Source organism: Bacillus sp. R45 (assembly GCF_021729365.1).
Taxonomy (GTDB): Bacteria; Bacillota; Bacilli; order Bacillales; family Bacillaceae; genus Bacillus; species Bacillus velezensis.
In genome coordinates, this window is sequence record NZ_CP091421.1 from 2104769 (window position 1) to 2161187 (window position 56419).

Below are 56419 nucleotides of genomic sequence, written 5' to 3' on the forward strand. Positions count from 1 at the left end.
ACAAAATTACAAATACCGACTCCATCAGGAAAAAAGCGCTGGAATCAATACACAATTAAAGCAATTCTGCAAAACGAAGCGTATATCGGAACTGTTAAATATAAGGTTAGGGAAAAAACAAAAGACGGTAAACGAACAATTAGACCTGAAAAGGAACAAATTATAGTATCGGATGCACACGTCCCTATAATAGATCAAGAACAATTTCAACAATCACAAGAGAAAATTGCAAACAAAGTTCCCCTGCTGCCTAATAAAAACGCATTGGAATTAAGTGAATTGGCAGGCGTATGCACTTGTTCTAAGTGCGGTGAACCATTATCTAAATACGAAACTAGGCGAACGCGAGAAAACAAAAACGGCACGGAAAGTGTGTATCACGTTAAATCACTCACTTGCAAAAAGAATAAATGCACTTATGTGAGATATAACGATGTTGAAAATGCCATTCTGGATTACCTCTCTTCTTTAAGCAACTTAGATAATAAGACTTTAACAAAACATATCATTTATATGATTTCTAAATACGAAGACGTAAATAGTAATGTGAAAACAAAGAAGCAAATGTCTGAACATCTTTCACAAAAAGAACAAGAGTTAAAAAACAAAGAGAATTTTATCTTCGAGAAATATGAAAGCGGCATTTACACTGATGAACTTTTTTTGAAAAGAAAAGCTGTTTTAGATGAAGAATTTAAAGAACTCCAGATTGCCAAGCATGAACTCAATGGAACTCAAGAAGCGCAATCAGAAATAGACAGTAATACAGTCAGAAACAACATAAATAAGATAATTGATCAATATCACATTGAAACAAGCACAGAAAAAAAGAACTCGCTATTAAGAATGGTCTTCAAAGAAGTTATCGTTACGATGACACAAAAAAGAAAAGGGCCAATTCCGGCTCAGTTTGAAATCACCCCTATCCTGAGGTTTAATTTTTCGCTTTCGATCTCACCGCCACTGATAGTTCCTCAAAATGCAGTAAATGTCTTAAAAAACCGATAAAGCCGTTTCCCCGGTAAACACAATGGGAGCTACGAAGCTGTTGTCCGAGAAGCTGTTTCATCAGGCGAATCATCATGTTCAAAACCGCGGTACGGTGTTTTGTTCGGTCCGCTTCGGCAATGTGCTCGGTTCACGCGGTTCCGTTATTCCTATTTTATTTGAGCAGTTGATGGCAGGCGGTCCGCTCACCATTACGGATAAAAACATGACGAGGTTTTTTATGTCGATCGATGACGCCGCAACGCTCACCCTGCAATCTGCGGCGATTACAAAGGGCGGAGAAACGTTTATTTTTAAAATGGAGTCCCTGAGGCTTGAAGAACTGCTTCACGGGTTTGAAGAATATGCGTTCCGGCACGGACTGCCGCAGCCAGCCGCTGTTGAAGTGGGAAAACGCCCCGGTGAGAAGCTTCATGAAGAACTGACCTCTCCTCATGAGACGGAATCTTTATATGAATGGGGCAATCTTTACGCGATATTGCCGGATCCCGCCAAACATCCGGAATTTCGGAAGGTCAATCTCCCCAGATATCAATCGGATCAGGCGCCGCTCATCACAAAAGAAACAATCGTAAAGATTATTGAACGATTACATGAAGAAAAAAAAACATAGAAAAAAGGCCTGTCTGATAGGCAGGCCTCATTGCTGAGCTCTATTTTTCAAATAAATGCAGGCAGGCTTCATAGCCCTCTTCCTTCAGCTTGTCTTTCGGAATAAACCGGAGTGCCGCAGAGTTAATGCAATAACGGAGACCGCTTGGCCCCGGGCCGTCATTAAATACGTGGCCTAAGTGGGAGTCCGCTGTTTTGCTTCTCACTTCCGTCCGGATCATCCCGTGGCTTGTGTCCAGTTTTTCGTCAACCTCTTCTTCCTCAATCGGTTTTGTAAAACTGGGCCAGCCGCAATGAGAATCGAATTTATCCAGAGATGTAAACAAGGGCTTTCCTGATACGATATCAACATACAGCCCCTCTTCTTTGTGATCCCAGAATTCATTTTGAAACGGCGGCTCCGTTCCGTTATTTTGCGTGACTTCATATTGCATGCGGTTTAATGATTTGATTTTTTCTTCTTTATTAAAAGCCATCTTATCTGTCCCTCCAATGCTCATCCAGAAAGCCTTGACGTCCGGAACCTATACGGTAGCGCCCGTAGTGATCAGGATTTTTCTTATAAAAGTGCTGATGATAGCCTTCCGCTTCATAAAAAGGCTCAGCCTTTAAAATGTCTGTGACGATCGGCTTTTTAAATATGCCGCTTTCTTCAAGCTGTTTTTTTGAGGCTTCAGCGATTTGTTTTTGTTCATCATTATGGTAATATATCGCCGCCCGATATGAACTTCCGCGGTCTGCAAACTGGCCGCCTGCATCAGTCGGGTCGATCTGCTGCCAAAACAGCTCGACAAGCTTTTCATACGGATAAATGTCAGGTTGAAATGTGATTTGAACGGCTTCTCTGTGTCCGGTCGTTTCACTGCACACTTCTTCGTAAGTCGGATTCTCAGTATGACCTCCTGTATAGCCGGACACCACCTTTTCAATCCCGGGCTGTTCGTCAAACGGCTTCACCATGCACCAAAAACAGCCGCCTGCAAATGTGGCGATTTCTTTTTTTTCTGACATACGGGTGCCCTCCTTTGTTCATACGTGGTATTATTATATTATAGCATGTATAAACAGAATAAAAATAATTCTGCTTTCAGGGGAAGCTGAACGATGCCACGCTGACTACATATTGGAGGTTCATGATTTGAAAGTAAGGACACAAATGATGTATGATATGGAAGCTTTGCTTCGAAAAGTGTTTAAACAAATCAGAAATGAAGTTAATGAAATTCTAGATAAAGAGCTGTCCAGGAACGAATTCACCATTTTGCGGATTCTCAGTGAACAAGGGCCTAAAAAAGTAACGGAATTTGCCCCCATTCTTGAGGTCTCCGCAAGCCACATTACCGCAGTGACCGATGCTTTAGTAGAAAAGGAATGGATCACCCGCATCCGTTCTAAAGAGGACAGGCGAATTATCAGAATCCATATTACGGAAGCCGGGGAGAAAATTGTCGATCATTTCAACCAGAAAAAAACAGAATACTTTTTTAAACGGTTTGACTGCTACTCTGATGAAGAGCTTGCAACGTTAATCAAACTGTTCAGCAAGCTAGACAAAAAACGCTGACACGAAAAAACACAAATCCCTGAAAGGATCTGTGTTTTTTTTATGAAAACTTATTGTTTCGGATGATAATAGGAAAATTCAATTTCATCCGTGTCGAGATTGATTTTATCCGCTTTTACATACATGCCGTTGTCTAAAGGCATTTCTGACAGACGGATCTCGATGCTTTTATCCCCGGAATGAACGTGCACAAATGACGGGAGTTCATAAAAGCTGTCCATATAATTCAGCACAAAGCTGATCGGCAGGCTTAATTCACCTAATGAAAACTTCGTCACTTTCAAAACCACATCTCCGTTCTCCTGTACGGACGGTTCAAATGTGACGACCGCGTTAATGGAGGTTGAGAATGCTTTGATTTTACCTGCCACGTGCACATCGTTATTGATGTCCACTTTGTAGTCAAGCTGATTCGATGCCTTCTCTTTTAAGTACGAATTCACAAACCTGGCAAGTGATTCTTTGGAGCTTGTGATATGAAAGCCGTACTCACTTTTTGTCTGATCTTGTATTTTCGCCTGTTCTCCCGGCATAACCAATAATGTCACAATTACCGCGGCGGCAATCACATTGAGTGCGAGAAGAACAAAAAACAGCGATTTCCATTTTTTCATCATTTCACCCTATTCTGCTGGTAACCCTTGTTTTTCTATGATGCCGTATAATCGGTCGGCGATGAGTGCATACCCTTTTGCGTTCGGATGAAAATCATCATCCTTTGAAATCCGTCTGCTGCCGCTTTTTTGACTGAACAAGTCTTCAACATTCACCGCAGCGGCGTGAGGATCTTTTTCCAGCTCTTTTGCGGCGATCTTGTTCCAATCCGTCACAACCCCATTAATTTCTTTTAATTCAGGCAGCGTAAACGTGAATGGATTATACATGCTGACATACACCAGCTCTGCGTTTTCATTATATTTGCGGATTTTTGAAATGATCGTCTTGAACCGTTTTTCAAAAGGTTTCTCTTCCTTTTGGAACGGCTGAACCGTCAGCTGCATCATATTCTGGCGGAGCACCTTCATTAAGTCATTGCCGCCGATGGTAAAAAAGATATAGTCGGCGCTCCTTAATGATTTCTGCACTTTTTTATTATCAAGCTTTTTCAGCAGGTCTGACGTTTTGTCGCCCTGCACCGCATAATTTTTAATATCTACCGTTTTCACATGTCCCTTTTTCTTAAGAGACTCCGCTGTCTTGCCGACGTATCCTGAACCGTCAGGATCTCCTACTCCTTCAGTCAATGAATCACCGACCGCAGCTATGACAATATGATCTTTCGTTTTCGGTTCTTCAGCGTCAGAACCGGTGCGCTGGACAGAACAAGCTGATAAAAGCAAAGCCAGTCCGGCGATCAATGAGAACATTCGCAGCTTCAATCTGGTTGCTCCTTCCCCGTCTACTAGTGGAAAGTGTAACATGTTTTTTCAGTTTTGAAAATGTCTAATCTGCCAGTTTACTTGAGCTCCTCAGCCGCTTTGACATCTGACAGGATATCATCATACGGAACCTTCTGCACGCCGTCATAATCTTTAAGCACCTTGCCGTCAGGTCCGACTAAATAAAAAGAAGTTTGATGTATGACCTGGTCCTCTCCCTCCGGCTTTTTGACGATTGCTTTAAAGCTGTTCATCGCAAAATCTTCAATGTCCTTTTGGCTGTAACCGGTCAGAAAATCCCAGTTGCTAAGCGAAAGCGGATATTTGGAAGCAAAGGCTTTCAGCTGTTTCGGCGTATCATTTTCAGGATCTACACTGAATGACACAATCCGCACGTCCAGGTTCTCAGCCTTCAGTTTTTTTTGCAGTTCGGTCATGTGGGCCGTCATCGGCGGACAGACTGTATTACAGTTTGTAAACATAAAATCGGCAATCCAGACATGCCCCTTCAGGCTTTTCAGTGACACTGTTTTCCCGTCTTGATTCTGATATGAAAACGGCTCAATCTGATAGTTCAGCGGGTCTTTTATCGTTTTCCCCCCGCAGGCGCACAAGAGCAGCAAACAAAAGACGGCAGCGAAGCTTTTCATTTTTTTCATTTCCATTCCCCCCATAGATAAAACGCTTACAGCGTTCATCATAAAAAAATTCCCGCACCCTCCCTTATCAAAAGGAAGGCGCTAAGGAATGTGCACCGTTATGCGTTATGTTTTAAAATCTCTTGGCTGAAAACGGCCTCATAATCTTTCCACTTCATACGGCGCTTGACATATTGTCGGAATGAATACACTGTTCCCACACTTTGTGAAGCAAAAACTTCTCTCAAATAAAGCTCAAGGTGCTGATGAATTTGAAAAAAATATTGTTCACCTTCCGTGACAACCGGTATTTCTGTCACTTTTACCTGAATCCCGTCCTGTCGTTTGAACTCTAGGCTTTTGAGTAACAAGATATCAATCCTTCTTTTTCGATTGTTTTCTTTTTATTATATACAATCTGAGAAAGCGTGTCTGTCATTTTGCGCGGCCGTTCTAAAAAAAGTCAGATTAACAGGTGGAACAGATCCTGATCTTTATTCACCTCTACGTAATGAAATCCTTTTTGATTCATCCGGGCAATGAGCGCGCCGTAATCTTCCCGATGCTTAAGCTCAATGCCGACCAATGCGGGGCCGCTGCTTTTGTTATTTTTTTTCGTGTATTCAAACCGGGTGATGTCATCATCAGGACCGAGCACCTCATCAAGGTATTCGCGAAGCGCTCCCGCCCTTTGCGGGAAATTAACGATAAAATAATGCTGCAGCCCCTCGTAAATCATGGAGCGCTCCTTCATCTCCTGCATTCTGCCGATGTCATTATTCCCTCCGCTGACCATGCAGATGACGTTTTTCCCTTTAATCTCTTCTTTGTACAGATCAAGTGCTGACACGGACAATGCACCCGCCGGTTCAGCCACGATGGCGCATTGATTATATAATTCAAGAATCGTGCTGCACACTTTTCCTTCCGGGACAAGCAAAACGTCATCGACGACGGTTTTGAGCGTTTGAAAGGTTTCAGCGCCGATTTTTTTTACGGCCGCCCCATCGACAAATTTATCAATTTTCTCAAGTTCAACCACTTGTCCGGCTTTTTTCGATTCAAAATAGGAGGCTGCGCCCTTCGGCTCTACCGCTATGATTTTTGTATCTGGCGAGATGTTTTTCATGTACGTGCCGAGCCCGGACAGGAGTCCTCCTCCCCCTACGCTTGCAAAAAGAAAATGCGGTTCGACGTCAATGTCATTTAAAATTTCGATGGCAGCCGTTCCCTGTCCGGCCATGACATCGGGATCGTCAAACGGATGAATAAACGTGCGGTTTTCTTTTTCACAGCATTCCGCAGAACTCTTATACGCATCATCGAAAGTGTCACCCGTCAATATGATTTCAACAAATTCTTTTCCGAACAGTTCCACTTGGGATACTTTCTGTCTCGGTGTGGTTGACGGCATAAAAATCTTGCCGTGAATGCCGAGGTGTTTGCATGAAAACGCAACCCCCTGCGCATGGTTTCCCGCACTTGCGCATACAATTCCGTTTTCAGTCTGCTCTTTTGAGAGCTGCCTCATTTTATTATAAGCCCCTCTGAGCTTAAATGATCTGACCACCTGCAGGTCTTCTCTTTTCAAATAGATATTGCAGCCATACCTCTCAGAAAGTCTGTCATTCCTCTGCAAAGGCGTATGTATCACAACGTCCTTTACGTTTTGGTGCGCTTTTAAAATGTCTTTTACCTGGATGAGAGAGTCTTCTTTAAGCAACGGTTTCATTTACAGAGTCCTTTCTTATTTAAATCCCTATTTAATATGCCATTATAACATGAATATTCAAACAATAAGATAATTATTTTAATTTTGTAAATAAAAATAAATGAACCGATACAAGAGAAAAAGATATTTTCGATCGCATAAACGTGTTATACTTAAACCAATTAGAACCAAAAGGAGCCAATTTATGAGTGTAATTGAACAAACTGATCCTTTTTATCAGCTAGCCGGCGAACATCACACCTTTTCAGAAGCGAAACGATTGGCCTCGCAATTTGCCTTATCTGATTTGCCGGTCTTCATAACGGGTGAAGTCGGAACCGGAAAAAAACAAATGGCCAGAGCGATCCATCATAAATCCCGCAGAAACAGCGAACTATTTATTACCGTTCACTGCAGTCAAAGCGAAGAGCGGCTCGAATATGAACTGTTCGGCGCTGAAGGCGCATTAAACAGGGCCCGCCGCGGAACATTATTCTTATATGAAATCGGAGACATGCCGCTCTCGGTACAGGCCCGCCTTCTTTCCGAGCTGGACGCCGGGCTTTCCGCCCGCATCATTGCAAGCAGCACGGCGAATCTTGGCGATACCGGCGCGGAAAACACGTTCAGCATAGATTTATTTTACAGGCTTCACGTGTTATGCCTTCCGCTCCCTGCTTTATCTGAACGAAAAAGCGATATACCGCTTCTTCTGCAGCATATGCTGACAGCCTCGGGGCAGCATGTTCATATCGATCCGTCCGTTTATCCGCTGTTTGAGCGGCACACCTTTAACGGCAACATCAGAGAACTTGAAAATGCGGCGCACTATATGGCCGCGGCAGCATCCGGCAGCACGATTTATCCCGAGCATGTCCCGCCGTATATCAAAAACAGCCAGAAAGCGAAAACCGCTAAGAAAAAAGAAAAACGGCTGACATTGATGGAGAAAGAAGAGTTTTTGTTTATTTTGGAAGCAATTAAAGACTTAAATACAAAAGGCGAACCCGCCAGCAGACGGAGCATATCCGAATTAAGCGAAAACAGCACAATGACATTAACGCCCCAGCAAGTCAGAAACAGGCTTGATTACTTAGAAAAGATGAACTATGTGACAAAAGGCCGGGGACGCGCAGGAACAAAAATCACATTAGAAGGGTTGACCTTTTTGCAGTCACTGCAAAAACAAATCCTTTAAAAAGGAGGACATTTGATTGTTCACAATAAAAGAAGAAATCGCAAATGCCGTCACACACGGAATCGGTGTATTGCTGTCGATTCCGGCGCTTATTTTTCTCATTATCTTTGCGGTGAAATACGGCTCGCCGACAGACATCGTCAGCTTTTCAATATTCGGCGCTTCAATGCTCCTGCTGTATCTCAGCTCGACTCTTTTGCACAGCATCCAGCATAAAAAAACGAAAGACATTCTTGAAATTGTGGATCATTCCGCGATATACGTATTAATAGCCGGAACATATACGCCATTTTTATTAGGACCCCTTAAAGGGGCGCTCGGTCTGACCCTTTTAATTATTGTTTGGTCGCTTGCCATCGGAGGCATCGTGTTTAAAATCTTTTTCGTGAAGCGGTTTATCATTTTTTCAACGCTTGTCTATTTAATGATGGGCTGGCTGATCATCATCGCCATTAAACCGCTGTACGCTTCGCTGTCAGGTCCCGGTTTCGGCCTTCTTCTTTTCGGCGGCTTATTGTATTCCGCCGGCACAATATTTTATATTTGGAGAAAAGTTCCGTATCATCACGCCATTTGGCACAGTTTTGTTTTAGGCGGCAGCGCCTCGATGTTTTTCTGTATTTTGTTTTATTGCGTCAAAGTTCCCTTTATCTGAAATAAAAAAGCACAGCCTCTCGTATAGAGACTGTGCTTTTTTTATGCACGGAGCCGTTTCTGACCGGCCGGATAATAAGCGGGCTTTATATGTAATTCAATATCAGCCGGTTTCAGCCGTTTCAATAACCTGCCCCGCAGCAGCCGGTCTGTTCCCGAAGTGCTGACGGGCACAATCGGGAGATCGAAACGAAGGGCCAGTTCCTCCGGATTGATTTTGCCGTCTTCGGACAGAATCAGACTTTGCCCTTTTTGCAGCCGGACTTCCGCCTCCTGAAGCACTGCATCCCGGCTGTCTCCGCCACAAATGACACCCATCAGACGCAGCCAATTTCCGAGAAACGGCATCCGGAAAGCTTTCTCGCCAGCGATAAAACCAGCCGGCTCTTCAAGATGTCCCGCAAGCAGCAGAAGATCAGCCGGGCGCAATCTGGGATGCACATACAATACGGGGCCGTCCGGTATCGGCTGATCATGATGAATGCCGATTGCCGATCCCGACACGTCAATGCAGCCTCTCATAAAGGCTTTCGGCCGCTCATACACCAGCCTCATCTGTTTTTGAAAAGAGAGCCGCGGGTCAAGCTCTTTTTGATTGATATATTCCTGAATATTTTTCATGAACATAAATACAACGTACATCACAAGGCAGCCGTAACGAACCAATTCTTGTCCCCCTGCTTAATTCTTTTTCTCGTATACAAGGTACTCATAATCGTAAGGGTTTTTTTCATCTTTTACTCCCTGTTTGCGGGAGGTCAATTCCCATTCAGCTTCATTAAATTCCGGAAAAAAACGGTCTCCTTCAAAGACATGGTGAATTTTTGTCATGTAAAGTCTGTCCGCATAGGGAAAGAGCGCACTGTACAGCTGGGCGCCGCCGATTACAAAGCATTCTTCATCCGCCGGGATCAACTTGAGCACTTCCTCAGCCGAGTCGGCGGTAATACAGCCCGGGAATGAAGATTCGTCCCGCGAGGTTACAACGATGTTCCGCCGGTTCGGAAGCGGGCGTCCGATTGATTCAAACGTTTTGCGCCCCATTACAATGGTGTGACCCGTCGTCACTTTTTTGAAATATGCGAGATCATCGGGAAGGTGCCAAGGCAGATCGTTATCTTTTCCGATCAGCCGGTTTTCATCCATCGCAAAAATAAACGAAATCATACGCTGACAGCTCCTTTTATGTGCGGATGCGGGTCATAATCCTCAATGATAAAGTCTTCAAACGTAAAATCAAAAATAGAATCAACATTTCGCGCAAACCGCAGTTTCGGCAGCGGACGGACATCCCTTGTCAGCTGCAAATTCACCTGCTCCACATGGTTTTGGTAAATGTGGACGTCTCCGAATGTATGAACAAACTCACCCGGTTCAAGTCCCGTCACATGCGCGATCATCATTGTTAAAAGCGCATAAGACGCAATATTAAACGGCACGCCGAGAAAGACATCCGCTGAGCGCTGATAAAGCTGACACGACAGTTTTCCGTCCGCGACATAAAACTGAAACAGGCAGTGGCAAGGCGGAAGCGCCATATGATCAATTTCGCCGACATTCCAGGCGCTGACGATTAAACGTCTGGAATTCGGGTTTGTCTTGATGTCATGAATCAGCCGGGAGATTTGATCAATGGTCTCGCCGTCCGCTCCGCGCCATGAACGCCATTGAGAGCCGTAAACCGGTCCGAGTTCTCCGTTTTCATCCGCCCATTCGTTCCAGATGCGGACTCCGTTTTCCTGAAGGTAGCGGACATTCGTATCTCCTTTTAAGAACCAAAGCAGCTCATGCGCGATGGATTTAAAATGGAGCTTTTTCGTCGTAAGCATCGGGAAACCTTCCTGAAGGTTAAACCGCATTTGGTAGCCGAACGTGCTGATCGTACCCGTTCCCGTACGGTCTCCTTTTTTTTCTCCGTTTTCTAACACATGACGGCACAAATCTTTATATTGTTTCATTTTTTTCATCCTTTTAAAGTAGTCTTTTAGTAGTGTAACACAATAAAAAATCATTTCTGCAAAATTTCTCAGAAATGATTTTTTTATTTCTTCTCGCTATTACACGCTCATCCAGTCAGGCGGCGTATTGCGGTCCCAGTAAATGCTGCCGAGCTCATGATGTGATTGAAATCCGTCTTCAGCGGTATGGTAATGAAAATTAAACCAGTAGCCGTCTTGCGGAGGATGATCCCGGCGGACGTGGAACCTTAAAAGATCTTCACCTGTCAGCCTGTTATACACATGAAAAATTTTTTCAGTTTTTCCGGCCGACGGTTTACTGGAAATAACCACATCCTGATACGCTTCATCATCTTGAAACTTGGCTAAATGTCCTGTGATGACATCTTCGATTTTCGGCAGAATTTCACTTCTGTAATCATCTTCAATGACCGGAGAGATTTTGCTGCCGAATTTTAAAAATGATTGATTTTCAGCATCACCGAGAAGCTGCTGCTGATACGATTGAAACAGTAATTCAGGCTCCCGCCCTGCCTTCGCTTCTCCCGTCAGGGCATGTTCATCATAAAAAGCGGTGTAATCATTCTGCTCAAGACTGCTCGACTGTCCTGAAGGCTTGTCTGTCATCAAAGCAGCCGGAGGAGACACGAGTCCGAACGTTACAATGGTAAACAGAACCACAAGGGTCTTTTTCATCCACAATTTCATGATAGATTGTTCCCCTCTGTTTTATTGTCCTCTTTTCCTTTATTTTAGCATAGATTAAAGCGCGGCGTCATGTCCGGCACCGTATTATCATGCAATATGGGAAATTGGTAACTGTGACCGAGTGGATAAACCGCTTACAATAAGAAGGAGAAAAAGGAGGGGATGAGATGATTAACGCTTTATTTGCGACTGTATCACTTCTCACGCTGCTTTATTTTGTCGTTATGGAAATCACTGATTAACGAAAAAGAAGCCCATGATATCATGAGCTTACATGGATGACACCGAAGTGGAAAAGCGCCGTCTTTCTTTTCAGCACCTTGAAGCCGTATCGTTCAAACCGCGGGCTTTTCCAATGGTCTTTAAGCACTACGCATTTTTTCGCCGCCCGGACGGCTTGCGTGATGCACTCTTCGTTAAAACCCTCTTCTGCCAGCGCGCGGAGCGGTGCAATGCCGTCTGACGTTTCAACAGGTTCGTGAAACATCGGGTCAAAATAAATGACATCTACCGATGAATCAGGAAGCTCCCGCAAATAATCGGCGCAGTCGGCATGTTTAACCTGAATGCGTTTCATGGCGGTTTGGAGCTGCTCCATTCCGGTTTCCCACGTTTGAAGTCCTGTTTCTACAAGCAATGAGACAAGCTTGTTTTTCTCCAGGCCGATGACTTGTCCGCTTTTTCCGACTGCCAGGCTTGCCAAAATCGCATCGGATGCCAGGCCGAGCGTACAATCTAAAAAGGAATCCCCCTCGCGTAATCCGGCTGCTTTTAACAACGGCTCGGCTTCCCCTCTCAAAAACCGCTTTGCGCGGAACATCGCTGTATTCGGGTGAAAAAAGAACTTCTCCCCTTGCTTCGTGTAAAGTTCGAACCGTTCCTTTCCGATGACTAAAAGATCGCTAGCGGCTCGTTCCAGCATTTTTTCAATGGGCTGTTTATTGCGGCTGCAGTAAGTGTCACCCAGCCTGACACTGAGTGACTGCGCTGTGTGTATCGTGTATTCGCTTGGTCTGTAACTCGTTGTGATCATCTTTTTCTCCAAAAAGAAAATGCCCGGAATTTGGGCATTTCAGCAGTGCGCATCGAAGGCATCCGTCAGATTTTTCATAATTTCCTCCATGTCATGCCCTTCGATTTCGTGGCGGGGAATAAAATGAACGACCTCTTTCCCTTTTAACAGCGCCATTGATGGCGAGGAAGGTTCCTGCCCCGTAAAATATTCACGCATTTTTGCAGTTGCGTCTTTATCTTGACCGGCAAATACGGTAACCGTATGATCAGGCGCTTTTTCATGCTGTAAAACAGCCTGAGTCGCAGCCGGACGGGCGAGACCGGCTGCACAGCCGCACACGGAGTTGACAACGACCAATGTCGTGCCCTCTGCCTGTTCCATAAAGCTTTCTACTTCTTCAGCAGTCGTTAATTCCTGAAAACCCGCACCCGTCAGCTCACGGCGCATCGGCACGACCAGCTGGCGCATATATTCTTCATAAGCCATTGACATAAAAAAGCCCCCTCTAAAATCCTTATATGAAGTCAAGGATACTATAGAGGGGGCCGGAATTCAATTGTTCAGGCCTCTGTTTTATATTTTCATGATTCCGCCTGTATTGGCGCTTGTTACGAGTTTGGAATACCGGGCCAGATATCCTGTTTTTACTTTCGGCTCGAAGCCTTTCCATTCGGCCTTGCGTTTTTCCCATTCTTCTTCAGGCACTTGTACGTCCAAAATCCGTTTTTCTATGTCAACGATGACATGGTCGCCGTTTTCTACGAATGCGAGCGGGCCGCCTTCAGCCGCTTCAGGTGATACGTGCCCGATTGAAAGACCCCGGGACGCTCCTGAAAAACGGCCGTCTGTAATAAGCGCCACTTTCGGGCCAAGCCCCATCCCGACAATCTGAGACGTCGGAGCAAGCATCTCCGGCATGCCCGGTCCGCCTTTTGGCCCTTCATAACGGATAATGACAACATCTCCTTCTTTTACTTTGCGGTTTATAATACCTTCAAGCGCGGCATCCTGAGAATCAAAGACGACAGCGGGACCTTCATGTCTTGTAATCCCGTCCTGTACGCCGCCTGTTTTGATAATGGCGCCGTCCGGAGCCAGATTCCCAAACAGGACGGCCAAACCGCCTTTTTCGGTAAACGGATTGTCAAGCGGATGAATCACGTCATAATCCTTTACTTCATGACCCGCAATTGTTTCTCCGAGTGTGCGGCCTGTTACAGTCAGCGCGTCAAGATGAAGCGCCCCTTCTTTTTTGGCCAATTCATTAAGGGCCGCCGAGACTCCGCCCGCTTCGTGCAGATCTTCAATGAAGACGTCCGAGGCCGGCGCCAATTTCGATAAGTGAGGCACCCGTTCAGCCACTTCGTTAATGCGTTCTAAAGAGTACTCAACCCCAGCTTCATTGGCAAGCGCAAGCGTATGTAGCACTGTGTTGGTTGAGCCGCCGAGAGCCATGTCTAACGCAAAGGCGTTGTCAATCGCTTTTTCGGTGACAATATCGCGCGGCTTAATGTCTTTTTTAATGGTCTCCATCAATTGGGCCGCTGATTTTCTCACAAACTCTCTTCTCTCCGGTGAAGTTGCCAGAATTGTTCCGTTTCCCGGAAGCGCCAGACCGAGCGCTTCAGACAGACAGTTCATGGAGTTTGCCGTAAACATGCCTGAACAAGATCCGCACGTCGGGCAGCCAAACTGTTCCAGCTCCTGCAGGTCGCTTTCACCGATTTTCCCGGCTTGATATGCGCCAACGCCTTCAAATACTGAAGAAAGTGAAATTTTGCGGCCGTCGCTTGTGCGGCCGGCTGCCATCGGCCCCCCGCTGACAAAAATGGTCGGAATATTAATCCGCATAGCCGCCATCAGCATTCCCGGCGTAATTTTGTCGCAGTTCGGAATGCAGACCATTCCGTCAAACCAGTGCGCCGAGACGACTGTTTCAACTGAATCGGCAATGATTTCACGGCTCGGCAGTGAATATCTCATGCCGATATGCCCCATCGCGATTCCGTCATCTACTCCGATCGTGTTAAATTCAAAAGGCACACCGCCCGCTTCCCTGATTGCTTCTTTTACGATTTTTCCAAATTCCTGCAGGTGAACATGCCCGGGAACGATATCGATGTATGAATTACAGACCGCGATAAACGGCTTGCCGAAGTCTTCTTCTTTTACGCCGGCAGCGCGAAGAAGGCTGCGGTGCGGCGCTCTGTCAATTCCCTGTGTGATCATGTTGCTGCGTAATTCTGCCATGGTGATCCCCCTACTGTTTTTAGACTGTGCACTATTTTTAAAATTTTCAGTTTATTCTAGGGCGCGTTCTGCAAATTACCTGTTTACAGCGTCTTTGCCCTGTCTCGCTTTTCTATTCTTTCTGTATTTCGATAAAAACCCTCCAACAATTAATATTGTACTTACTATATAGAGTTTTGAATCATTTTTCAACAATATTCTAAATAATTTTTATAAAAAGTGAATTCAAATAAAAAAGGTGCATGGCGCACCTTTTTGTTATCACTGTTCTTTTTTTCTGCTTTCAGTCATCTGTTTCCAGACTGAACCTTTCGCCTCTTCTCCGTGCTCAATCCGTTCAATCGCCATTTTGACTTGCAGGCTGACTTCGAATTCCGGATCGTCTTCCGCCGCTTTTAATGCTTCCAGCGCGCTTTCATCGCCGACTTCATATAAAAACATGGCCGCGCGCCAGCGCACGAGCTTGCTTGAGTCACTGAGCGATTTCATCATAGCCGGGATGGCGCTCGCATCGCCGAGATCCGACAGACAGTCACCCGCCGTCCTTCTGACCGTCACCGTTTTGTCTTCAAGCGCTTTGTATAACAGCGGAAGCACAGACGGCTTTTCGATCATTCCCAAATAAACGACGGCTTGTCTTCTGATCGAAGTCTTCGGATCATGCAGCGCCTTTTCCAATACTGGTAAATCGTCTTCATCCGGATCCATTTGCTCAAGATGGGCATAGCGCTGTTTCCAGTCTTCATCATCGAGCATTTCCAAAGTCACTTTATAAGCTTTCCGCTGCACTGCCGGTTTGGCCTCACCCTTTTGCTGTACGGCTGCTTCTGTCAGGCGTTTGAGCCGCTCATCACTGTAGGCGGCCTGAAGCTCTTCTGTGACATCGTGTCCGATTTCGGTAAAATCCCCGAAGCGCACGCCTTGTTCTTTCCAAGCCCGCTCAAATACAACATTTGAAGCTTCGGAACGCAGCTTTAAGATGGCTTCTTGGAAACGTTCCGGAAGGCCGAAGCGCTCTTCACGTTCGCCGTCCGTCAATTTGACCTGCATCGGGATTCCGCTGAACATTTGTACGAAAACCTTCACTTCACCGAACGATTCCTGTTCAGAACGGCTCTCAGACTGCTCCGTATGTTCCATTCCGAAAGCGGAACGGACCTGAGGCAGAATGTCCTTCCAGTCAAAACGGGCGTTTCTCTCCACAGCCAGGAAATCGGCAACGTGATAAACGCCCTTTACTCCTTCAATGTTTAAAATATCACGTACGACGGCCGGAGCATCATCTGCCTGATCGGGCTTGTAATTGTTGCTTTTCCCCGCCGGAAGCTCTTCAGTCAAAATCACTTTCATCGTGTTCGGACTCGGCGTCGGTTCTATTGATTTAATCTTCATATTGGTCCTCCTATGCGCAATCTGACACTTATTCTAACATAGTCGGCACAAGCGTTCTATTGCGCCGCTTAGCTTTTGCCGATGCCGGCCTCTTTTTGGATACGGGCGGCGAACTGCAAGAGAAATTGATGCCGCTCCTCTGCTAAACCGGCCCCCGCTTTTGTATTCATCAAGCCTTTAAGCTTGATTAATTTATCCTCTATATGGGCCAGTACACTTGTTTGAGTTCCGTACATCGGGTGACCCTTAGCGCCGGCAAACATAAAAGCCCTGCCGATGCCCGCTGCGCCGATCGCATCAAGCATGTCTGCATCCTGAACAACTTTCCCCTCCAATGAAAGCGGCCGCTTTATCAGCAGTTCCCTGTGTCTGAATGACATTCTCGTGATGATATCCGCGATCTCCTCAATGGAGCCAGCCGCAATGTTGAAAGCAGCCAGCCGTTCTGTCACTTCGCCTGCCGTCAGCCTTTCGCTTTTTTCGAGCTTGGCGTCAATCAGATCATGAACCAGCGCGGCCGTCTCAGTGATAAATAAGTCGGCGCCTTCTTCTTTTGCCATATAAACAGAAAGTGTTGCGACCCGGGAAATATGAAGCCAGTCATGGCCCGTACGTTCATTGATAAGCTTTTCTCTGACCCAATTCCTGACGCTTTCCAGCTGCTCTTTTTCGTTCACCGTATCACCTCTTATCGGGCCAAAAGCCTCTGCACCGTATCTTCAAGCTCTTTTGGGTTGACGTTCGGTGAAAAACGCCCGTTGACTTCACCGTTTCGGTCCACGATAAACTTAGTGAAATTCCATTTGACCGCTTTTGTGCCGAGCATCCCCTTCGCCTGTTCCGTCAGATATTTGAAGAGAGGATGAGCGTCTGCCCCATTGACATCAACTTTCGCAAACATCGGGAATGTGACTCCGTAGTTTTTCACACAGAACTCTTGAATTTCCGCTTCGTTTCCAGGTTCTTGGTTCATGAATTGGTTGCAGGGAAATCCCAATATTTCAAGACCTTCCTCCCGATATGTATCATAGAGCTCCTGAAGCTGCTTGAGCTGGGATGTAAACCCGCATTTGCTTGCTGTATTCACAATGATCATCACCTTGCCTCTGTAAGCCGATAGCGTCATGTCTTCGCCTGTTATGGTCCGTACGTTTATATCGTAAATTGTCATCTGCGGCCCTCCTTTTTACATTCTTCATTTATTTTACCTGTTTTACACTGCAAAACAAACGGTAACCGCTTTTTCCTTCCACTTAACGGAAAACGTATTTTTCGAGGAACCAAACGGCTCTTTACCCGTCATAATAAAAGAGCCGCTCCGAATTTATACCCATTTGCCGCTTTTATCCCTGTCATTATGCGTTAAATGCGGTTTATTACGCCGGGATGGATTGAAAAATGGCTTAAAAATTTCTATAATGAAGAAAATTAACGGGGAATAACGGAGGTGGCATGTTGCCTATTAATATACCAAATCACCTGCCCGCTAAGCAGGTGCTTGAAAGTGAACACATCTTTGTAATGGATGAAAGCCGGGCTTTTCATCAGGATATCCGGCCGCAGAAGATCGTGATTTTAAATCTGATGCCGAAAAAAATCCAAACGGAAACCCAGCTCCTCAGGATGCTTGGGAATTCACCTTTACAAGTTCACTTTACGTTTTTAATTCCGAGCACACATACTCCAAAAAATACGGCAAGGCAGCATCTGGATGAATTTTATACGGATTTTTCCAGCATCCGCCACAAACGGTTTGACGGAATGATTATTACCGGGGCTCCGATTGAGCACCTGCCGTTTGAGGATGTTTCTTACTGGGAAGAATTGAAGGAAATCATGGAATGGAGCAAAACGAACGTCACTTCAACACTCCATATCTGCTGGGGCGCTCAAGCCGGTTTATACTATCATTACGGCATTGAGAAAGTGGAGCTGCCGAAAAAAATCTTCGGTGTGTTTGAGCATACCGTTCTTAAAAAACATGAGAGATTGGTAAGAGGATTTGACGAGCTATACTATGTGCCACACTCACGGCATACAGATATTAATACGGAGCAGCTGCAATCGGCTTCGGATCTGAATGTGCTCAGCGTTTCAGAGGAAGCGGGGGTCTGTTTAATCGTTTCAAAAGACGAAAAACAGATTTTCTTAACGGGTCATCCGGAATATGATACCGATACGCTGCTTCAGGAGTATGAGAGAGACATAGAGAGAAATCTTTCAAACGTAGAAGCTCCTAAGCACTATTTTGCGCCCGGCGGGAAAGAACCTGTTAACCGCTGGAAAGCTCATGCAACGTTATTGTTTATGAATTGGCTGAATTATTACGTATATCAGGAAACTCCGTATGAATGGGATTAATTTTTGTTTTAAGTGATACGGTGACAAAAATATGATAAAATACTCTTGATTCAGTATGCGTATAACAAAACTTTAAAATAATGGAACATATCAATTAAATTTAGTTTAAATATGTTGGCGCGCTTATTATAAAATGATGCACTTGTGTTATGTTTATCTATAGACAATAACTCCTTACGATGCATGAAGCTTGCTTGTTGTTGATTACATTGAGGTGAATTTACTTGAATACCAATAAAAAAGTATTAATTTTGACTGCAAATTACGGAAACGGGCATGTTCAAGTGGCCAAAACGCTCTACGAACAATGTCTGCGTCTCGGCTTAGATGTGACGGTTTCCAATTTGTATCAAGAGTCAAATCCGATTGTTTCAGAGGTTACTCAATACCTTTATTTAAAAAGCTTCTCAATCGGGAAACAGTTTTATCGTTTGTTTTATTACGGAGTTGACAAAATCTATAATAAACGCAAATTCAATATTTATTTTAAAATGGGAAATAAACGTTTAGGCCAGCTCGTTGAAGAGCATAAGCCGGACATTATTATCAATACATTTCCGATGATTGTCGTACCGGAATACAGACGGAGAACCGGAAAAGTGATCCCGACGTTCAACGTTATGACCGATTTCTGCCTTCACAAAATCTGGGTTCATGAAAATGTTGATAAATATTATGTCGCCACAGATTACGTAAAGGAAAAACTGATTGAAATCGGCACTCACCCGAACAACGTAAAGATCACAGGCATTCCCATCAGGCCTCAATTCGAGGAATCGATGCCGAAAGAGCCGATTTATAAAAAATACAATCTCTCTCCCGACAAAAAAGTTCTTCTTATTATGGCGGGAGCGCATGGTGTGCTGAAAAACGTAAAAGAACTGTGCGAAAATCTCGTTCATGACGATCAGGTGCAGGTTGTGGTGGTATGCGGCAAAAACAGCTCGCTGAAAGAATCCCTCAGCAGCTTGGAAGGTGACAATGCCGACCGGCTGAAAGTGCTGGGTTATGTAGAAAGAATTGACGAGCTGTTCCGTATTACGGACTGCATGATCACAAAACCAGGCGGCATCACACTGACGGAAGCGACGGCGATCGGCGTACCCGTTATTTTGTACAAACCGGTTCCCGGACAGGAAAAGGAAAACGCCATTTTCTTTGAAGATCGCGGTGCGGCTGTCGTGGTCAACCGCCACGAAGAAATTTTAGAGTCTGTCACCTCCCTTCTTGCGGATGAGGAGAAGCTGAACCGGATGAAGAGCAATATTAAAAGCCTTCACCTCCCCAACTCTTCTGAAGTCATTTTGCAGGACATTATAAAAGAATCTGAAATGATGGCCGGGAAGGCGGATATGGCATTATCGTAAAAGAAAAGCACACGAACGATTCGTGTGCTTTTTGTTTTTTTCCGGTTAAGCTTTGTTACTGGAAAAATAAAGATAAAAAATAGGGAGCGGCCGCTTGACGCCCGCTCCCATATGGTGTATAGTTGAACCATCATTTAACAACGTTTACATACGTACGGTTGGATGATGACAAAATTTTTTTTAGCACGAAGGTGCTACAGTACTAGGAGGAATTAAGCAATATGCAAAACGGTAAAGTAAAATGGTTCAATAACGAAAAAGGATTCGGCTTCATCGAAGTTGAAGGCGGAGACGACGTATTTGTTCACTTCACTGCTATCGAAGGAGAAGGATACAAATCATTAGAAGAAGGACAAGAAGTTTCTTTTGAAATTGTCGAAGGTAATCGTGGACCTCAAGCTTCTAATGTTGTAAAACTCTAAACTCAATACATGTTGATCAGATGACAAATAGAGGAGAGGCGTATGCCTCTCCTATTTGATTGCCGTCTGAATCTCAATTGCGACAAGATTCTGCTTACAGCGCTGCTCGATTTCTTCAATTTGTTTCTCCATTGACGGCATTCCTTTTTTCGCCATTTCCGCTAAACTTCCCAAATCACCGTATATTTCTTTAAATGTCTGCTGAAGGATTGTTTTTAAATCATTATCATTCACGGCTGGTTTTTCCCTTCTCTCCCAAGATACCCTGAATAATAGTAAATAAGCCCTAATTAATCAGGTTCAATAGTTATATCGGCTTATTTTCTATATTTTTTTCTATTTTCCGTACATATTTCTAAAAAAAATCTCCAAACTATTTGCGGAGGTGTTTTTTAATGGACTCTGAATTTTTTCCAAACGGACTGACGGATAAACGCCAGCTTGAATTAGCGGTGGAAACGGCCCAGAAAACAACGGGAGCGGCTACCCGGGGCCAAAGTTCAACTTTGGTGGAGTCTGCTTACCAGGCGATTCAGGATGCCAGAACGATGTCACAATCCAGTGAACTGCAAGCTCTCGACCAGGATTTTCTGCAAAAGCAGCGAATGCTTCTCGACGATTGCCAGCATCAGCTTGATGAATTCGAAAAATAAAACCGCAGAAGCTGCGGTTTTATTTTTTATTGATTTGTCAGCACCTTGCCGTAGGCTTTCAGCTTCTCCCCCACCGTGCATTGGTTGATGCAGAAAGAATGAGCGTGCGTTTTTCCAAACTCTTTGCGGAAATGCTTTTTTACGAAACAGTCTTTGCAATATTCATCCTGAAGCTCTGTCAATTCTTTATAAATGCTTTTTTTATCCAATATCAGTCATCTCCGTTACCTTCTAATGTTATGCGGCTTTCAATCTGCCGGTCCGAGAGAATTTTTCTGGCAAGGTCATCCGCTTCTTGATTTTCCTTTCGGTTTACGGCTTCATATGTCGGTGTCAGCTTTAAGGATTCGAGCAGCGCTTCAATTTTATCCAGCCATTCGTTTTGCGTTTCATCATAACACGGCCAGCTGCCGTCAAGCTGATGCAAAACGACGAGGGAATCCCCTCTTATCGTGATTGAATTTCTGCTTGCGCCAAGTTCCTGCACTTCCTTAAGCGCTTCGTACAAAGCGGCATATTCCGCCTCATTGTTCGTCTGAAGCGTTAAGCTTTTGTTTTTCCGTATGCGATGCCGCTTGCCGCCGAGAGAATAATACACGACAATTCCGAGTCCGGCGCGTCCGCTTGTTTTGTCAAAGCCGCCGTCGAAATACACTGTAATGTCGTCAGGTTCGTACGCAAGTTCTTCAGTAAGCTTTTCTAATTCTTTAAGCGTCCAGCTCGCGCCTTTTTCATCCTCAAAATAAATGTCTTTTATATAAGGAAAGCGGCTGACTTCTCTTGCAAGCATGCGCGCTTTCGGAACGGTCAGCCAATCTTCGGAAAAAAACGCGACAGGGCCTGTTCCTTTTGCTTCTATTTCGATATACGGCTTAAGATTCATTGAAATCACCTTACCATTCATTAGTTGACGGGCGTGTGCTATAATCAAACCATTCTCAAATTGAAAGGAAGTCAGCAGGTTTTGTTTAACGATGTGTTATGGATCTTATTTGCGGTCATTCATTTTATCATTGTTCTTCTGTTTTATAAAGGATTTGGCAAAACGGGCCTATTCGTATGGATCGGTTTCGCCACGGTGTGCGCCAACTTGCAGGTTGTCAAAACAGTTGAGCTGTTCGGGCTTACGGCGACACTAGGAAATATCATGTACGGCACCGTTTTCTTCGCAACGGATGTGCTGAATGAAAAATACGGTCCCAGAGAAGCGCGCAAAGCCGTCTGGCTCGGCTTTTCCACTTTGCTCGCTTTGACATGCGCCATGCAGGGGGCTCTTTTATATAAACCGGCTGCGTCAGATATCGCGCAGCCTGCCCTTGAGACGATTTTCGGTTTTCTGCCGCGTGTTGCACTCGGAAGCCTCTTGGCTTTTATTTTCAGCCAAACGATAGATGTTTATGTATATTCAGCCATTCGGAGAATCTTTCCTTCAGACAGGCTTCTCTGGCTCAGAAACAGCGGAAGCACGGCGCTCAGCCAGCTGCTGGATACATTTATCTTCACTGCCGTGGCCTTTATCGGCGTTTATTCCGCGGGCGTATGGTTCAGCATCTTTATTTCGACTTACCTGATTAAATTTGCGGTATCACTCATTTCTGTCCCTTATGCGTATGCGGCAAAACGAATGACACCGAAGGGAGAGTGACGGATGATGCCTGCTGAAATTTACGTGGACGGTGCAAGCGCCGGAAACCCGGGCCCCTCCGGTATCGGTATTTTTATTAAACATGACGGGAAAACAGAATCTTTCTCAATTCCGATCGGCGACCATTCAAATCAGGAAGCTGAATTTCTCGCTTTAATTGAAGGAATGAAGCTGTGTGCCGCCCGCGGATTTGAGTCCGTGTCATTCCGGACGGATTCAGATATCGTGGAGCGGGCCGCGGAACTTGAAGCGGTTAAAAACAAGGCTTTCCAGCCGTTTGTGGATGAAATCATCCGCTTAAAGGCCGGATTTCCATTGTTTTTCATTAAGTGGATTCCCGGCAGACAAAACCAAACAGCCGATCAGCTCGCAAAAAAAGCGGTCCGGCTGAATAAATAACCGGAATGAAATTGCGTTTCACTGTTCATCCTACAAATGAGGTGAACAGCTATGAGAAAAGAAAATAAAGGCCGGCAGACCGGGGGCGTGAATCCTCAGGGAAATATGGAAGGAAATGCGCATAAAGACCCGAAATCAGCCCTTGAAAACAACGCAAAAAAAAGCAATACAAAACGCTAGAGGGATCAGCTGATCTCTCTGGCGTTCAGCTTTTCGAGCATTCTTTCAATTCCTTTTATCTGATGGCGTCTGAGCATTAAGGATGCTTCTTCCATCTTCAATGAAAAAATCGCTTCTTCAAGCGTACAGACTAACGGCACCTCGCAATGTATTTCAGCAAGCTGCCTTGACAGCTCCAATTCTTTCAAGCTTTGCTGAATTTTCGTTTGCTGGCCCTTCGGCAAGAGAGCGAGGCTTTCTAATAACCGTTCTATGTTTTCGTATTCACGGATCAGCTTGTACGCCGTTTTTTCCCCGATCCCTTTAACGCCGGGATAGTTATCGCTCGTGTCTCCCATCAGCGCCTTAATGTCAATCAGCGCTTTTGGCGGAACCCCCGTTTCTTCTCTGAATATCTCATCTGTATATACCTTATAATTGCCGATACCCTTTTGCAGCAGCGCTACTTGAACTTGATGATTCAGCAATTGAAGCAGATCTTTATCGCCCGTTACAATCGTAATTTCCGCTTCTCCGGAAAATAGGGCAGAAAGCGTACCGATACAGTCATCCGCCTCATAGCCTTTTATGCCGATGTTTAAAAAACCGAGCTCTCGCGCTGCTTCTTTCGCTAAATCAAATTGCGGAATCAGCTCAAGCGGCGGTTCGCTTCTGTTGGCCTTATAATCTTGAAACAAATCATTGCGGTACGTTTTGCTTCCCATATCCCAGCAGCAGACGACATGTGTGGGCTGAAATGTATCAACCGCCGTAATGAGATGCTTTAAAAAACCGTTGACGCCGTTTGTCGGGATTCCGTTTTCATTTATCATAAAATTGCGATGAACGGCCGTCGCGAAAAACGAGCGGAACAAAAGCGCCATGCCGTCCACGAGCAGTAATTTGTTATTCATATATCGAAACTCCTTTTTTTATTCAATGTTCCTATTTTACCAAAGAAGGCGGTAAAAAAACAGCATCCCCCCATTTGGAAGATGCTGCCGTCACGTTACTCACCGTGTCTTTTATTGCTTGCCATCAGCTTTTCAGCTTCACGGCCGGCATAAGAATCAAATTTCTGTCCGAAACCGTTTTTCTTTTTGGCATTGTTATTCTGCTGAGCATTTCTGTTTCCCAGTTTTGTTCTGCCCATTGTCATATCCCCCCTTAGAGAAGATACGGATAGTATGTACAGCAAGCGCTGATGACACACGCGGCAGGTTCATCCATTACTGTCTGCTGACGAATTCTTTCACCATCTCTTCACTTACGAATCGTCTTTGCGGCACGATGCCCTTTTTCGCCAGCTGGTTCATTTTTGCGGTAATGCCATTGATGGCATCTGTCGTGAACGGTTCATTCTGTCTGCATTTTACAATGGCTTCTTCAATGGCCTGTTCACGCTGGTAGTCAAGCTGTACAAATGTTTTGACGTGCTGATGCTGTTTTGCGGAATGTGCTGAAATTGCTTTATGGACTTCTGACATAAAAGGTTTCATCTCGCTTTTTTCATTTTAGTCTACCACGACTGTTATCTGCCCGCCAACCGGATTTTTAAATTTTCAGCATTTCATCTTTCTTTTTCCATGCTTTTTCGGCTTCGTAAAGGTGTTCAATTTCCCTTGCACTTGTATTTTCCGCAAGACCTTGTAAATAAGTGTCCCGCTGGTCGCGGATCTGGGACAGGCTTTTATCCGCCATGTCTTTTTGCAGACGGCGCACCTGCTCAGTATATCGCTCTGAAAGGCTTTCTTTCTCCTGCTCAAGCCACTTTTCCGTCACTTTTTGCAGGCTGAGCCTGAGCCCTTCCACAAATGCTCTTTTTCCGTTCTGTTCAAAAAACTGCTTCGGCGATTTAACTTCTTTTATGTGATGTGTGAATGCCGAGACGTCAATGACCGGAGCGACCTCTTTCAGCTGAACGGCAAATTCGTTTTCGGCGCTCACATATATGGAGAAATCTCCGTCTTCCATAAGTTTCTTCTGACAGTTTTCCATCCATTCCTCAGTCATATGGCGCTCAATAAAACCGGTCATCCGGATATCGAGCGTTTTCAGCTCTTGAATATATTCAAAACGGAATTCTTTGAGCGCTTCATTCAGCGCCGCTGCTATATTTTGTTTCCAATCGCCGTTTTGAAGGCCCGGATGGAAGGCGGTTTTCAGCATATCATTCGCATAAAACGTCAGGCGATGTTTAATGTGATAGAGCTGTTCTTCCGTATCTTTCATCACCTTTCGAATGATGACCTCAGACGTACGGCGCTTTGAAATGTCAGCGAGAGCTTTTTCATAGGAAGACTCCAGACGCTGTTTCTTTTTCTCTTTTTCTCCTGCCGACTGGTGAAGAGATTCGTGAAGCTGTTCCACCATATCGCACAATTTGTCCGCCTCTGTTTTCAGCTGGGCGCAGCTGGCCCTCATTACATCTTCCTCAATAAAGTGCTCAAGTCCGGTTCTTACATCAGAGAACCTGTTATAAAAAGCTGCTTTTTTACCCGCAAGCTCTTCTTTACTTGAGACATGATATAATTTCGGCCGGTTAATTCCCTCTTTTGAGAGTTCTGAGCGGACATAGTCTTTGACTGTTTCCAGCTCGCTTTCGGTTTTGGCCAGATCGGCGGCGTTAATGACAAAAAACATTTTATCCATGCCGAATGATTCTTTGACTAGGCCGAGTTTCTTCAGAAAAGACCTGTCTCCTTTTGAAAAAGAATGCTGATAGTACGTCATATAAAAGAACGCGTCAGCATCTTTTATATATTGAAAGGCAAGTTCCGTATGGCGCTTGTTTATACTGCTTGCTCCCGGCGTATCAACAATTGTGATGCCTTTTTGCGTGAGAGGCGAATCATAATACACGGTGACTTCTTTTACGCAGCAGGCCGTTTTTTCTTCGGCTGCATACGGTTTTAAATCTTCCACCGGCACCGTCAGTGTCAGCCTTTGACGGATCTGTTCTTCATACGTATCAAACGCCTGCAGCATCGTCTGAATCACCGGGATAAGTTCATCCGGAACTTTTCCCTTTTTAATGGCATAATTCCATCTCTCTTTCAGTGAACGCCCCTTTACATCAGCGTCTTTCAGCTCAGTCAGCTGAAGCATTTCAGCGTCCAGATCCTCCTCCGTCTTAAAAACGATCTCCGCAGATTTATGCGGTTTGCCGGCTTGCGGTTTCGTTATTTTGTTGATCGTAGCCGTTGTGGGCGTCGGTGATGACGGAAGCACGTATTCACCGACAAGCGCATTTGCAAATGATGATTTACCGGAACTGAATCCGCCGAATAACGCCAAGGTAAACTGGCGGTTTTCAAGCCGCTCAATCCTGCTTCGAAAGGCTTCTGCCTGTTTTCCTAATATGCTCGAGGATTCAAGAATCCCGGCAAGCTCATAGAACCGATCAGTCTGCTCTTTTATAGGAAGTTCCTTCATCGCATTTTTTTCGGGTTTGTTTACTTCATACTGTACATTCTCTTTTGGTTTCTCTTTTTGAACGGGCGCTTTTGCAAGGCGTTTTTTTCGCGTATACCAGTCGCCGCTTCCCGTATCACAGGTCAATTCTTCTTCCCACAAAGCGCGGACCCGGGCTGCTTTTTCCAAGGCATTGCGTTCTTCTTTTGCCGATTGCGCGAGCTCATCCCTTATCTTCTTTTCTTTTTCGAGCCGGTTTTTCAAGTTCTCAATGAGCGGTCCGTTTTTTGCCTGAACATAAGCGGTCAGCTCCTCAATGAGTTCCGCTGTCTGTCTTTTGGCTTCCCTTCTGATCATCTCAGCGAGGTCTTTCGTATAAGTTAATACGTATTCAGATGAAAAGGCCGCTCCCTGCTTAAGGGCCTGAGCGGTGATATCATCAGAAAGCGGTGTGCGGTACGCCTGGATTTTCTTGATCAGTTCGTCCGAATCCGCTTCATACCGCTTGGCCGCTTTCGTAAATGTGTCGATAATGTGCCAATCCGCTTCCCCTTCCGTTCTTTTTTTAATATCGGCAAAAAATTCAGCATGCCTTCTCTCTTTCTCCTGAGCCGTTTTCGCTTTTGAAAAGAATAATCCGGTTTTAAATGAGGGCTGCTGTGATTCAATATAAGCAGATGCAAGCTCCCTCATCTCAAAGGGTGTCAAATTAGCGTTTTGCAATATGTTCTGCACGTCTTTTCTGATGTCTTTCTCTGCTGTTTCAGCCTGTTGAACGGCTTTATTAAGCTCATCTTCAACAGAACGGACAAGTGCTTCTTGTTTGTCAAACTGCTCTCCGCTTCCGTTTTTATCATCTTTTACGAGCATCTCTGTATGCTCTTTGACTAAGTGTGCGACTTTTCTCTCCGTTAAGGACCATAAATTTGTTTTTGCCTGCTGTTTCAGCTTCTGCAGATGTTTTTTCAGCTGTTCCATGCCGTTTAAAGGATGGTCAGGCTCAGTGACAGACGTAAAGAAAAGCGATTCTTTCGGTATTCCCGCGCCTTCAAGCATATCTTCCACCTGCCTGCGGTACTCTTCAAACTTCGTTTCAGTTTCATCATGCCTGTCAATTTGGTTGACGATCAGAAACAAATTCGGAATACGGTCTTTGATGGAGCTGAGAAACAGCATATTTTCTTCTGAATGAACGTGATTATAATGAACGACGTAAAATAAAGCGTCAGCCTGATGGAGAACCGAAGCGGCAGATAAAAAATGCGCTTCGTCCGTCGAATCAATTCCCGGTGTGTCAATGTAGGCCGCATAAGGCTCTGACTCCTTAAAGCCGGCATAGACTTCCACCGTTTCAATTTGCTCACCGTCTTTACAGAATTGCTGCACTTGTTTTTTATCGTAACTTCCTTTAATTTCTGCATAAGCCCCGTCCGTCGTATGAAGCACGACTTTATCTTCACCGTGCCGGATGACAACGAGGTTGGCGCTTGTGGGAATCGGGCTTGTCGGCAGTATGTCTTCACCGAGCAATGTGTTTAATAAAGAGGACTTTCCGGCCGAATAATGCCCGGTAAACGCGATATAAACCTCTTCATCAGCCGCTTTTTTCATAATGGCCGCGAGCTGATCGGCCCGTTTTTCATCCTGGTGATCCAATAATTGTACGTATAAGGCACCCGTTCTGCTGAAAATCTCCCTGTTATGGCGTTCTTCTTCTGTCATGTGTCTTAACCCCTTTGTGTCTGTCGCATCAAATGACGTTTTCATTTTTAGAAAGCTCTGAAAAAAACCTCTCCCCCATTTTACACAAGAATGGCCCACTTTTCTTCAGGAAACGTAAAAAAGCCGCCGATATCGGCAGCTGATAAAGAAAAAACACCCGCGGCATTAAAAACCGCAGATGTTTAAGAAGACATCGATTTATTCGAAACTTTTTTCAATACGAAACCAATCAAAACACTGTATGTACAAACGGCTGCAAATAAAAATAACATTGTCATTTTCGGCACCACCTTGAATGAGAATCATTTTCATATTTACATCTTATCATGAGTGAGAATGATTTTCAATCTCTATTTTGCGGTGTTTTCTTCTAGCGCTTTCTCTTCGGCGCGAATCCTCACAGTGAGCATGCAGGCATTGAGAATCGAAAAGAGAAACAGTGTCCAATACGCTCCGTATAACAGCGGCAGAAAAATAAATTCTAAGATGACGACCGCGTAGTTCGGGTGCTTCATCCACCTGTACGGCCCCTTTCTGACAAGCTCCGCATCCGGCACGACAAGAATTTTCGTATTCCAATACCGCCCTAATGATAATAGAGCCCAATACCTGATCCCCTGTACAAATAAAATAATACATATAATGGCGGCCCACCTTGGAGAAAGCGTTTTTTGAAACGCCGCCACCTCAGCTGTAAGAGAGACAAAAAAGAGCACGTGCATCAGGACGAGAAAGGGATAATGTCCTTCTCCGTATTCGACTGCGCCTTGCTTTTTCACCTTCTGCTCATTGCGCCGGGCCACGATCATCTCCGCAATCCGCTGGGCCGCAAGCAGCATGATAAACAGCCAAAACATTAAGAAGCCCCCTTTTCCCAGCTGAACAGCAAAAGCTCAGACGAAAATCCCGGCCCGAGAGCGCCGATCAGCCCTTTTTCGTTTTCTTTCTGCCGGCCGCGGAGCAACTGTTCTTTTATCACATGAAAAATAGTTGCGGAAGACATGTTCCCATGTTTTTGCAGCACCTTCCGAGATGCCTCCAGCTGACCGATGTCCATTGAAAGACTCGTTAAATAGGCGTCAATGATCTTTTTCCCGCCTGGATGGGCAAGAAAGGTTTTAATGTCGTGAGGACCGACACCATATTCTATTAAAAATTCATCAACATTGTCCTTCAGCCACTGTGAAACCAGGGTGGGAATATCTCTTGAAAAAATGACTTGAAAACCGCTGTCGGTGAATTCCCAGCCCATCACATCTTCCGCATCCGGCATCATCACCGATTGAGTGGCGAATATCCGCGGAAGAAGCGGCTGTTTGACGCCGTTTCGGTTCGCCTTTTCTCCTCCGACTAGTACTGCGGCAATGCCGTCCGCAAACAGGGAAGTTCCGATTAAGTTGCTTTTTGACTTGTCGTTCGGCTGAAACGTTAAGCTGCAGAGTTCAGCCGCGATGACAAGCACGTATGCTTCAGGATATGCGCGGCAGTATTCGTACGCCCTGGACAGGCCGGCCGCTCCGCCCGCGCATCCTAAGCCCCAGATCGGTATCCGTTTTGTTTTCGCAGAAAACGGCAGCTGATTCATCACTTTCGCTTCAATGCTGGGTGTCGAAAGCCCGGTGCTGGAAATAAAAAAGATCGCATCCACTTTTTCATAAGGAAAGGGATTTGTTAAACAATCCGGGTTTGTTAAACAATCAAGTGCCGCATCCGCACTGTGCTTAACGGTTTCTTCCGTATACAGCCGGTTCTTTTCTGAAAAACCCCGCGCCGTTTTATACCATTCAATCGGCCGGACAAACTGCCTTGATTCAATTTCGCCGTTTTGAAAGGCTTTTAACAGCCGGTCAATATCCTTAAATGAATCGGCAAACATCCCTCTCGCAAAATCCGCCGCCGTTTCTTGCGAGACATGATATTCCGGAATGCTGGTTCCGACCGATAACACATATGCCATGCCCATCACCTCTTCACATAAAGGTTTCCGCTTTTTTCCTGAATGTATGCATAAGTTTGAATCGAGGATTTCACTGACATGCCCTTTTAATTTAAAATTGGCCCTTTTGAATGATAAGCCGCTCGACTATACTTGATCCATTCATAAAAAAAGGTTGTGATAAGAATGCTGAAGCCCGTCATTCTTAAAGGGTCACTCGTTCAGTTAGAGCCGATGACGATTGATCACACTCAGGCACTTTGTGAAGCTGCTTCAGAAAATAGGAGGACTTACGCTTACACCCATGTTCCTGACGGAATCGAAGAAACAAAGCGTTATATTGAACGTGCGCTTTCCGATTATGAAAAAGGACTTGCATTGCCATTTGCAGTACGGAGTCTTGAAACAGAGCGAATCATCGGAAGCACGCGGTTTATGGATGCGGAAGTGTTTACGCGGCCGGCGGACGCAGCCCCGGAAGTGTGTGAGATCGGCAGCACATGGTATGCCTCTGCCGTACAGCGGACCGGTGTCAATACGGAATGTAAACTTCTGTTGCTGACCCATGCGTTTGACGCGTGGCAAGCTGTCAGGGTGACGCTGAAAACCGATGTTCGCAACCAGCGCTCACGAACTGCGATTTTGCGGATCGGTGCCCAATTTGAAGGGATCCGCCGCGCGCATATTCCGGCTGTCGACGGCGGCCTCAGAGATACCGCCTACTACTCCATTCTTCGGGAGGAATGGCCTTATATCCGGCAAAACCTTTCTGGCCGGCTCGCAGCATATAACTGAAAAACCTGCCGATATATACGGCAGGTTTTTTACATATTCGGATCATGGACGTATAAATTGAGATCGATCCGTCCGTCTGACGTGACCGCTACGCCCTCAGCTTCAAGAGACAGCTTCTGTACAGAAAACATCTCTTCATCTCTTAATCCGATTTCACCCTTTGCATTGATGACCCTGTGCCAAGGAAGACGATGCTTTTTACTCATGGAGTGAAGAATCCTCACAACCTGCCTCGCTCCCCGCGGACTTCCCGCAAGACCGGCAATTTGACCATACGTCATCACTTTTCCTTCAGGAATCTGTTTGATAATGGCTACCGCCCGTTCCGTAAATGTCATGTAACTCCTCATTTCGCAAGAGCAGATGATTTTCGAGAAAATCATCTGCTTCCTGATCTTATTTTTATAGATGATAATTGCTTCATCATCATACTTATTACATCTCTGCGTTTAAATAGATTATCTGTTTGTTCACAAAAAATTAACAAAGATAGGCATGTACATGTTTAACATAATATGTAATAATACAATTGTATTAAAAAAGAAAAGGAGTGTTTGCAATGAAAATGAAAAAAGCTTTAGCCGGCTCAGCCCTATCTCTCGCTTTACTCTGTTCTGCCGCCCCTGCTTTTGCCGCAGGTCCTGCTGATACACCTTCTGCAGAAAGCAAAACGAAGGAAGTATCTGCTTTGGCGACGTTCATACTTAATGGTTATGGCCCTGATTATCCTACTTCAATTTACCGGAATGGAATCACCTATTATTTAGACAACATCACCTTCCATGGTGCTGATGGCACTTGGACAGCCGTCTACAAAAGCTGATTTTTCATGACGGCGGAATGATTGTCTCAAGTAACAACTAAAAAGCTGCTAATATAAGGGGGCTTTGCCCCTTTTTTTAGTTTCACTCCATTTTATAATTGATCCAGCATATAGCACCTAGGTGCGTAATTTTATTACATCCGATGATCATTATTAGTTGTAATGTTTCTGCTTTTAGACGCAAAAACACATAAACTAAAATTCTCTCCCGCGTGTCTATCCAAAAGCCGAGTCTCAACTCTATCAATCCAGAACATTTTATCGACGCCTGAGTTCCCCAGCTAACGTTAAGAAACCTCTTACTTGCTCTTTCATTTTTGATAAAACACAATCCAGGGTGATAACATGAGATTTGCTTGGGAAGAATTAATTATAATTGCATTCGGAATGATTTTACTGAGAATTTCAGGGAGAAAATCCATTGCACAAATGACCATCGCACAGACAATGGTGATGATTTCAATCGGTACGATTATCGTTCATCCCATTTTAGAAACCAGTTTATTAAAAACATTAATCGCTGCGTCTATCCTTTTAGTGCTTTAATGTTGATGGAATGGTTTCAAGTAAAAGTTAACTGGATTGAATTTTTTTTAACCGGAAAATCTAAATTTGTTATAGAAGACGGCCAACTCAATATAGAAAACTTAAAGAAGCTGAGACTGACAGCAGATCAACTCGAAATGCGTTTAAGGCTTCTTGGCATTTCAATTAAATATGCCACTTTAGAAGCTAATGGACAATTAGCCTACGAATTAAAAGATGACTGTAAGCCTTTAACCATCAAAGATCTTAAAAATGTGACCGACCCAAAAAGTCTTAACAAAGAGCCTCAGCCACAAAAAGATGATCAAGCCAATCTATTCGAGGAAATCAAAAGACACCAGACTCAGCACAAGCCAAAAAATCTTGAATAATTCGCTGATTAGTAAAACCTTTTGTTATTCAAAACCGAAGCCGAATCAGACCGTTAACCGCGCCGATCATTTTTTACCAGCCCGTTTTTCAAGAAACAAAAAAACATCTGAAGCAGATGCCTTTTTTCAGACGAGATCCTTGTATGCGCCTGAATATGCTTTTCAGCCGCTATACCCACCGCCGGCCTTAGCCATAATGTTAATCAGTTTGTTTTTATAAAATCATTGATTAATTGATCAGTCGTTAATATTGTGGCAAATTCGTCATGCAATGTAGCCAGAGATATATTGTGAATAGTCTCGGCATCATAATATGTATCATTTTGGTCTTTCATTCCGAAGGCTGCTGTTGCATCTGAAATGAGGTAGGTATCAAACCCTAAATTACCGCTCATTCTTGTAGTTGTTGAAACACAATGGGGCGTAGTCAAACCAGTTATTACGACAGTTGTTATATCATTTGATTTTAAAATCTCTTCTAGATTAGTCCCGATAAAGCTGCTGTTTACTTTCTTGGTTATAATGACCTCTTTATCCATAGGTTTAACGATTTCCTTTATAGCAACCCCCTCATTTTTTGGATAAAATAAAGAACCAGGTTTATCAGAAATATGTTGTATGTATATGACTGTCCATCCTTTTTCTCTCCATAATTTCAGTATTTTACTAATTTTTTTTTCCGCTTTTACGTTATTTCGTTCTCCCCATTTTTTATCATCGAAAGCTTTTTGTACATCCACAATGATTAAAGCTTTTTTCTTTTCTGCCACCAGATAACCTCCTATATTGAAAATTAGTATTTATAACATTTTAAATAAAGTTTTTACTTTTGTACAATTGTTTCAGTTTTAAATTTCATATCACACCTTTCCCGTTGGAAAAGCGCTGGAATAGCTAAAGCAAACACTCACTCAAAGGCTGCAGCTCACCAGAGGACAGCAATAATCAACTCTTTTTCTCTATATACATATCAGTATCCTGAAATAAGCTTCAACAGCGGATGAAAGGATTGCCCCCTTTGCCATCTACTCCCCTAACAAAATTCACGCTGCGCTCACAAAATATTAACAAATAATCCCTTGGTTATTTTTGCATTTCATGTAATAATACAAGTGTATCGAAAAAACAAAGGAGTGTTTAAAATGAAATTGAAAAAAGTTTTAACTGGTTCTGCCTTGTCTCTCGCTTTACTCGTTTCCGCTTCCCCTGCTTTTGCATCCAGCCCTGGCAATACAAATAGCGACTTAACTCAAACAAAAATTTCGACACAAGCGACCAAAGATTCTTTTACAATGGATTACCTTCATAGATGGGATATCCCAAATACAACTGTTAAAAATGGTGTTACTTATTACCTTAAGAAAGTAGAGATAATCGAAGGGTTCTATCGCGCAACTTTTGAAGGATGGATTAATTAGAAGAAGGGGCTTTCCCTTCTTTTACTCTCTTTTGTAAGGATCGGTGCACAAGACACTCCCCCTCAGCGCCCATTCTGCAGTTGCACTTCGGCATCGGGCATTTCATTCCATGTCTAAACCAAGTTTCGTGTCATCACCGTCCGAACAATGATATTCGTTTATGATATGATCCCCCATTCTCCTTTTTTTCTTACATTCAGTCATATGTTCACGTATATATAGTTCGGGACGGTTTTTCGGCGAAATAAGGCGGATGCCGCATCACTCAATTTGTTTCTTTTCAAACAATGAAACTAATAAAAAAGAAGATGCCTCGCAAAAAGTTCAGCAAACTTTCGGAAGCATCCTCGATCTGGATAAAATAAGGTGTTATTTTAAAGAAAACGGATCACTAACCCTCTTGAACCCTTGTCACATCAAGGGTTTTTTTCGTTTTAGGAATCATATTATAAATAAGTTGTTCACTTACCGTACACTTTCATAACGTGTTATTTCCCTTTAAATTCACGCTTTTGAGCACTTCTTAAGAAGAAACGAATTCACGCATTTTCATCCTTGGATGTGATTTTTGTTATTTTTGTGTTATTTTTTTCGAAATATAAATCATTAATCATCATACGGCCGATACTTCTTCCGACCAGCTTCCAGTTCTTTTTTTTGTGCCTCAACATGGCTCAGAAGAAATAAACTCACTGTTCCTACTTTCTTAACCGGATTCAATTTCCCAGAGCTCACGAGAGCGCTTAAACGCTGCCTCGTGACACCGAGGAATTCTCCAGTTTCCGCTGCAGTCAGTACTTCTTTTTGAATGAACTGTATCTTTTCATTTTCTGTCATGTCTGTTCTCTCTCCAAATTAGAATAAAACCTTTTAGTATGGTGACGAACGCAGCCATATATAAGATGACAACTGCAATCTTCCCCAATGTTCCAGCTGTTTCAAAATCAATTGCAACAATACCCACTAATATAATAAACAACGTCGTCATATCTAATGTATTGTAGTGCTTTAAATATTTTTTCATATCATCGTGGACGTGATATAATGTAGGAGCAAGGGGATCACTCCCCTTGTCTTACTATGTTTTAGCGCTTCTTGCTTGTCCGGCGGGAGCGCTTTTTTCTGTTCTTCTCTCGCTTCTCGCTTTCCTTCTGCCAAATATCATAAATATTTTTGACAATGGTTACGATTCCAGCGATGATAAGAACTATGTTTCTGATCTCGTCCACTTTAGCACCTCCTTTCGATACTTTTATTATACCAAACCTATTTACAACAGTCAATAGGTTTACGTGAAATAATCTCCTTTATTGAAAATTTTTTATTCATATCTCCGCAAAATAAAAATATAGATAAACATCCTCAATTCCTTTAAAATGGAATCATCGTTTAAATCTAGGAGGAAGTTATGTCTTTATTTTATTCACTATTTGCAGCCCTAATGATAGTTGGAATATTCATAGGGTTGTGTCTGCTTGTTTTAAAGTCTACTAGAAAATTTGGAATTCAACTTACGATTGGATGTTTGTCAATCCTGCTTCTAATGTCTCTTGCAAACAGATTCATTTTTAAATTTGGAGATGAACATGAAGCAGCTATAACTCCACAAACATTTCATAAAATTAAAGAAGGCATGACTTATGAGGAAGTTAAGAAAATAGTTGGCGGGAAAGCTAGATCAGAAAGCAATTTATATGCAGGTTCTAAAGAATACGTTTATTCAGGGAAAGATGGGTTAGAAAGTGGATCAACAGTTACTCTGGAATTTGACGATGATGAATTAAATTTTATATCTGAAACAGGCTTAATTAGTAAGCGAGAAGATGAACAGAATGAAGATGAGGATACGACTACTGTTATAGAAAATGAAACAGAAGAAGATCAAATCAATGATTTAGTTGAAAACAATTTAAAAAACGTCTCTATCGATAAAATTGAATTGAATCAAGATATGAGTAAAAATAAAGAAAAGCAATACATAGCATTAGTTCATTTGTCATTCAATCTGAAAAATACTCCCGAAAGAGCAAAAAAAATAACGCAGACGTATAGCGAAGATCTAGCTGCTCGAATAGGCGACAAAATAAAAAGTGTTGACCAACTGATCATATTTTGGAAAATTCCCTACTTAAATGACAATGCCGTCCTCGCAAAAAATTCATACGTAAGATCTGGAAGTCACTTCATTATTGCCGATCAAGCATACCAACCACCTTTGCAATAAAATAAACTAAAGATATGTGTTTTCAATGATCAACCTTAAAGAGTCTCATACAACAAACAGCCCCTTCATCTGATAGAAGGAGCTGTTTTTTTATTCATTCAACAAGGCAAACCATGCTTTCTGATAAACTTTCTGGCCAAACCCTTTAAATATAGACTTTGTGCTCTTAGACAAACGTTTTCTTGTCTTTTCTTCAGACATGATTTTTATTACCCTGTCTGCCAATTCATTTTGGGTTTTAACAAGATAACCATTTTTCTCGTTCTGTATCATATCTTTAGGGCCGTATTTAATATCATATGATGTTACTGGTGTACCTGCGGCTAAGCTTTCAAGAATGGTTAGTCCAAATCCTTCAGATTTTGAAGTGAGTATTGAACAAGCTGCTTTTTGATAAACCTCAATTTTGTTATCTGTAAACCCTTTTAATTCAATATTTTTCGTTAAGTTTAATTTTTCAATTAGTTCTTGAAAGTATGTTTCATGCTCACCCACGCCATAAATTTCGTATTTCGCATCTGGAATAACATCAACTACTTTTTTGAATGCCTTTATAGCTTCCTCTAGACCCTTTTCTTTATGATAGCGGGACAAAGTTACCGCTAGGTGCGGATTAACCTTAGAATTATCCTTCTCAGTGTCAGGTTTACTTATTCCATGTGGAATAACGCGATAATTCAACCGCTCTCCAAACTCGTTTGAAAAGTCATTTTTTTGTTCCTCAGTCAAAAACACAATCTGATCAAATTTATCAGGGTTCTTGAATAAAGCATTATATTGTTGACTTAATTCAAATTCACCCTTCTCATTTAAATCGTAATGATTAGTGTGCAACACAACAACTTTTCTCACATCAGATAATCTTTTATCCAATAATAAACTGAAATTTTTAGGGTTGTCAGACATGATGATTGGTGATTCAATCTCTTTTGTTCGATTAGCTATCCAATATGCCGCCAGGTCTTCTAGGTTCTTAAATTCTAAAGGCTCGGGATAGAAAAGATTGCAGCGGAATATCTCTTCGTCTTTAGGCTTTAACCATGTTGTGAGATAACACTTCCCATCCTTTCCGAAATAACGATCTAACTTTGGTTTGTTGCTGAACAAATCCATTTGGCGTTCACGTACTAAATAACCATCCTCGTTATATTCTTCTCTGCGAAGCCTGTGTCTAGCTTCATTCATGTAATCAATATATGCAAGCCGTCCATTGTTATCGAACTTTTTGTACTTTACATACAGACCATCTTTGAAGTAACGAAAAGCATTGTTTGCTTTAAAAACGACGAAGCCTTCTTCTTCTTTATTCGGATCCCCTTTTATACGATGATCTTCTTTATTGTTCTTAGAAGGATCTAGATCATTGAATAAATTATAAACCTTCACTCTTTCATCGAGTTCATTGGCATTATAAAGATTCTGAATGATACTTTTATGATTCTTTTGAAAAAGAATGGTTAGAAATTGAGTTTCTTTATACTCTGAAACGAGTGTATTCGCTCTATGTATTGTTGCTTTGGTCATACCGCCTCTTTTTGTATTTAAGGAATTAAACAAAAAAACCGGACTTACGAGAGACATATTTTATCCCCTTTTCATATTTTTTCACTAGATTATATTACTATAAATGAAATTTTAATGAAATAGTCATATAAAAAGAGAATAATTACAGAAAAACCCTCCTTGCATTAAGAAGGGGTCTTTAATCGATCAAAACTTAAGTCTGGTTTATGACCTATAAACACTGTCAGAAATTAAGCCATTCCTCATCTAAAATTCTTACTGCATGTTCTGTCTTTAGTAATGAAGGGCCATCAGCAAGGTACTGAGTTATTTCTTGTGTAAGCAAACAAGACCTCCGAAAGTTCTCAACTTTCGCTATTTTTAGAGTTATGTTAGAATAAAACGAGAACATACGTTCTTTATTTGTTGAGATTAGTTACTGTATTGTGGAGGATTGATGGTTTGAAAACAATTTTACTATCTGATGGACGAGCCTTAAAATTAACGTTTGAAGAAACGAGAAAACATTTTCTGCCGATGATAAAAAAAACAATAAAACAAACTAATAATAAATTTGTTTTTAACTTTATTGATGAGGAAGATTTTTCTCAAGAGTTAGAAATTGAACTTTGGAGAGCATATGAAGGTTATGATTTCAATTATGGAACGTGTTTCTCAACATATCTACATTACAAATTGAAAAAGGGAGTACGTAATGTAACGTATTCTAGATACACTTTAAAAAATAAAAATAAAGGGATTTTATCTATAGATACCCTAGTAAATAACAAAGACCTTAAAATGATTGACATATTGCCAACAATTGATTATTCACTGAGCAATCTTGAATCCAATGAACTTGTTAAAATTCTTCTAGAGAATACACCTCCACAAGATAGAGACGCACTTCAAGTAATACTTGACAGAGAGACTTTTTCTGTTTCAGAATATGCAGCAAAACATCAAATTTCTCGTCAAGCCGCTAACCAAAGAATTATTAAACTTCGAAAACACCTTCAAAATATAATTTCTGAAAAATATCTCCTTACAAACGATTGAGCTAACTATTTGCAATCCAAAGATCATTAATTATTTAATGATCTTTTATTTTTCTCTTTCTTTTCATCGTTTTCCTTAGTTTATTCCAAATTCTCTAAGCTATAAGATACATAATCAATACACGGAATTTTAATTTTACATTTACATTTTTAAATTGCGGGATAGAATAGTAGCACTCAAGAAACTCAATAAGGAGAGGAGCTTTTTTATGACTATTTGCATTAACAAAAAAGGGTCAAGCGTTCCGGTCTACTCAAATTACGGATTAACTACATGGGGATCTAAAATCGGAACAGTAAATTCTAATGAATTATTTGTTTTTTATGGGACGTTTACAGAAGCAAATGGTGCAGTTTCAATCGGTTTTTATTCACCTTCAGGTTGGCGACAAGGTTACGTCAAACCAAGTGCTGCCACTGGTTCATTTTTGACAAAAGCTTATATAGCGAAATTCGGAACATCTGCCCATGGAGGAATTGCATTTAAAGTCCTTCATCGCCAATCTCGTATTTTTTCTGGCACAAACGTTATTACTACAGTAAAACCAGGCGGTAAGATTATCACTGATGGTTATTCATCTTCTGGATCATCTTATCCATACCGCTTAAGTATTAAAGGATATATTCATGCTGGAAGCACCAAATACCATAAAGTAACGAATGGCTGGTGTGACACTGATTTAGAAATCGGGAAATCAATGTACAATACAGTTACAATCGACGGTAAGTGGGTATGAAAAAGAAAAAGCTAATACACTAATCAATATAAAAAGAGGCATAAAAATTCTAACTTATGCCTCTTTTTTATATCTTAATCTAATTTAGATCCTCTGCTAATCTCGTTATCCCCTCGTTTTATATTTATATTGGCCTCTAAACAGTTGGATGTTCATAATAATCACTACATATAACCTCCCAAAAATTCTTTCTGCTACTTCAATAATGCTTCAAGTTTCGCCTTTGTATCTGGTCCGTAAATGCCGTCTTGACGAAGCCCATACATTGACTGGAAACGTTTCACTGCATTTGCCGTCTTCGGTCCATACGCACCATCAATACCAAAATTTTTTGCGTTTTTATCTGGATAATAATGAAGAGTCGCTAACGCAGTCTGGATCTGTTTTACAGATTCCCCTCGGGTTAACGGGTTTGTGACTTTAAAAGTACCCGCAGGCAAGCTGAATTTTGACTTTTGAGTGGATTTAGGCTTTGACGATGTTGCTTTCTTCTTGCCGCCGCTTTTCAGCTCGTTATCGCTTTTGATATAGGAGACATTCACATATCCGTGGAATGTCTGGCCTTTTGAATTGGTGTATTCAACATATCCCCATCCGTTGACAGTTGATCCAAGCTGATATTTTACAACCGTGCCATTCGGCAGGTTAAGCACCATGGAAGAAGAGGCGCTCCGTTGTGTACGTAGAACAAGACCGTCACTTGAAACTACCGTGTTTTTAATGAATCTTCCTGTATCTGTATGGGTAACATCCGGATTTGATACATCAGGCACCGTTACAACCACACCGGGCATTCGTTTTTTAACACGGGTCTTAAAATCGACAAACCCTTGAGAGTTGCTTACCCACGGCGCCGGGCAGATTTTATGTGTGATATCGTAATGTCGAACAATGTCATTGATTGGATCGAGTTTATACATTTTGCACAGCTCGGCACAAACTTGTTCTGCACGAGCAACGGTATCCGGATGGAAAGTGCCGTTCTTTTCAATGCAAAGCTCCACGCCGATAGATAAGAAATTTGCATTCGGTTTCAACGCCGCGACACCCCGGTAAGGCTGTCCGTTAACGAATTGCTGGACGTCATTCGCGTGATAAGCCACTTCATTCAACGGAATGATGCAAATAGCCTCTGTGCGATCGACAAAAATATGTGCAGATGCAAACGTCTGTTTTTTCTCAGACAGATTTCTGTTCTGTACGGGGAGCGTTTGACCAAAGTATCTATAATGATTGGCAGCAGGCGCGCCGGGGTTTGCCGTGTAATGCACCACCAGTTTCTTCACGCCGTTGTTTTTGATTCCCGGCCGCGTCCATTTGTTAATATCAATATATTGGTTTCTGTATGCTGACATAAAAATCTCTCCTATTCTGTTTTTGAATACAAAAAAGCAGCCGGATTAACCAGCCGCCTGATCGTCTTTTTCTTTTGTCTGATCGTTGTCGCTTTCAATTACGTGTAGCCGGTCAGTGATGACGGCCGGGATTTTAACGCCGATCTGCGCCAAATTCTCCGTAATGGACAGTCCTTCGTTTGCGATATAAAAAAGAACGGTTCCAAAGGTCAGGACGCCGTTCAAATTTGTTATCGTGTCAATAATGTTGGCGACGATGACCACCATAAAACTGAGCATCTTCCGCACATATCCAAACCATGCACTGCGGCTCCGGAGCTGCTTCATTTTCCATGCTTTTATAATGCCTGTGATAACATCCAAGATGCTTAGGATCAAAAGTAAATCAAGGTATTTCACCTCCCCGAATAGATATGTTCTTGCGATCTGTAAGCTTTCAAAGTTCAACATCACTTGTATTCCCTCCATTGTTAATCACCTCCTTCGAGGCAAAATAAAACACCTCTAGGGTGTTTATCAGCTCCCTGTCCCGCCCACATCCACACTGATTGGCTGTTCTATAGCGGGATAAGTTAAACCAGTGATTTGTTTATATTGCTCTTCAGTAATTCTGTTCAATTCAACAAAACGGGCGACATTAGCATTCGTATAATAGTTTCGGCCCCAGCCATAAATAGTCTTTATATTTGAAAACCAATCCACTATGCTTTTCCTCCCTCTGCTAACATAAGAAGCAAGTCAGCCAATATTTTTGACTGTTCCTCGTCTGCGCTTTGAGCTTCTGCCAGTTGCTTCATGATGACAGCATTCTGCTGTTTTAAAATATCAACAGCCGTTGGCCCCTGAACATTTTTTGCGTGCTCTAATATAGAATTCTTTTCTTCTCGTGTAGCCGATTCTATCCATACCTGTTTGCTAGGATCGAATTTCGCCTTAAAAAATGAAGGTGGTTGAATTAGCGTGCAATTTTCAGGAATAATATAATTTCCTTGCTCATCTACTTCGCTAATAATAGAAGGTCCGATAAAAATAAAATCTTCTCCATACTTGTATGCTTGAATCATGTTGCAGTTCCTCCTGTTTGTAGCGGCACAGATACATCTATATAAAAACCATCTAATCTATTTGAATCAAGTGGCGTTGGATATTTAATCTTTAAGTCACCATCATCGTATACAATCAAATTTGCCGTTCCCCCTGTTCCGCTTAGAGCAACCGAAACGACAGCCCCTCCTATCGGCGTGTACTCAACTGGTATTGACCCAAAAATAATTTCTGCATCTACCCTTACGTGACCTCGTAATAACAACAAAGAACCCGATTTTGCATATATTGGCGTGCGTGTCCCCACGGTAGCACCGTTTTTCAGCGTAATATTTTGCCACACAGGATTTTCAAAATCATTATTTGTAATGAGCCGTTTCCATCCTTTAAAAACACCGTTAGTATGAACCGTGGTATGCCACAAAGTGTTATCATGGCTACGCCAAGCTATGATGGACTTTCTTCCGGAATCGCCTTCGATAACATCATAGTTGAACCAAGAACTATCATTTACAACAGGATTGTTTTTGACTGATGTGCCATTCGCATAATAATAACCTGAACTTAACGCTAGAATGTCTGTCTCATTTACTAATTGTGTTCGTTTTCCGTCATCCTTTGTCAACTTCGTCATCTGGCCGCCATTCCACTTGTCTTTTTCAGTTTTTGTTACGTGAATGTCCGTTTTATCGGCATGAACATCGACTTTTGACTGCGCCCCTTCCACTGACTCAAACTCACGCCATGACGTCCAAGAATCCGAGCCTGAGATTTTATTACGCATAAACTTTCGGCGGCCTGACGACGTTGAGTCGCTGCTGCTATAGGACGTATATTCCTGATATGCATACGTTCCGTAGTTGTGGACGAATAGATACCCGTTATTATTCACGGGCGCATTTAATGCTGTCGTGACACTGCTCATATAGTATAAGCCTGTATCCGTTACCGTATTGAAATCAGCACCGCTTAGATACTTCGCCAGCCCATTATCTTCCGTTAATTTAAAGAGCTGTCCTGCATTCCATTTATCCTTTTCAATTTTTGATGTATGTCTTTCTCCGTTGTTATCGTGTTGTCGAAAAGCATAGTAATCAGCCTGTTTGATATTATCGACTTTATCAAGTCCAACTTGTGCCGCAGTAACCTTGTGCGGGTTTGAAGTGTCAGAGGTGTGTTTGTCAAAATCCTCTTTCTTTGCTTGTACGTCATTTGTTACAGCAGATAGCCCTATCTGCGCTTTTGTTACTCCATGTGGGTTACTTTTATCCTTTGAATGCTTATCAAGATTCGCCTGAACAGCGTCAGCCTTTTCTTGCGAGCCCTTTTTCGTTTCAACGGCTTCGAGATCGGCAAATTTCTCCCGTAATTCCTCAACGGTTTGACTGATTTCTTCAACGGTTTGGTTTACCCCGTCTCTCAGCGTTTCAAAGTCGTCAATGTAGTAGTCAGCTGTCGGAACGATGTTCTGATCTTCTAACGTTTTAGCGATAGAAAAGGTAAAAAATGAAGTTACCAGGGATTGTCCGTTTGTATAATATAGTTTAATTTCGGCCTTAACGGTTCCGTAATGCGTCAGTTCCTCATCAGACAAAATGTATTCAGCTGTACCATTAACTTTGTCTATAAGCGTAAGACTCTTTTTATAAAATGATCCGTCAGCATATAGCAGAACGATTTTTGCATCCAATGCTGACAAAGGCAACGGTACGCCATCCTTCACAAAAGAAAAGGACAGCTTGGCGCTGCCCGTATCTTGCGTCATAAATTGTATGTTAGTGGTTCGGCCGTTTGACCGTCCGGCATTAATATCGAATGACACGCTCCCCGTTTTATACATCTTTGATTCCTCCCTTAATGCTGCGGCGTAACTAGCATCTGCGCTACCCCGTAACCTTTTTTCACATCGAACGGAATTTTGATTTTCATAACAGTTCCGTATCCGGCGCTTTCCGCCTTTGTTGCAACACCATTGATGGCAGAAACACTATCGCCGACTGTTACTGTTTCGTCGATCCTAACGAAGACTTGACCGATCAAACCAATTACATGCCACTCGTCCCTTTCCTCTCTTGGTTTGTATTCCGCTTCAGGCTTATAATTCGGATTTTCAACAGGGATCTTAAGAATTTCATTTCCATCATTCACCTCACGATAAACCAGTCCGCCAAATTCATCGCGGAGATAACGATCATTCCAATAAAACGATGCTCCACCGAGCACAACGCCGGCTGTTTTTGAAACAACGCCAAGAATCTTGTCCCCTTCATGAGCTTTACGAATCTTATCGCCTTCTAACGCAACAAGATAAGATGCCTCAATCTTTGAGCCGTCGGCAGATTCAAAATACTCCGCTAAGTCCTTTAAATTAGACACACTTTCAATAGCGCCTGTAGCTCGAACAGTCCCATTTTTAGCATTAAGTTCGATCTTTTTATTCGCTTCTGATGCGTTGCCATCACCGTGCCCCATCGCAAGGGAATAAGATTTACTATTCTTTGTAGCCTTTGAAAACATAACGCCGGAAGAAGCTCCATCTCCGGTCGTATGCGAATCGTACGAAAACATAACACCATTTCGTGATCCTTCTGTGGAGGCTCCACCTGCGTTACCAGCAATCAGATTTCGTTCACCCTTTGCAATTGTTGATCCGGTATTTGCAATGATAGCACTGTAATTCGTAAGTGGATGCCCGGAAGATGTTGCTGCGCGGAAACCACCTTTAACGTTATTAGGAACGACAGAGTGCTTTTGGTCACCTAATACTGCCGCGTTTCTATAGCCATAAGCCCTTACTGCAAGGATGTTCGTTTGAGTATTCGGCGATGTAATGCCAGCTATACCATTCGAGCCGTGCAGTAAACCATTAACTAAATTTACATTGTATACGCCGCCTCCTATTCCGATCCCGTTAGGTGCTGATTCATGGCTTACAAAATCGGAAATGAAGACATCATCTGTTCGTTGATCGCCGCCAACAATCCGAATGTCATATTCAGCAGTTTTAAATCCAGTTACTTGAAGATTGGTAACGTTTATCTTTCGACTTTTATATTGAAATGCAATAACTGAATCTCCTTTATAGTCGTATGTCGGATCCCCAATGGCTGTAAAACCAATGATTTTCACTCTCTGATATGCCGAAACAACTAGCGCCTTTGGAGCTAGTCCTTCATAAAGCGAATTGAACCTTGGTTCTCTTGACGTGCAGTCTACTAACGTCACATCACGTGCAGTCTCACTCCACGGATCCGTCGCTAAATGATGCCCAATGTGTCGCAAATCAAATGATCGGACGTCCCGAAAGGATTCATGACCTCGAATATGGACGTTACAAGGTGCCGGCCATTCTGCATGGGCCTTAACTTCTACCCCGCGGACGTTACCTTCAGTATAGTTATCAATCACCCAGACATGCTTAGAACCATCATCTACTTCAATACCGTTTGAATTGGCCCCGCCTTTACGATGTGCCTTCCCGGTAGGGTTTGTCATAACATTATGTGTAATGAAAACGTATTCGCTGTAGTGTGTTGTAATGCCATCGTCACCATAACCAGAGCCAACACAGCGGTCAATCCAAATATACTTACTGCCAGTTGCGGTATAATTTTTAGCAGTTATATCATATGTCGGTGCAGTTATATCGAAGCAATGCAACCCCGGATTAATACCCTCAACTTCACGGATGATACCGAACTTGACTTGCGCAAATGTCAAGCAGCTTGAATGTATCCCGCCAGTCGCTCCTACACCGCCTTGACGTTCCGGATTCCAATCAAGAGACATACCTTCAACAACGATATTCCGGTTCCCTAACGTATGATCAGCATTTGTAACAACCCACTCGCTGGCCGGTGTATCTTCATGGAGCTTAAGTGTAGTGACACCCATACCTTGACCAATCATATAAGTCCAAGATGGAAGTTTGACTCCTTTAACAACATATGTGCCGGCTGATAGCATGAGGCGAACCTTACCAGTGCCAATTGCTCTTTTAAACGCTTCTGAACTATCGGTTTCTCCGGTTGGATCAGCACCGAAGTCATCTACATTGACGGTTCGTTTAATCTTTTGGAGAAGCTTGTTATACTCTTTATCCAGCCGCTCCTTGAGCAATGGAGTTATATTTCCTTCAGCATCAACCCGCGCATCCACAACTTCTTTTACATTTGTTCCATCAGCATTTAAAATCAGGTTGCGTATCCGGTTATATAGACCATCGATATATGAGCGTAAAGAAAAGCCGCCATGGTCAATTTGCTCCGACGAGTGGGCTTTATTGCTCTTTTTATGGCTGTTTATCTCGTTTTCAAGACTATTCAATCCATTTTCAACGGTCTCAGCATCTGCTCTTTGTTCAGCAATATACCTTGCGTTTCTAGTGGTGTCATAATCCTTGATTAACTTGAATCCCAATGTGTCACTCTCCTTTCAAGACAAAATAAAAAACACTCTTAAAAAGAGCGCTTCTAAATCATCATTCTCAGTTTTTGTACATAACGCTTTTGATCTTTTAATCGCTTTTCTTGCTCCATCCGGATATCCTGAATATCTTTACGGAAATTAGCAAAGTTCAATGTTGGTTTTGCATATGGATTTAAGGGCTTATATTGAATGGAAAGCAGCCGGACATCGTCTTCATAGGTTACGCCATAAACTGTATCAGCCAACACATGAAGTGTGTCTCCTTTCCAAAAATCATCTTGTATGTTAAGAAGCTTTGGCTCATAGATGTATTCATAATCCACCTCGATCTCCATTTTCGGGTAAGGATTCACGTATTTTTTAAGCGCCTCCATCATGCTGGACTCTTTTTTATAACGCTCGTCGCGCAGTGGCTCAGCCCACCGCGGCATACCATCAAGCAGAAACTTATTTTCGTCAGGGTGCTTATAAAGGACCGGCTCAAAGACGTACTCCGTTTTTTTGCTGTCGGTGCTGCTGTTTTCCTTTATTGCTCCGTACCCCCGTGCTCGGGTAGAGCAGCCGTCTGTCGATGTTTTAATTTTAATGCCGGGCATATTATAACGAGAGTCGAGAGTGTGATTGATACGCTTTCCCATCTTTTTATAAACGTATATCTTGTAATTATCCACATCAAGCTCTAAGCTGTAGTCTTCCACAATTTCGCTTATCAGCTCATTCACGAACTTATCACCAAAATTCTCCTGCTCCACACTTTTAAATTCACTTTCCTTGTCTTTGAAAATGTAAGAGAATTTCGTCCCCTTCAATGTGAAATCAAGCATTTTTCGTACAGTCAGTGTGCCGCTGATCGTCTCTTCTACATAATGATTGTTCAAAACGGCAACGAAAACATGGCTTGCAGAAACTTTCTTGCTGAGTGTTTTTTCCTGATCAACCTCAACCATCGTAATAAAGTATTTTTGATGGTTGAATTTTTTTTCGTCCAAATAAAGGATATTGTCATTTATGAGCAAATCATATTCAATGCCATTATCAGCAGTCCGAGTGATCGTAAACTCAATATCTTTTTTTCCGGTGGTGTCATCTAATAGATCCGGATCGGCTCCAATGACTTCGACCACTTGATTTCCGTCTTGGCTGGAAACATGCAACTGAGGGAAGTAAACGTCTTTTGGCAAGTTTTGATTCAGCGTAATGTCTTTACCATCATATTCTTTACTTGGTATATCCGGCTCAGGATCTGGTGTGCCTGGATTACTCGGTTCGTCTGGTACTCCTTCTGATGTATCATATTTCGTTAATTTATAGGTGAAAATGAGGCTGTTCAATTTTGTTGCGTAATTTGGGTCGGTAGCATACCCGGCTTTGACGAGAGCCGCAGTTGCTTTCTGATAATCTGTTTCCCCGACGACAGCTTTATAATGGTTTTTGTCCCAGCTAAGGCCATTCAAGTACAGGTTCGCCAGGTCTTGTATAGATTCTTTCCATGAAGGGTACTTCCTGAATTTAGCCGGAACTTGTACATTTTCTCCGTTGATAACTTCCCATGTCTGCATAATGACATATTGGCCGTTGTATTCGCCCTTCATACCGAAAAGATTATGCCCTTTTGTCGCCAATTCACTTGTGCCCCACGCGCTTTCTAAGCATCCTTGAGCAATGATCAGTGATGCGAGAATACGGTGCTTTTTATATATTTGCTGGGCGTCGCCGGCAATCTCTTTAATAAAATCTGTATTCGCCATATAAACCGCCTGCCTTACAAGTAGTAGAACCGTGTGTCAAATTCTATGACAAAATCATCGGCATTCTGAACTTCAAACTCATTCCATCCAATTTCGAGATTCGGCAGACGTCCAGATGTTTTTATTGGTTTATTATTGAGCAGCGCGTATTGCTTTAAAAATGATACCTGCTGTGACTTCTTCAACTCTTTTTCAATCGTTAATTTCTCGCCATTAGTATGATTGATTAGCGTTACATTCTTCCCCTTGGCGTTCAACAGGACGTTATACGCGTGATCTAGTGGATTGATTTGGACATCTCCGGAATTAAAGACAGAGAAACATTTCTGATTCTTAAAATAATAGACCAGGTTGTCATCTGATTGCAGGTTCATACCAATGTTCCAGTTCTCTCCTGACTGATTCTGCGCTGTTTTGGTTGAATGCTTAGACTCTGCCATTCCGGTAATATTGGTAAACTCGACAGAAAAAACAGCATGTGTTTTCTCCTTTTCTTTGGAAATGCTGAAATTCCCATCACACATAACGAGGAAACGGCGATTCGGCCATAAGTCAGTAGAAATATAATAGGCAAATGGCTTCACCAGTAAAGCATAGAGCTGATGTCTAAGTATATAGAAATTGTTGTGAATTTTTGAATTCAAATATACTTCTACAGTGACTTTTCTTGATGAGTAGGTCACATCACGTGGATGCTGTGCTGAGATAACACCATGACGCCGCGGGATCGTAATTGTTTCCCGATTGATAGCCGGAGCTTCCGCCAAAAAACTCAATACTTCAAATTGAGGGAGCAAGCTGTCAAGGCTCTGCTCCCCCAATCCGTTATCAAAATCCAAAAATAGTTTTACCAAGCAGGCTTACCCCCATTTCTATATTGTTTTCTTCTATATCGGTCAGCGCTCGTTTGGTCTACTCGGGCCCCGTCAATATAAGTGTTGTTATCTTTTAAGACCAGCTGTTGCAGTAGCTGAATGTTCTGCTGGAGAGCGTCAATCTGCTGCCCCATCATGCTGATTTGCCTTTCTTGATTCTCCACGACCCGAGTCATATCGATATTGACGCTTCTATCATTTTCAGGCTGTGCTGCGGATGCTTTTTGGAGTAATAGCAAAGCCTTTGAGATCATCCCTTCTTGCAGTGAAGGCAGTACGCCAAGCTCACGCCCAACCCGCGCCCACAATCCGATATTCCTTTCGCGGTATGCTGGATCTTTCGTAATGGTAGTTTCATCGTACCCTCGTTCGTTGAGGACGGCGAGCTTGGAGCCGCCGCGCCCCGGAGAAGTACCGCCCTTTGCATATCCCACATACGGGCCGCCGCGCGCCATTGATTTCAAGCCGGGATGATTTGATATATCTCCATATCGCCCTTTGATGTAATTAATGGCCGCCAGAATGTTGTCCACCGGATTAAGTATGTTGTTATGACCCGGAAATGCGTTAGAGGAAAACGTACTCGGAATGGTCTGCATTAACCCCCTTGACGGGTTTCCTGCTCTTGCATTGGAATCTGTAAGGTTAATGGCATTCGGATTTCCTCCTGACTCTTTCATGGCAATCGTGATTAAGCCGGGAACCCATGAAAACGGGACACCAGCAATGCCGACCGCTTCCGATACCCATTTTTGGACCTGGGCAGATCCAGTTGTTCCTTTATAGGCATCTGCCGTAAAAAATCCCACATCCGGCAAGACCCCTTTTAAGAATTGAAGGGCACCGCTTTTTAGCGTTTTGAGAATACCAGTCCCTAACCCGTCTATTCCGGTTCCTGTTTTAAACGGGATCATTCCTTTGAAAATGCTGCTGATTATCTTTTGCGGCCCTTTGATAATCATATCCATAACGTCAGAAGCGACGTCCTTCGTTTTGCCAATGACATTCTTGCCGACAGAGACAGCGCCTTTCACCAGCTTTTTCGACCCCTCAAACGCATTCTTGAAGAAGTTTCCGACCCCATTTGCATAACCGGGAAGTCCTGTGGCAGCTGCTTCTTTCGACTGAGCGTGCGGAAGAACAGACGTGCCGCGCGGAAGATCCCACACTTGCGGGCCGCCCATTCCGACAATGTAAGTGCCGATGCCGGGCGTGTGAGCAAGCTCCCATCCTTCTTCGCCGACTAATGCCCGGCCGCCTGGGTGGAAGTCTGTTCCCTTGGCATAGGCTACCCCCGGTGCGATTTGCATAGAGGAAGGCTGACGGTTATCGTATCCAGCAGGCTTCCACTCTGGGATAGTATCCATGTGCATAAATTCTAAAATATTATTGATCCAGCCAGTAACAGCATTAACTCTCTCAGCCAAGTCTACTTTAAATAGGTCCCATACACCGAGTACCTCTCCAGTTTCTGTATTAACTTCGCTAATATGCCCAGCAGCTTGTTTTTTTGCCTCTTCTACGACACCTTTATGAGTTTCTTTTGCTTCTTTAATTGTCTTTTTAGCCTGACTCCTTGCGTTTTCAACGGTTTTATCGTGTTCTTCTTGAGAAATTGACCCTTTTACATAACGTTGCTCATCCGCGGCATCAATAACGGCATCACGTTGTTTCTTAGCTGCTTTAATTGTTTTCTCTTTTGCCTTGTTACTGTCTTTTATAACAGCAGCCGCTTGTTTAGCAGAAAGATTAGACGTCTCTTCTTTTAACTTTTTAGATATCTTTATCTGCTCAGCCTTGCTCCGTGAGAGCGCAGTCTCCATTTCAGAGAGCATTGCAATTTGGATTTTTGCTATTTCTTTATTCTCTTTTTCCGTGGTTTTTCGATTTTCGCGGGCGGCAGTCTTATAAATTTCATCTACTCGATCAACATACTTTTGGATCTTCTTTTGTTTTTTCTCGTTATAAGCATCAATTTTGCCAATGATTTTATTTTCTTCTTTTTCAGACATTCCGTTATTAGAAGCATAAAATTCTTTCAGCACTTTAGTTGCATTGGTCGCGCTGGTTTTGTATCCGTTTTTCAAAGAATCTCCCATGTCTTTAAAGCGCTTTGACATGTCATCTGCAATATCAGTCGTGATGGTAGCATTGGTCGCTTTCAGAGTGTTCAGCTTGGCTGTAACCTCAATGTTCATGTCTTCATAGGCGTTGACGGCTTTTGCTGTGGATTTTGATACACCGTCTCCAAAATCAATTGTTGCCGGGAGCACTCGTTTCTTTAAATTGTCGTAATACTTAAATCCGGCATCAGCTAAAAGAGTCACACCCGTAATTAACGCGCCGACTGGTCCGCCTAACAATCCAAGTCCACCACGTAAAAGACCGACAACAGCAGTGCCTTTTTTAAGTATGTTAAACAGGCCGAAACCGCTTTTTGCAAGCTTCATAAATCCGCCGGCCCCTTTTACGGCATTTAATCCGGTTTTGATAATTCCGGCGCCGAACTTTAACAGCTCAGGAGCAAAAGTAAGAACGAGTCCGGCAATTGTTCCGATGGGACCGCCGAAAAGAGTTAGACCAGTACCGGCCACACGGGAAGCGCCGCCAAGTCCGCGCATCGCTTTCGAGCTTCTATTTGTCGATTGCTCCAGCCGGCCCACTCGCGTCGCTGCCACGGCGTTTGTTTGGTTGAGCCTTTCCATTCGGGTGGCTGCTACCGTTGCCGCAGTGGAGGTTGTCGCAATACCAGCTGCCGCTGTTCGGGATGCAGCACCTGCCGCAACAGCTTCAGTCGTATAAACGCCGAGACTTGCAGATGCCCGATTGACGTTACCGGTTAAATATCCTCCAGCCGTGCGGAGCATATTCCAGCCTGCGGCGATCCTCGGTAAAGCTCCAAGTACCAACAGAAAAGCCCCGCCCAAAAGAGAAAATACCGTAACTGCTCCACCTGTAATAGCAATAGTGCTTGCGACGGAGTGCGGTAAGGCATCGAACCACGTCACTAATGAAGTCAGACCGTCAGTAGTAGCTCTGATGATCGGTATAAACTGGTTTCCCATGGTGATGACGGCATTGTTTGCTGCAGATTTCAGATATTCTACAGATCCGGCCAGGTTGTCCATCTGCGTGTCAGCCACTTTTTCAGCAATACCGCCGCTGTTTTCTATTTCCTTAGTGAATTCTTCAAGCTTATCTTTACCTGCATGCATGAGCGTGATAAATCCAGATATAGCATGTTGTCCGGCAAGCTGTTTAGCGATCCGTATCTGTTCTGTTTCAGTATAATTTTTTGTTTTCTCTGTGATCTGCCCCATGATGTCGGCCAGCGGGCGCATCTTTCCGGTAGAGTCTGTCACTTTTAAACCTAATTCTTCAATAGCCGAAGCCGCAGGTTTAGGCGGAGCCGCTAAACGGGTAAGCGTCGATCGAAGTGCTGTACCTGCCATGTCTGCCTTTATTCCGCTGTTTGCCAGAATGCCGGTTGCCGCGGCCAACTCTTCCATACTGAGTCCTGCTGTTTTAGCAGCCGGAGCCGCATATTTCATCGTTTGACCAATCTCCTGCAAAGTGGCATTGGAGTTCGTGAACGTATACGTCATTGCATCAGCAACACGGTTTGTGTCCTCTGCCTTAATATGAAATTCAGTTAAGATGTCAGAAACGATATCAGCCGTAACGCCGAGGTCGGTTTGGCCGGCGGCAGCCGTCGCAAGCAAGCCGGGCATAGCACCGATAATTTGGTTCGTCTTATAGCCGGCCATCGCTAAATACTGCATGCCTTCGGCTACTTGCCCATCCGTATATTGCGTAACAGCGCCGAGATGTCTAGCTGTTTCTGTTAATGATGCCAATTGATCGTCCGTTGCATTCGCCAATGCGGCGACACGGCTCATATCTTTCTCGAAGCTTGCTGCGGCCTTAACGGTTGCACCAATCCCAAGCGCTCCGGCGGCACCAATCCCCGCTAACGCCTTTCCTGTGGCTGTTGCGGATTTATAAACAGCGTTCAGCTCTTCTGATACATTCTTTGAATCCTTTTTAAAAACAGAAAAAACGCCTGCAGCCCGACTGCTGCTGTCTGACATGGTTTGAAACTCTTTGCCGACTTTATTCAGCTCTTTTCCGAGATTCTCATGGACCGCAATAGCATCATTCAAACGCCGCGCTTGAATCTGTGTCTCTCGGTTGTCTTTTCCTTTCTGCCTGACCAGTTCTTCATACCGTTGACGGTGTTCTTGGACTAATCTGCCTTGTATCTTATACTTATTGCTTAAGCCCTCCATCTGTGATTGCAAGAGCTTTGATTGGTCGCCGGCATTTTTATAAATGCTTCCGGCTGCCTTCATTTCTGAATTGGCCAATCGCATCTGCCTTTTTAAGCCTTCAATGCCCCGGTTAAATCCCGTATCGTCAAGACCTACCTTAACGACCATATTTCCTATTGGTTGAGCCATATGTATCCACCCCGCTTTCCTGGCAAAGATTCAACAAAAAAAGACAGGCTATAAGCCCGTCTAAAAGAAGACATCTTCAAATTTCACTTCTTCTGGTTTATTGGTTTCGGTCAATATCTCTAAATAGTGATATATGTCCATCTCGTCAATTGCGCTCATACTCCACCCTTGTTGTAGGAGAGTGGCGTAAATTTCATTTATCTGCTCTATTCCGCGCTCGTAGGTGTATTCTTCTCCGTCTGTTCCGGCAAAAAATCCTGATCAGCAGCCTCAATTTCTTTATAGCCGGCAACTTCCGAGAGAATGCGGCTCACTTCTTTCGCCACCTCAAAAGATTCCAGCCCCTCAAATAATTGATCATAAGTAAATTGATTGCGGAATATCCCAACAATAAATTGCAGCTGTTTTTCGAGGATTTTGATGCTTTTCTCCAAATTATCCGCTGTTTTTTCCGCTTCTGCATTTAATCGTAATGCTTCAAGAAGTGTTTTTGTATTTGTCCGGGGTGCAATAAATGTTTTAAATTTCTTTTCATCTTCGAACCATAGTTTAATAGAGATATGTTTTTGAGCCATGTTGACTCCTCCTTTTTATACGAATACAAAGGGAAGGAAGCTCTTAAGCTTCCCTAATCCCTAAGTTAAGCACCTAGATCTGTACTTGTTTTTTGATCGGAAGTGGATGATGTATAGGCACTGCCATACACTTTTTCATAAAACTTATCTAAATCGAAATTAGGAGCATCTTCATCCGCGATTACTTTATATACATCATCCTGGTCTCTTTCAAGAAATTCAGCTGACAACTTAGAAGTTTGAAAGTCCACTTTTTCTTTTTTTGTATTCCAGTCGTCATCAGGCAGCGTAAACCGACCTTGGACTAAGCCGACATATCGTCTTTTTCCATTAGCTTTCACACCAAAGAAAGTCATAGCAATCCAAGGCGGAGTAACATTCTTCTTAAATAAATACAGTCCGTCTGTGGTTTCCTCTATCCCAAACAAATTGACAAGGTGTTCTGGCGGAACATCTCTCATCTCTAAGTCTAATTTCGTTGAACCAGTTGAAACAGCAAGGTCAACTACCTTGTTATCAGCATATTGCTTTTCTGTAGATGAATCAGTTGCCATCTTTGCATTTATTGCATGTGGATAGTCGACAATCTTGCTGGCAACCCACAAGCCGTTTTCTTTTTTTAATGGTGCGTATTGAACGCCTTCTAATCCCACCATTGAGCTGTATTCAGGCATCTTAAAACCTCCGATTATAATAAAATGTTTGCCTCAAACCGATAACCTTTTCGAATGAGGCGCTCTGATTGTAAAAATTCATTGATAAGAACTGTCGTTTGAAAATCCAGTTTCCCCATAACATCCATGATAGCTGCCATAATTGGATCACACGACTGGTTGTGATACACATCAATTTGATACAAAGTGCTATCTTTAATTGGATGCCCGTCTGCCCATTCAGTCGTTCTGTACTCTAATTCTTGAACCACAATGTAAGGTGGTTGGCTTTCCAAACCTTCTGGCACAGCCAGTTCATAGATGTTTTCAGGGCCAGTCAGCATTAAAAGCGCTGGATCTTTTTCCAGCGCTTCAAATACTTTATTTTTTAGTTGTGATGATCTCTCTACTAGATTCACAGTTTAAAGCCTGCCTTTATGACTTTTTCCATTGCATCAAGCATCTTGCCATTCGCCTTTACCATACTCCGGTGTATAAATGGATTGGCAGCCTGATGGAGCGTGCCGAATTCCGGCAAGTGAACACGGAATTTTGTATCTTTTGTAGGGCCTACAACTGCGTATATCTCTCCGTCTTCGTCCCGCCTGATACGGCTGCCGACTATAATATCATCGTCAATGTGCGGATGACTTCCGCCAATGGAAGAGCGCGGAGCTTCCTCATTAATTTCCGCTGCCAAAACAGCCCCTCCGGCTTTTACTGCTGCTTTATGAATCTTTTCATCCTTACGGGCCAGATCAGCGAAAGTAGATTCAAGCTCTCTAAACCCTTTCAATTCCAATTCAAAATTCATCGGCTCACCACATTCGCTTTAATCGTAATGAAATGCCGCCGCGAATAATTCGGCAAGATAGCCTCAATTTCATATGAATCGCCCTGAAAGACGATTCGCATATGTTCATTGATATCTTCCCGGTGCCGGATTGTAAATTGAACTGTTTTTTCTTTTTGTATGGCCGCTGCAGCATAATATTCCCGGCCCTTTAAGCCCTCCGCCTTTGCCCAGCATTCAATAACTGTTTCCCAGCTATCATTTCCCTCCACAGGCAGACGGCCGCCGGGCTTCTTTTTTTGAAATTGAATGCGGTAACGCATATCATTCAGCATCTGACGCCCTCCCCGGCAATGTATATTTCAGCTGATTGATTAACGAGGTCAGCACACCGTCTAAATTAGATGTTGTACCAGCTATTTCCCTGTTCTCATACCAATGTGCCACAAAAGCATTTACGCACATAGCGGCCCGGGCTGATTGATTGGGAAAAGCAAGGCCCGTTGCCGAAGTGATGTATTCTTTTGCGGAGGCAATGAACGTGAGAATTAAATCGTCCTCCAGGTCACCATCAACCCGGAGGAATTTTTTCGCTTTTTCTAATTCTATTTTTTCAGCTTCTGTCATCTGGCATCATCTGCCTTTCATTCTGCAGGAGTGGCGGATTTCAGTTCATCAATTTGTTTTTGCATACCATCAAGTGCAGCCTTCACTTCACTGTTCAAATGATCCATCATGACGCTGCCTGTTCCAATGTTATTGCTGCGAACTGATTTGTCAGCAAGCATTTCATGTACAATGCTGCCCTCATCAATAACTGCTGGATCACCTTTTTCGCCTTTAGGACC

At 43.2% G+C, this 56419-nt stretch carries 64 protein-coding genes and 4 pseudogenes (2 of these 68 cut by a window edge); 20 read left to right on the top strand and 48 right to left on the bottom strand.

Annotated features, from left to right (window positions below; genetic code table 11):
- Together L3V45_RS10145 and L3V45_RS10150 are read left to right on the top strand one after the other, a co-directional pair.
- A pseudogene (locus L3V45_RS10145) lies at positions 1-1025 on the top strand (recombinase family protein) (it extends 660 nt beyond the left edge of the window).
- A pseudogene (locus L3V45_RS10150) lies at positions 1001-1621 on the top strand (polysaccharide biosynthesis protein); the annotation flags it as partial. The pseudogenes L3V45_RS10145 and L3V45_RS10150, both read left to right, overlap by 25 nt.
- A 40-nt stretch (positions 1622-1661) precedes the next feature.
- Here the strand turns inward: L3V45_RS10150 and msrB are convergent.
- Together msrB and msrA are read right to left on the bottom strand one after the other, a co-directional pair.
- Positions 1662-2096, bottom strand: coding sequence for a peptide-methionine (R)-S-oxide reductase MsrB (gene msrB / locus L3V45_RS10155; protein WP_007409536.1), 435 nt, complete (start codon positions 2094-2096; stop codon positions 1662-1664).
- Between the two features lies 1 nt (position 2097).
- Positions 2098-2631, bottom strand: coding sequence for a peptide-methionine (S)-S-oxide reductase MsrA (msrA, locus tag L3V45_RS10160; protein WP_234949342.1), 534 nt, complete (start codon positions 2629-2631; stop codon positions 2098-2100).
- Positions 2632-2758: 127 nt separating this feature from the next.
- Here msrA and L3V45_RS10165 point away from each other — a divergent pair, with 127 nt between their 5' ends.
- The gene (locus L3V45_RS10165; protein ID WP_003153639.1) at positions 2759-3184 is read left to right on the top strand and encodes a MarR family transcriptional regulator; all 426 of its coding nucleotides are present in this window, start codon (positions 2759-2761) and stop codon (positions 3182-3184) included.
- A gap of 50 nt (positions 3185-3234) precedes the next feature.
- Here the strand turns inward: L3V45_RS10165 and L3V45_RS10170 are convergent, their stop codons facing one another.
- The 5 genes from L3V45_RS10170 to ilvA all read right to left on the bottom strand — a co-directional run bounded on the left by L3V45_RS10170 (position 3235) and on the right by ilvA (position 6933).
- Entirely contained in the window at positions 3235-3798 is a 564-nt protein-coding gene (locus L3V45_RS10170; protein ID WP_003153637.1) for a YpmS family protein, read from the bottom strand.
- 9 nt (positions 3799-3807) lie between these two features.
- Positions 3808-4563, bottom strand: a complete 756-nt coding sequence (locus tag L3V45_RS10175) for an SGNH/GDSL hydrolase family protein (protein ID WP_014305255.1) — start codon at positions 4561-4563, stop codon at positions 3808-3810.
- Positions 4564-4640: 77 nt separating this feature from the next.
- Positions 4641-5222, bottom strand: a complete 582-nt coding sequence (locus L3V45_RS10180) for an SCO family protein (protein WP_015388090.1) — start codon at positions 5220-5222, stop codon at positions 4641-4643.
- 98 nt (positions 5223-5320) lie between these two features.
- Entirely contained in the window at positions 5321-5572 is a 252-nt protein-coding gene (locus L3V45_RS10185; RefSeq protein ID WP_015388089.1) for a DUF2535 family protein, read from the bottom strand.
- A 92-nt stretch (positions 5573-5664) separates the two neighbouring features.
- Positions 5665-6933 (bottom strand): threonine ammonia-lyase IlvA, encoded by a 1269-nt coding sequence (ilvA, locus tag L3V45_RS10190; protein WP_234949343.1) that lies wholly within the window; start codon positions 6931-6933, stop codon positions 5665-5667.
- A gap of 184 nt (positions 6934-7117) precedes the next feature.
- Between ilvA and L3V45_RS10195 the strand changes: the two genes are divergently transcribed.
- Positions 7118-8110 (top strand): sigma 54-interacting transcriptional regulator, encoded by a 993-nt coding sequence (locus L3V45_RS10195; protein WP_003153626.1) that lies wholly within the window; start codon positions 7118-7120, stop codon positions 8108-8110.
- A 16-nt stretch (positions 8111-8126) separates the two neighbouring features.
- Positions 8127-8765 (top strand): PAQR family membrane homeostasis protein TrhA, encoded by a 639-nt coding sequence (gene trhA, locus L3V45_RS10200; protein ID WP_003153625.1) that lies wholly within the window; start codon positions 8127-8129, stop codon positions 8763-8765.
- Between the two features lie 41 nt (positions 8766-8806).
- Here the strand turns inward: trhA and L3V45_RS10205 are convergent, their stop codons facing one another.
- The 10 genes from L3V45_RS10205 to L3V45_RS10250 all read right to left on the bottom strand — a co-directional run bounded on the left by L3V45_RS10205 (position 8807) and on the right by L3V45_RS10250 (position 17258).
- Complete coding sequence (locus L3V45_RS10205) at positions 8807-9430, bottom strand: lysophospholipid acyltransferase family protein (protein WP_236836950.1); 624 nt, start codon at positions 9428-9430, stop codon at positions 8807-8809.
- Between the two features lie 15 nt (positions 9431-9445).
- Complete coding sequence (locus L3V45_RS10210; RefSeq protein ID WP_012117807.1) at positions 9446-9931, bottom strand: dihydrofolate reductase; 486 nt, start codon at positions 9929-9931, stop codon at positions 9446-9448.
- Positions 9928-10722: a thymidylate synthase gene (locus L3V45_RS10215; RefSeq protein WP_003153622.1), complete on the bottom strand. Its 795-nt coding sequence runs from the start codon at positions 10720-10722 to the stop codon at positions 9928-9930. The genes L3V45_RS10210 and L3V45_RS10215 overlap by 4 nt, the downstream gene beginning before the upstream one ends.
- A 99-nt stretch (positions 10723-10821) precedes the next feature.
- Entirely contained in the window at positions 10822-11430 is a 609-nt protein-coding gene (locus L3V45_RS10220; RefSeq protein WP_003153621.1) for a YpjP family protein, read from the bottom strand.
- A 262-nt stretch (positions 11431-11692) separates the two neighbouring features.
- Complete coding sequence (locus L3V45_RS10225; RefSeq protein ID WP_007409525.1) at positions 11693-12463, bottom strand: class I SAM-dependent methyltransferase; 771 nt, start codon at positions 12461-12463, stop codon at positions 11693-11695.
- A gap of 39 nt (positions 12464-12502) precedes the next feature.
- Positions 12503-12937, bottom strand: a complete 435-nt coding sequence (locus tag L3V45_RS10230; protein ID WP_003153619.1) for a BrxA/BrxB family bacilliredoxin — start codon at positions 12935-12937, stop codon at positions 12503-12505.
- A gap of 81 nt (positions 12938-13018) precedes the next feature.
- A complete protein-coding gene (gene ilvD / locus L3V45_RS10235) occupies positions 13019-14695 on the bottom strand; it encodes a dihydroxy-acid dehydratase (RefSeq protein WP_007409524.1) in 1677 nt (558 codons plus the stop codon).
- A 261-nt stretch (positions 14696-14956) separates the two neighbouring features.
- Positions 14957-16087 (bottom strand): conserved virulence factor C family protein, encoded by a 1131-nt coding sequence (locus L3V45_RS10240; RefSeq protein ID WP_003153614.1) that lies wholly within the window; start codon positions 16085-16087, stop codon positions 14957-14959.
- Positions 16088-16155: 68 nt separating this feature from the next.
- Positions 16156-16764, bottom strand: a complete 609-nt coding sequence (locus L3V45_RS10245) for an HD domain-containing protein (protein WP_003153612.1) — start codon at positions 16762-16764, stop codon at positions 16156-16158.
- A gap of 11 nt (positions 16765-16775) precedes the next feature.
- On the bottom strand, positions 16776-17258 hold the full coding sequence (locus tag L3V45_RS10250) for a glutathione peroxidase (RefSeq protein WP_015388087.1): 483 nt from the start codon (positions 17256-17258) through the stop codon (positions 16776-16778).
- Positions 17259-17542: 284 nt separating this feature from the next.
- Here L3V45_RS10250 and metA point away from each other — a divergent pair, with 284 nt between their 5' ends.
- From metA to cspD, 4 genes and pseudogenes are all read left to right on the top strand, one after another.
- The gene (gene metA / locus L3V45_RS10255; RefSeq protein WP_014305265.1) at positions 17543-18448 is read left to right on the top strand and encodes a homoserine O-acetyltransferase MetA; all 906 of its coding nucleotides are present in this window, start codon (positions 17543-17545) and stop codon (positions 18446-18448) included.
- 224 nt (positions 18449-18672) lie between these two features.
- Entirely contained in the window at positions 18673-19815 is a 1143-nt protein-coding gene (locus L3V45_RS10260) for a diglucosyl diacylglycerol synthase (RefSeq protein ID WP_003153606.1), read from the top strand.
- 94 nt (positions 19816-19909) lie between these two features.
- Positions 19910-20021: pseudogene (locus tag L3V45_RS10265) on the top strand (hypothetical protein); the annotation flags it as partial.
- Positions 20022-20036: 15 nt separating this feature from the next.
- On the top strand, positions 20037-20237 hold the full coding sequence (gene cspD, locus L3V45_RS10270; RefSeq protein ID WP_003153604.1) for a cold-shock protein CspD: 201 nt from the start codon (positions 20037-20039) through the stop codon (positions 20235-20237).
- A gap of 51 nt (positions 20238-20288) precedes the next feature.
- Here the strand turns inward: cspD and L3V45_RS10275 are convergent, their stop codons facing one another.
- Complete coding sequence (locus L3V45_RS10275; RefSeq protein WP_003153585.1) at positions 20289-20471, bottom strand: hypothetical protein; 183 nt, start codon at positions 20469-20471, stop codon at positions 20289-20291.
- Between the two features lie 161 nt (positions 20472-20632).
- Here L3V45_RS10275 and L3V45_RS10280 point away from each other — a divergent pair, with 161 nt between their 5' ends.
- A complete protein-coding gene (locus tag L3V45_RS10280) occupies positions 20633-20890 on the top strand; it encodes a DUF2564 family protein (protein ID WP_003153583.1) in 258 nt (85 codons plus the stop codon).
- Between the two features lie 26 nt (positions 20891-20916).
- On the opposite strand, the gene L3V45_RS10285 is transcribed toward L3V45_RS10280, so the two are convergent.
- Together L3V45_RS10285 and L3V45_RS10290 are read right to left on the bottom strand one after the other, a co-directional pair.
- Positions 20917-21099, bottom strand: a complete 183-nt coding sequence (locus L3V45_RS10285; RefSeq protein ID WP_003153581.1) for a zinc-finger domain-containing protein — start codon at positions 21097-21099, stop codon at positions 20917-20919.
- A gap of 2 nt (positions 21100-21101) precedes the next feature.
- Positions 21102-21773 carry a ribonuclease H family protein gene (locus L3V45_RS10290; RefSeq protein WP_024085518.1) on the bottom strand — a complete coding sequence of 224 codons (672 nt, stop codon included), beginning with the start codon at positions 21771-21773 and terminating at the stop codon, positions 21102-21104.
- An 81-nt stretch (positions 21774-21854) separates the two neighbouring features.
- Between L3V45_RS10290 and L3V45_RS10295 the strand changes: the two genes are divergently transcribed.
- The 3 genes from L3V45_RS10295 to sspL are packed head-to-tail and all read left to right on the top strand — an operon-like array spanning position 21855 to position 23114.
- Positions 21855-22535, top strand: coding sequence for a queuosine precursor transporter (locus L3V45_RS10295; RefSeq protein ID WP_003153578.1), 681 nt, complete (start codon positions 21855-21857; stop codon positions 22533-22535).
- Positions 22536-22541: 6 nt separating this feature from the next.
- The gene (locus L3V45_RS10300) at positions 22542-22934 is read left to right on the top strand and encodes a reverse transcriptase-like protein (RefSeq protein ID WP_003153577.1); all 393 of its coding nucleotides are present in this window, start codon (positions 22542-22544) and stop codon (positions 22932-22934) included.
- A 51-nt stretch (positions 22935-22985) separates the two neighbouring features.
- A complete protein-coding gene (gene sspL, locus L3V45_RS10305) occupies positions 22986-23114 on the top strand; it encodes a small, acid-soluble spore protein L (RefSeq protein ID WP_079005148.1) in 129 nt (42 codons plus the stop codon).
- A 5-nt stretch (positions 23115-23119) separates the two neighbouring features.
- Here sspL and L3V45_RS10310 read toward each other — a convergent pair whose 3' ends face one another.
- From L3V45_RS10310 to L3V45_RS10340, 7 genes are all read right to left on the bottom strand, one after another.
- A complete protein-coding gene (locus L3V45_RS10310; protein WP_003153572.1) occupies positions 23120-24007 on the bottom strand; it encodes a 5'-3' exonuclease in 888 nt (295 codons plus the stop codon).
- Between the two features lie 95 nt (positions 24008-24102).
- On the bottom strand, positions 24103-24246 hold the full coding sequence (locus L3V45_RS10315; protein ID WP_003153570.1) for a hypothetical protein: 144 nt from the start codon (positions 24244-24246) through the stop codon (positions 24103-24105).
- Between the two features lie 76 nt (positions 24247-24322).
- Positions 24323-24580 carry a YpbS family protein gene (locus tag L3V45_RS10320; protein WP_003153568.1) on the bottom strand — a complete coding sequence of 86 codons (258 nt, stop codon included), beginning with the start codon at positions 24578-24580 and terminating at the stop codon, positions 24323-24325.
- A 67-nt stretch (positions 24581-24647) separates the two neighbouring features.
- A complete protein-coding gene (locus L3V45_RS10325; RefSeq protein WP_236836953.1) occupies positions 24648-28229 on the bottom strand; it encodes a dynamin GTPase in 3582 nt (1193 codons plus the stop codon).
- Positions 28230-28411: 182 nt separating this feature from the next.
- Positions 28412-28507 carry a Fur-regulated basic protein FbpC gene (gene fbpC, locus L3V45_RS10330; protein WP_025284905.1) on the bottom strand — a complete coding sequence of 32 codons (96 nt, stop codon included), beginning with the start codon at positions 28505-28507 and terminating at the stop codon, positions 28412-28414.
- 72 nt (positions 28508-28579) lie between these two features.
- Positions 28580-29086 carry an isoprenylcysteine carboxyl methyltransferase family protein gene (locus L3V45_RS10335; RefSeq protein WP_003153565.1) on the bottom strand — a complete coding sequence of 169 codons (507 nt, stop codon included), beginning with the start codon at positions 29084-29086 and terminating at the stop codon, positions 28580-28582.
- Positions 29086-30186 carry a type III polyketide synthase gene (locus L3V45_RS10340; protein WP_024085520.1) on the bottom strand — a complete coding sequence of 367 codons (1101 nt, stop codon included), beginning with the start codon at positions 30184-30186 and terminating at the stop codon, positions 29086-29088. Before L3V45_RS10340 ends, L3V45_RS10335 begins: the two co-directional genes overlap by 1 nt.
- A gap of 165 nt (positions 30187-30351) precedes the next feature.
- Here L3V45_RS10340 and L3V45_RS10345 point away from each other — a divergent pair, with 165 nt between their 5' ends.
- A complete protein-coding gene (locus tag L3V45_RS10345; protein WP_003153561.1) occupies positions 30352-30960 on the top strand; it encodes a GNAT family N-acetyltransferase in 609 nt (202 codons plus the stop codon).
- Positions 30961-30989: 29 nt separating this feature from the next.
- Here the strand turns inward: L3V45_RS10345 and L3V45_RS10350 are convergent, their stop codons facing one another.
- Positions 30990-31298, bottom strand: coding sequence for an MGMT family protein (locus tag L3V45_RS10350; protein ID WP_014305272.1), 309 nt, complete (start codon positions 31296-31298; stop codon positions 30990-30992).
- Between the two features lie 221 nt (positions 31299-31519).
- Between L3V45_RS10350 and L3V45_RS10355 the strand changes: the two genes are divergently transcribed.
- Together L3V45_RS10355 and L3V45_RS10360 are read left to right on the top strand one after the other, a co-directional pair.
- On the top strand, positions 31520-31783 hold the full coding sequence (locus tag L3V45_RS10355; protein WP_003153557.1) for a hypothetical protein: 264 nt from the start codon (positions 31520-31522) through the stop codon (positions 31781-31783).
- Positions 31784-32128: 345 nt separating this feature from the next.
- Positions 32129-32700: pseudogene (locus tag L3V45_RS10360) on the top strand (DUF421 domain-containing protein).
- A 203-nt stretch (positions 32701-32903) separates the two neighbouring features.
- On the opposite strand, the gene L3V45_RS10365 reads toward L3V45_RS10360, so the two are convergent.
- A complete protein-coding gene (locus L3V45_RS10365) occupies positions 32904-33470 on the bottom strand; it encodes a cysteine hydrolase family protein (RefSeq protein ID WP_236836957.1) in 567 nt (188 codons plus the stop codon).
- A gap of 372 nt (positions 33471-33842) precedes the next feature.
- Between L3V45_RS10365 and L3V45_RS10370 the strand changes: the two genes are divergently transcribed.
- Positions 33843-34118, top strand: a complete 276-nt coding sequence (locus L3V45_RS10370) for a hypothetical protein (protein ID WP_003153555.1) — start codon at positions 33843-33845, stop codon at positions 34116-34118.
- Between the two features lie 606 nt (positions 34119-34724).
- On the opposite strand, the gene L3V45_RS10375 is transcribed toward L3V45_RS10370, so the two are convergent.
- Both L3V45_RS10375 and L3V45_RS10380 read right to left on the bottom strand, forming a co-directional pair.
- On the bottom strand, positions 34725-34955 hold the full coding sequence (locus L3V45_RS10375; RefSeq protein WP_052586126.1) for a MerR family transcriptional regulator: 231 nt from the start codon (positions 34953-34955) through the stop codon (positions 34725-34727).
- A gap of 248 nt (positions 34956-35203) precedes the next feature.
- Complete coding sequence (locus L3V45_RS10380) at positions 35204-35347, bottom strand: hypothetical protein (RefSeq protein WP_162918044.1); 144 nt, start codon at positions 35345-35347, stop codon at positions 35204-35206.
- Between the two features lie 179 nt (positions 35348-35526).
- Here L3V45_RS10380 and L3V45_RS10385 point away from each other — a divergent pair, with 179 nt between their 5' ends.
- Positions 35527-36342, top strand: coding sequence for a hypothetical protein (locus tag L3V45_RS10385; protein WP_025852550.1), 816 nt, complete (start codon positions 35527-35529; stop codon positions 36340-36342).
- A gap of 90 nt (positions 36343-36432) precedes the next feature.
- Here the strand turns inward: L3V45_RS10385 and L3V45_RS10390 are convergent, their stop codons facing one another.
- The gene (locus tag L3V45_RS10390) at positions 36433-37923 is read right to left on the bottom strand and encodes a glycosyltransferase (protein WP_272904598.1); all 1491 of its coding nucleotides are present in this window, start codon (positions 37921-37923) and stop codon (positions 36433-36435) included.
- Between the two features lie 384 nt (positions 37924-38307).
- Between L3V45_RS10390 and L3V45_RS10395 the strand changes: the two genes are divergently transcribed.
- Together L3V45_RS10395 and L3V45_RS10400 are read left to right on the top strand one after the other, a co-directional pair.
- Positions 38308-38904 carry a sigma-70 RNA polymerase sigma factor region 4 domain-containing protein gene (locus L3V45_RS10395; RefSeq protein WP_236836961.1) on the top strand — a complete coding sequence of 199 codons (597 nt, stop codon included), beginning with the start codon at positions 38308-38310 and terminating at the stop codon, positions 38902-38904.
- Between the two features lie 208 nt (positions 38905-39112).
- Complete coding sequence (locus L3V45_RS10400) at positions 39113-39640, top strand: hypothetical protein (RefSeq protein WP_236836963.1); 528 nt, start codon at positions 39113-39115, stop codon at positions 39638-39640.
- A gap of 194 nt (positions 39641-39834) precedes the next feature.
- On the opposite strand, the gene L3V45_RS10405 is transcribed toward L3V45_RS10400, so the two are convergent.
- From L3V45_RS10405 to L3V45_RS10480, 16 genes are all read right to left on the bottom strand, one after another.
- On the bottom strand, positions 39835-40995 hold the full coding sequence (locus L3V45_RS10405) for an N-acetylmuramoyl-L-alanine amidase (protein WP_236836972.1): 1161 nt from the start codon (positions 40993-40995) through the stop codon (positions 39835-39837).
- A gap of 45 nt (positions 40996-41040) precedes the next feature.
- Positions 41041-41463 carry a phage holin family protein gene (locus tag L3V45_RS10410; RefSeq protein ID WP_040221739.1) on the bottom strand — a complete coding sequence of 141 codons (423 nt, stop codon included), beginning with the start codon at positions 41461-41463 and terminating at the stop codon, positions 41041-41043.
- A 48-nt stretch (positions 41464-41511) separates the two neighbouring features.
- Positions 41512-41700, bottom strand: a complete 189-nt coding sequence (locus L3V45_RS10415; protein ID WP_442863054.1) for an XkdX family protein — start codon at positions 41698-41700, stop codon at positions 41512-41514.
- Positions 41697-42059, bottom strand: a complete 363-nt coding sequence (locus L3V45_RS10420) for a hypothetical protein (protein ID WP_236836974.1) — start codon at positions 42057-42059, stop codon at positions 41697-41699. Before L3V45_RS10420 ends, L3V45_RS10415 begins: the two co-directional genes overlap by 4 nt.
- Positions 42056-43879 carry a BppU family phage baseplate upper protein gene (locus tag L3V45_RS10425; RefSeq protein ID WP_236836976.1) on the bottom strand — a complete coding sequence of 608 codons (1824 nt, stop codon included), beginning with the start codon at positions 43877-43879 and terminating at the stop codon, positions 42056-42058. The genes L3V45_RS10420 and L3V45_RS10425 overlap by 4 nt, the downstream gene beginning before the upstream one ends.
- A 14-nt stretch (positions 43880-43893) precedes the next feature.
- A complete protein-coding gene (locus L3V45_RS10430; protein WP_236836978.1) occupies positions 43894-46458 on the bottom strand; it encodes a peptidase G2 autoproteolytic cleavage domain-containing protein in 2565 nt (854 codons plus the stop codon).
- A 53-nt stretch (positions 46459-46511) separates the two neighbouring features.
- On the bottom strand, positions 46512-48215 hold the full coding sequence (locus L3V45_RS10435; protein WP_236836980.1) for a phage tail spike protein: 1704 nt from the start codon (positions 48213-48215) through the stop codon (positions 46512-46514).
- A gap of 14 nt (positions 48216-48229) precedes the next feature.
- The gene (locus L3V45_RS10440) at positions 48230-49069 is read right to left on the bottom strand and encodes a phage tail domain-containing protein (RefSeq protein WP_025852570.1); all 840 of its coding nucleotides are present in this window, start codon (positions 49067-49069) and stop codon (positions 48230-48232) included.
- Positions 49063-53550, bottom strand: a complete 4488-nt coding sequence (locus L3V45_RS10445) for a phage tail tape measure protein (RefSeq protein WP_236836981.1) — start codon at positions 53548-53550, stop codon at positions 49063-49065. The genes L3V45_RS10440 and L3V45_RS10445 overlap by 7 nt, the downstream gene beginning before the upstream one ends.
- Positions 53551-53756: 206 nt before the next feature.
- On the bottom strand, positions 53757-54125 hold the full coding sequence (gpG, locus tag L3V45_RS10450) for a phage tail assembly chaperone G (RefSeq protein ID WP_099743840.1): 369 nt from the start codon (positions 54123-54125) through the stop codon (positions 53757-53759).
- A gap of 65 nt (positions 54126-54190) precedes the next feature.
- On the bottom strand, positions 54191-54799 hold the full coding sequence (locus L3V45_RS10455) for a major tail protein (protein WP_085342116.1): 609 nt from the start codon (positions 54797-54799) through the stop codon (positions 54191-54193).
- Between the two features lie 14 nt (positions 54800-54813).
- The gene (gene gp17 / locus L3V45_RS10460) at positions 54814-55197 is read right to left on the bottom strand and encodes a tail completion protein gp17 (protein WP_032859666.1); all 384 of its coding nucleotides are present in this window, start codon (positions 55195-55197) and stop codon (positions 54814-54816) included.
- On the bottom strand, positions 55194-55592 hold the full coding sequence (locus L3V45_RS10465) for an HK97-gp10 family putative phage morphogenesis protein (RefSeq protein ID WP_025852578.1): 399 nt from the start codon (positions 55590-55592) through the stop codon (positions 55194-55196). The genes gp17 and L3V45_RS10465 overlap by 4 nt, the downstream gene beginning before the upstream one ends.
- Entirely contained in the window at positions 55589-55906 is a 318-nt protein-coding gene (locus L3V45_RS10470; RefSeq protein ID WP_025852580.1) for a phage head closure protein, read from the bottom strand. The genes L3V45_RS10465 and L3V45_RS10470 overlap by 4 nt, the downstream gene beginning before the upstream one ends.
- A complete protein-coding gene (locus L3V45_RS10475) occupies positions 55896-56198 on the bottom strand; it encodes a head-tail connector protein (RefSeq protein ID WP_038458892.1) in 303 nt (100 codons plus the stop codon). The genes L3V45_RS10470 and L3V45_RS10475 overlap by 11 nt, the downstream gene beginning before the upstream one ends.
- A gap of 17 nt (positions 56199-56215) precedes the next feature.
- Positions 56216-56419 carry the 3' portion of a collagen-like triple helix repeat-containing protein gene (locus L3V45_RS10480; RefSeq protein WP_236836984.1) on the bottom strand. It continues 213 nt past the right edge of the window, so 204 of the gene's 417 nt are visible here — the last part of the coding sequence; its start codon lies off the right edge, out of view; it ends in the stop codon at positions 56216-56218.

Coding starts and splice junctions, on each gene's coding strand:
- L3V45_RS10465 (WP_025852578.1), bottom strand. CDS start 55,592: ATGAATTTTGAATTGGAATTGAAAGGGTTTAGAGAGCTTGAATCTACT.
- L3V45_RS10210 (WP_012117807.1), bottom strand. CDS start 9,931: ATGATTTCGTTTATTTTTGCGATGGATGAAAACCGGCTGATCGGAAAA.
- L3V45_RS10350 (WP_014305272.1), bottom strand. CDS start 31,298: ATGACATTTACGGAACGGGCGGTAGCCATTATCAAACAGATTCCTGAA.
- L3V45_RS10335 (WP_003153565.1), bottom strand. CDS start 29,086: ATGTTTTGGCTGTTTATCATGCTGCTTGCGGCCCAGCGGATTGCGGAG.
- L3V45_RS10170 (WP_003153637.1), bottom strand. CDS start 3,798: ATGAAAAAATGGAAATCGCTGTTTTTTGTTCTTCTCGCACTCAATGTG.
- L3V45_RS10420 (WP_236836974.1), bottom strand. CDS start 42,059: ATGATTCAAGCATACAAGTATGGAGAAGATTTTATTTTTATCGGACCT.
- L3V45_RS10225 (WP_007409525.1), bottom strand. CDS start 12,463: ATGATCACAACGAGTTACAGACCAAGCGAATACACGATACACACAGCG.
- L3V45_RS10435 (WP_236836980.1), bottom strand. CDS start 48,215: ATGGCGAATACAGATTTTATTAAAGAGATTGCCGGCGACGCCCAGCAA.
- L3V45_RS10300 (WP_003153577.1), top strand. CDS start 22,542: ATGCCTGCTGAAATTTACGTGGACGGTGCAAGCGCCGGAAACCCGGGC.
- L3V45_RS10220 (WP_003153621.1), bottom strand. CDS start 11,430: ATGAAATTGTGGATGAAAAAGACCCTTGTGGTTCTGTTTACCATTGTA.
- L3V45_RS10340 (WP_024085520.1), bottom strand. CDS start 30,186: ATGGCATATGTGTTATCGGTCGGAACCAGCATTCCGGAATATCATGTC.
- cspD (WP_003153604.1), top strand. CDS start 20,037: ATGCAAAACGGTAAAGTAAAATGGTTCAATAACGAAAAAGGATTCGGC.
- L3V45_RS10370 (WP_003153555.1), top strand. CDS start 33,843: ATGAAATTGAAAAAAGTTTTAACTGGTTCTGCCTTGTCTCTCGCTTTA.
- L3V45_RS10445 (WP_236836981.1), bottom strand. CDS start 53,550: ATGGCTCAACCAATAGGAAATATGGTCGTTAAGGTAGGTCTTGACGAT.
- L3V45_RS10385 (WP_025852550.1), top strand. CDS start 35,527: ATGTCTTTATTTTATTCACTATTTGCAGCCCTAATGATAGTTGGAATA.
- L3V45_RS10230 (WP_003153619.1), bottom strand. CDS start 12,937: ATGTCAATGGCTTATGAAGAATATATGCGCCAGCTGGTCGTGCCGATG.
- L3V45_RS10345 (WP_003153561.1), top strand. CDS start 30,352: ATGCTGAAGCCCGTCATTCTTAAAGGGTCACTCGTTCAGTTAGAGCCG.
- L3V45_RS10455 (WP_085342116.1), bottom strand. CDS start 54,799: ATGCCTGAATACAGCTCAATGGTGGGATTAGAAGGCGTTCAATACGCA.
- L3V45_RS10470 (WP_025852580.1), bottom strand. CDS start 55,906: ATGCTGAATGATATGCGTTACCGCATTCAATTTCAAAAAAAGAAGCCC.
- L3V45_RS10375 (WP_052586126.1), bottom strand. CDS start 34,955: ATGACAGAAAATGAAAAGATACAGTTCATTCAAAAAGAAGTACTGACT.
- L3V45_RS10410 (WP_040221739.1), bottom strand. CDS start 41,463: ATGGAGGGAATACAAGTGATGTTGAACTTTGAAAGCTTACAGATCGCA.
- L3V45_RS10280 (WP_003153583.1), top strand. CDS start 20,633: ATGGACTCTGAATTTTTTCCAAACGGACTGACGGATAAACGCCAGCTT.
- L3V45_RS10320 (WP_003153568.1), bottom strand. CDS start 24,580: ATGTCAGAAGTCCATAAAGCAATTTCAGCACATTCCGCAAAACAGCAT.
- L3V45_RS10195 (WP_003153626.1), top strand. CDS start 7,118: ATGAGTGTAATTGAACAAACTGATCCTTTTTATCAGCTAGCCGGCGAA.
- L3V45_RS10290 (WP_024085518.1), bottom strand. CDS start 21,773: ATGAATCTTAAGCCGTATATCGAAATAGAAGCAAAAGGAACAGGCCCT.
- L3V45_RS10405 (WP_236836972.1), bottom strand. CDS start 40,995: ATGTCAGCATACAGAAACCAATATATTGATATTAACAAATGGACGCGG.
- L3V45_RS10355 (WP_003153557.1), top strand. CDS start 31,520: ATGAAAATGAAAAAAGCTTTAGCCGGCTCAGCCCTATCTCTCGCTTTA.
- L3V45_RS10400 (WP_236836963.1), top strand. CDS start 39,113: ATGACTATTTGCATTAACAAAAAAGGGTCAAGCGTTCCGGTCTACTCA.
- L3V45_RS10475 (WP_038458892.1), bottom strand. CDS start 56,198: ATGACAGAAGCTGAAAAAATAGAATTAGAAAAAGCGAAAAAATTCCTC.
- msrA (WP_234949342.1), bottom strand. CDS start 2,631: ATGTCAGAAAAAAAAGAAATCGCCACATTTGCAGGCGGCTGTTTTTGG.
- sspL (WP_079005148.1), top strand. CDS start 22,986: ATGAGAAAAGAAAATAAAGGCCGGCAGACCGGGGGCGTGAATCCTCAG.
- msrB (WP_007409536.1), bottom strand. CDS start 2,096: ATGGCTTTTAATAAAGAAGAAAAAATCAAATCATTAAACCGCATGCAA.
- L3V45_RS10425 (WP_236836976.1), bottom strand. CDS start 43,879: ATGTATAAAACGGGGAGCGTGTCATTCGATATTAATGCCGGACGGTCA.
- L3V45_RS10240 (WP_003153614.1), bottom strand. CDS start 16,087: ATGAAGATTAAATCAATAGAACCGACGCCGAGTCCGAACACGATGAAA.
- L3V45_RS10180 (WP_015388090.1), bottom strand. CDS start 5,222: ATGAAAAAAATGAAAAGCTTCGCTGCCGTCTTTTGTTTGCTGCTCTTG.
- fbpC (WP_025284905.1), bottom strand. CDS start 28,507: ATGACAATGTTATTTTTATTTGCAGCCGTTTGTACATACAGTGTTTTG.
- L3V45_RS10250 (WP_015388087.1), bottom strand. CDS start 17,258: ATGACAATTTACGATATAAACGTACGGACCATAACAGGCGAAGACATG.
- L3V45_RS10325 (WP_236836953.1), bottom strand. CDS start 28,229: ATGACAGAAGAAGAACGCCATAACAGGGAGATTTTCAGCAGAACGGGT.
- ilvD (WP_007409524.1), bottom strand. CDS start 14,695: ATGGCAGAATTACGCAGCAACATGATCACACAGGGAATTGACAGAGCG.
- ilvA (WP_234949343.1), bottom strand. CDS start 6,933: ATGAAACCGTTGCTTAAAGAAGACTCTCTCATCCAGGTAAAAGACATT.
- L3V45_RS10315 (WP_003153570.1), bottom strand. CDS start 24,246: ATGGGCAGAACAAAACTGGGAAACAGAAATGCTCAGCAGAATAACAAT.
- L3V45_RS10215 (WP_003153622.1), bottom strand. CDS start 10,722: ATGAAACAATATAAAGATTTGTGCCGTCATGTGTTAGAAAACGGAGAA.
- L3V45_RS10310 (WP_003153572.1), bottom strand. CDS start 24,007: ATGAATAACAAATTACTGCTCGTGGACGGCATGGCGCTTTTGTTCCGC.
- L3V45_RS10390 (WP_272904598.1), bottom strand. CDS start 37,923: ATGTCTCTCGTAAGTCCGGTTTTTTTGTTTAATTCCTTAAATACAAAA.
- gpG (WP_099743840.1), bottom strand. CDS start 54,125: ATGGCTCAAAAACATATCTCTATTAAACTATGGTTCGAAGATGAAAAG.